The organism is Cupriavidus alkaliphilus (assembly GCF_900094595.1).
Lineage (GTDB): Bacteria > Pseudomonadota > Gammaproteobacteria > Burkholderiales > Burkholderiaceae > Cupriavidus > Cupriavidus alkaliphilus.
Genome location: NZ_FMAD01000009.1, coordinates 56,453 through 112,224, shown reverse-complemented (window position 1 = coordinate 112,224; position 55,772 = coordinate 56,453). Strand labels below are relative to the sequence as shown.

51 protein-coding genes (2 of these 51 running past the window's edge) are annotated in these 55,772 nt (G+C 69.3%); 29 read left to right on the top strand and 22 right to left on the bottom strand.

From position 1 onward, the window contains the following. From GA0116996_RS19265 to GA0116996_RS19250, 4 genes are all read left to right on the top strand, one after another. Positions 1–332 carry the final stretch of an acetate kinase gene (locus GA0116996_RS19265; RefSeq protein ID WP_092314835.1) on the top strand. It extends 1,099 nt beyond the left edge of the window, so 332 of the gene's 1,431 nt are visible here — the last part of the coding sequence; its start codon lies off the left edge, out of view; the stop codon is at positions 330–332. Between the two features lie 225 nt (positions 333–557). Beyond that, positions 558–1,070 (top strand): DUF1269 domain-containing protein, encoded by a 513-nt coding sequence (locus GA0116996_RS19260; RefSeq protein ID WP_092314833.1) that lies wholly within the window; start codon positions 558–560, stop codon positions 1,068–1,070. A gap of 270 nt (positions 1,071–1,340) precedes the next feature. After that, positions 1,341–2,477 (top strand): ABC transporter substrate-binding protein, encoded by a 1,137-nt coding sequence (locus tag GA0116996_RS19255; protein WP_092314831.1) that lies wholly within the window; start codon positions 1,341–1,343, stop codon positions 2,475–2,477. A gap of 47 nt (positions 2,478–2,524) precedes the next feature. Continuing rightward, positions 2,525–3,316, top strand: coding sequence for an SDR family oxidoreductase (locus GA0116996_RS19250; protein WP_092314829.1), 792 nt, complete (start codon positions 2,525–2,527; stop codon positions 3,314–3,316). Positions 3,317–3,394: 78 nt separating this feature from the next. Here GA0116996_RS19250 and GA0116996_RS19245 read toward each other — a convergent pair whose 3' ends face one another. Further along, entirely contained in the window at positions 3,395–4,300 is a 906-nt protein-coding gene (locus tag GA0116996_RS19245; RefSeq protein WP_092314827.1) for a LysR family transcriptional regulator, read from the bottom strand. 124 nt (positions 4,301–4,424) lie between these two features. Between GA0116996_RS19245 and GA0116996_RS19240 the strand changes: the two genes are divergently transcribed. From GA0116996_RS19240 to GA0116996_RS19220, 5 genes are all read left to right on the top strand, one after another. Continuing rightward, positions 4,425–5,786, top strand: coding sequence for an acyclic terpene utilization AtuA family protein (locus GA0116996_RS19240; RefSeq protein WP_092314825.1), 1,362 nt, complete (start codon positions 4,425–4,427; stop codon positions 5,784–5,786). 10 nt (positions 5,787–5,796) lie between these two features. Next, a complete protein-coding gene (locus GA0116996_RS19235; protein ID WP_092314824.1) occupies positions 5,797–6,150 on the top strand; it encodes an AtuA-related protein in 354 nt (117 codons plus the stop codon). 40 nt (positions 6,151–6,190) lie between these two features. Then, a complete protein-coding gene (locus tag GA0116996_RS19230; protein WP_092314822.1) occupies positions 6,191–7,156 on the top strand; it encodes a Bug family tripartite tricarboxylate transporter substrate binding protein in 966 nt (321 codons plus the stop codon). Positions 7,157–7,343: 187 nt separating this feature from the next. Beyond that, positions 7,344–8,393, top strand: a complete 1,050-nt coding sequence (locus GA0116996_RS19225) for an MBL fold metallo-hydrolase (protein WP_092314820.1) — start codon at positions 7,344–7,346, stop codon at positions 8,391–8,393. Positions 8,394–8,479: 86 nt separating this feature from the next. Beyond that, positions 8,480–9,229 (top strand): NADPH-dependent F420 reductase, encoded by a 750-nt coding sequence (locus GA0116996_RS19220; RefSeq protein WP_092314818.1) that lies wholly within the window; start codon positions 8,480–8,482, stop codon positions 9,227–9,229. Positions 9,230–9,252: 23 nt separating this feature from the next. On the opposite strand, the gene GA0116996_RS19215 is transcribed toward GA0116996_RS19220, so the two are convergent. Then, entirely contained in the window at positions 9,253–9,642 is a 390-nt protein-coding gene (locus GA0116996_RS19215) for a GNAT family N-acetyltransferase (protein ID WP_012354928.1), read from the bottom strand. Between the two features lie 196 nt (positions 9,643–9,838). Between GA0116996_RS19215 and GA0116996_RS19210 the strand changes: the two genes are divergently transcribed. Continuing rightward, a complete protein-coding gene (locus GA0116996_RS19210) occupies positions 9,839–11,317 on the top strand; it encodes an AMP nucleosidase (RefSeq protein ID WP_165835186.1) in 1,479 nt (492 codons plus the stop codon). A 77-nt stretch (positions 11,318–11,394) separates the two neighbouring features. On the opposite strand, the gene GA0116996_RS19205 is transcribed toward GA0116996_RS19210, so the two are convergent. Both GA0116996_RS19205 and leuA read right to left on the bottom strand, forming a co-directional pair. After that, on the bottom strand, positions 11,395–12,036 hold the full coding sequence (locus tag GA0116996_RS19205; RefSeq protein ID WP_092314814.1) for an OmpW/AlkL family protein: 642 nt from the start codon (positions 12,034–12,036) through the stop codon (positions 11,395–11,397). A gap of 345 nt (positions 12,037–12,381) precedes the next feature. Further along, positions 12,382–14,076, bottom strand: a complete 1,695-nt coding sequence (gene leuA, locus GA0116996_RS19200) for a 2-isopropylmalate synthase (protein ID WP_092314812.1) — start codon at positions 14,074–14,076, stop codon at positions 12,382–12,384. A gap of 602 nt (positions 14,077–14,678) precedes the next feature. Here leuA and GA0116996_RS19195 point away from each other — a divergent pair. Beyond that, positions 14,679–16,037, top strand: coding sequence for a hypothetical protein (locus GA0116996_RS19195; RefSeq protein WP_092314810.1), 1,359 nt, complete (start codon positions 14,679–14,681; stop codon positions 16,035–16,037). Between the two features lie 373 nt (positions 16,038–16,410). Here the strand turns inward: GA0116996_RS19195 and GA0116996_RS19190 are convergent, their stop codons facing one another. The 4 genes from GA0116996_RS19190 to GA0116996_RS19175 all read right to left on the bottom strand — a co-directional run bounded on the left by GA0116996_RS19190 (position 16,411) and on the right by GA0116996_RS19175 (position 20,244). After that, the gene (locus GA0116996_RS19190) at positions 16,411–16,734 is read right to left on the bottom strand and encodes a DUF6587 family protein (RefSeq protein ID WP_092314808.1); all 324 of its coding nucleotides are present in this window, start codon (positions 16,732–16,734) and stop codon (positions 16,411–16,413) included. Between the two features lie 14 nt (positions 16,735–16,748). Then, a complete protein-coding gene (gene feoB / locus GA0116996_RS19185) occupies positions 16,749–18,602 on the bottom strand; it encodes a ferrous iron transport protein B (protein ID WP_092314806.1) in 1,854 nt (617 codons plus the stop codon). A 14-nt stretch (positions 18,603–18,616) separates the two neighbouring features. Then, entirely contained in the window at positions 18,617–18,928 is a 312-nt protein-coding gene (locus GA0116996_RS19180; RefSeq protein WP_092314804.1) for a FeoA family protein, read from the bottom strand. Between the two features lie 380 nt (positions 18,929–19,308). Next, entirely contained in the window at positions 19,309–20,244 is a 936-nt protein-coding gene (locus tag GA0116996_RS19175) for a LysR family transcriptional regulator (protein ID WP_092314803.1), read from the bottom strand. A gap of 118 nt (positions 20,245–20,362) precedes the next feature. On the opposite strand from GA0116996_RS19175, the gene GA0116996_RS19170 reads away from it, so the two are divergent. The 3 genes from GA0116996_RS19170 to GA0116996_RS19160 all read left to right on the top strand — a co-directional run bounded on the left by GA0116996_RS19170 (position 20,363) and on the right by GA0116996_RS19160 (position 24,396). Beyond that, positions 20,363–22,165 (top strand): acyl-CoA dehydrogenase family protein, encoded by a 1,803-nt coding sequence (locus GA0116996_RS19170; protein ID WP_092314801.1) that lies wholly within the window; start codon positions 20,363–20,365, stop codon positions 22,163–22,165. A gap of 112 nt (positions 22,166–22,277) precedes the next feature. After that, positions 22,278–23,252, top strand: coding sequence for a Bug family tripartite tricarboxylate transporter substrate binding protein (locus GA0116996_RS19165; protein ID WP_092314799.1), 975 nt, complete (start codon positions 22,278–22,280; stop codon positions 23,250–23,252). 22 nt (positions 23,253–23,274) lie between these two features. Beyond that, positions 23,275–24,396, top strand: coding sequence for a CaiB/BaiF CoA transferase family protein (locus GA0116996_RS19160; RefSeq protein ID WP_092315110.1), 1,122 nt, complete (start codon positions 23,275–23,277; stop codon positions 24,394–24,396). 181 nt (positions 24,397–24,577) lie between these two features. Here the strand turns inward: GA0116996_RS19160 and GA0116996_RS19155 are convergent, their stop codons facing one another. The 4 genes from GA0116996_RS19155 to GA0116996_RS19140 form a co-directional block, all read right to left on the bottom strand. Beyond that, on the bottom strand, positions 24,578–26,287 hold the full coding sequence (locus tag GA0116996_RS19155; RefSeq protein ID WP_092314797.1) for a lactate permease LctP family transporter: 1,710 nt from the start codon (positions 26,285–26,287) through the stop codon (positions 24,578–24,580). Between the two features lie 250 nt (positions 26,288–26,537). Beyond that, positions 26,538–27,983, bottom strand: a complete 1,446-nt coding sequence (locus GA0116996_RS19150) for a LutB/LldF family L-lactate oxidation iron-sulfur protein (RefSeq protein WP_092314795.1) — start codon at positions 27,981–27,983, stop codon at positions 26,538–26,540. Further along, complete coding sequence (locus GA0116996_RS19145) at positions 27,980–28,681, bottom strand: LutC/YkgG family protein (protein ID WP_092314793.1); 702 nt, start codon at positions 28,679–28,681, stop codon at positions 27,980–27,982. The genes GA0116996_RS19150 and GA0116996_RS19145 overlap by 4 nt, the downstream gene beginning before the upstream one ends. Next, entirely contained in the window at positions 28,678–29,460 is a 783-nt protein-coding gene (locus tag GA0116996_RS19140) for a (Fe-S)-binding protein (RefSeq protein ID WP_092314791.1), read from the bottom strand. Before GA0116996_RS19140 ends, GA0116996_RS19145 begins: the two co-directional genes overlap by 4 nt. A gap of 135 nt (positions 29,461–29,595) precedes the next feature. Here GA0116996_RS19140 and GA0116996_RS19135 point away from each other — a divergent pair, with 135 nt between their 5' ends. After that, a complete protein-coding gene (locus tag GA0116996_RS19135) occupies positions 29,596–30,315 on the top strand; it encodes a FadR/GntR family transcriptional regulator (protein ID WP_183298852.1) in 720 nt (239 codons plus the stop codon). A 59-nt stretch (positions 30,316–30,374) separates the two neighbouring features. Here GA0116996_RS19135 and GA0116996_RS19130 read toward each other — a convergent pair whose 3' ends face one another. Continuing rightward, on the bottom strand, positions 30,375–31,412 hold the full coding sequence (locus GA0116996_RS19130; RefSeq protein ID WP_092314787.1) for an AI-2E family transporter: 1,038 nt from the start codon (positions 31,410–31,412) through the stop codon (positions 30,375–30,377). Between the two features lie 212 nt (positions 31,413–31,624). Here GA0116996_RS19130 and GA0116996_RS19125 point away from each other — a divergent pair, with 212 nt between their 5' ends. Both GA0116996_RS19125 and eutC read left to right on the top strand, forming a co-directional pair. Continuing rightward, entirely contained in the window at positions 31,625–33,007 is a 1,383-nt protein-coding gene (locus GA0116996_RS19125; RefSeq protein ID WP_092314785.1) for an ethanolamine ammonia-lyase subunit EutB, read from the top strand. A gap of 9 nt (positions 33,008–33,016) precedes the next feature. Next, positions 33,017–33,835 carry an ethanolamine ammonia-lyase subunit EutC gene (gene eutC, locus GA0116996_RS19120; RefSeq protein WP_092314783.1) on the top strand — a complete coding sequence of 273 codons (819 nt, stop codon included), beginning with the start codon at positions 33,017–33,019 and terminating at the stop codon, positions 33,833–33,835. Between the two features lie 61 nt (positions 33,836–33,896). Here the strand turns inward: eutC and GA0116996_RS19115 are convergent, their stop codons facing one another. Next, positions 33,897–34,370: an aminoacyl-tRNA deacylase gene (locus tag GA0116996_RS19115; protein ID WP_012354949.1), complete on the bottom strand. Its 474-nt coding sequence runs from the start codon at positions 34,368–34,370 to the stop codon at positions 33,897–33,899. 83 nt (positions 34,371–34,453) lie between these two features. Next, the gene (locus GA0116996_RS19110) at positions 34,454–35,377 is read right to left on the bottom strand and encodes a LysR family transcriptional regulator (RefSeq protein WP_092314781.1); all 924 of its coding nucleotides are present in this window, start codon (positions 35,375–35,377) and stop codon (positions 34,454–34,456) included. 284 nt (positions 35,378–35,661) lie between these two features. On the opposite strand from GA0116996_RS19110, the gene GA0116996_RS19105 reads away from it, so the two are divergent. Beyond that, entirely contained in the window at positions 35,662–36,003 is a 342-nt protein-coding gene (locus tag GA0116996_RS19105; protein WP_092314779.1) for a hypothetical protein, read from the top strand. A 16-nt stretch (positions 36,004–36,019) separates the two neighbouring features. Here GA0116996_RS19105 and GA0116996_RS19100 read toward each other — a convergent pair whose 3' ends face one another. Next, on the bottom strand, positions 36,020–36,769 hold the full coding sequence (locus GA0116996_RS19100; protein WP_092314777.1) for an SDR family oxidoreductase: 750 nt from the start codon (positions 36,767–36,769) through the stop codon (positions 36,020–36,022). Between the two features lie 258 nt (positions 36,770–37,027). Here GA0116996_RS19100 and GA0116996_RS19095 point away from each other — a divergent pair, with 258 nt between their 5' ends. Continuing rightward, positions 37,028–37,798 (top strand): ferredoxin--NADP reductase, encoded by a 771-nt coding sequence (locus tag GA0116996_RS19095; RefSeq protein WP_092314775.1) that lies wholly within the window; start codon positions 37,028–37,030, stop codon positions 37,796–37,798. Between the two features lie 63 nt (positions 37,799–37,861). On the opposite strand, the gene fumC is transcribed toward GA0116996_RS19095, so the two are convergent. Then, a complete protein-coding gene (gene fumC, locus GA0116996_RS19090) occupies positions 37,862–39,268 on the bottom strand; it encodes a class II fumarate hydratase (RefSeq protein WP_092314773.1) in 1,407 nt (468 codons plus the stop codon). A gap of 139 nt (positions 39,269–39,407) precedes the next feature. Between fumC and GA0116996_RS19085 the strand changes: the two genes are divergently transcribed. Further along, positions 39,408–40,295: a LysR family transcriptional regulator gene (locus GA0116996_RS19085; RefSeq protein WP_092314771.1), complete on the top strand. Its 888-nt coding sequence runs from the start codon at positions 39,408–39,410 to the stop codon at positions 40,293–40,295. 11 nt (positions 40,296–40,306) lie between these two features. On the opposite strand, the gene GA0116996_RS19080 is transcribed toward GA0116996_RS19085, so the two are convergent. Then, a complete protein-coding gene (locus GA0116996_RS19080; protein ID WP_012354956.1) occupies positions 40,307–40,657 on the bottom strand; it encodes a four-helix bundle copper-binding protein in 351 nt (116 codons plus the stop codon). A gap of 322 nt (positions 40,658–40,979) precedes the next feature. On the opposite strand from GA0116996_RS19080, the gene GA0116996_RS19075 reads away from it, so the two are divergent. Continuing rightward, a complete protein-coding gene (locus GA0116996_RS19075; protein WP_092314769.1) occupies positions 40,980–41,354 on the top strand; it encodes a hypothetical protein in 375 nt (124 codons plus the stop codon). Here GA0116996_RS19075 and GA0116996_RS19070 read toward each other — a convergent pair. Beyond that, entirely contained in the window at positions 41,348–43,363 is a 2,016-nt protein-coding gene (locus GA0116996_RS19070; protein ID WP_092314767.1) for a sensor domain-containing diguanylate cyclase, read from the bottom strand. The two genes, GA0116996_RS19075 and GA0116996_RS19070, sit on opposite strands and share 7 nt — an antisense overlap. 259 nt (positions 43,364–43,622) lie before the next feature. Here GA0116996_RS19070 and GA0116996_RS19065 point away from each other — a divergent pair, with 259 nt between their 5' ends. The 4 genes from GA0116996_RS19065 (at position 43,623) to GA0116996_RS19050 (ending at position 50,883) form a co-directional block, all read left to right on the top strand. Further along, entirely contained in the window at positions 43,623–46,826 is a 3,204-nt protein-coding gene (locus GA0116996_RS19065) for a bifunctional diguanylate cyclase/phosphodiesterase (RefSeq protein ID WP_092314765.1), read from the top strand. Positions 46,827–46,958: 132 nt separating this feature from the next. After that, complete coding sequence (locus tag GA0116996_RS19060) at positions 46,959–48,062, top strand: putative 2-aminoethylphosphonate ABC transporter ATP-binding protein (RefSeq protein WP_092315108.1); 1,104 nt, start codon at positions 46,959–46,961, stop codon at positions 48,060–48,062. Then, complete coding sequence (locus tag GA0116996_RS19055; RefSeq protein ID WP_092314763.1) at positions 48,059–49,786, top strand: putative 2-aminoethylphosphonate ABC transporter permease subunit; 1,728 nt, start codon at positions 48,059–48,061, stop codon at positions 49,784–49,786. Before GA0116996_RS19060 ends, GA0116996_RS19055 begins: the two co-directional genes overlap by 4 nt. A 62-nt stretch (positions 49,787–49,848) precedes the next feature. After that, positions 49,849–50,883, top strand: a complete 1,035-nt coding sequence (locus GA0116996_RS19050) for a putative 2-aminoethylphosphonate ABC transporter substrate-binding protein (protein ID WP_092314761.1) — start codon at positions 49,849–49,851, stop codon at positions 50,881–50,883. 87 nt (positions 50,884–50,970) lie between these two features. On the opposite strand, the gene GA0116996_RS19045 is transcribed toward GA0116996_RS19050, so the two are convergent. Then, the gene (locus GA0116996_RS19045) at positions 50,971–51,294 is read right to left on the bottom strand and encodes a PadR family transcriptional regulator (RefSeq protein ID WP_092314759.1); all 324 of its coding nucleotides are present in this window, start codon (positions 51,292–51,294) and stop codon (positions 50,971–50,973) included. Between the two features lie 502 nt (positions 51,295–51,796). Between GA0116996_RS19045 and GA0116996_RS19040 the strand changes: the two genes are divergently transcribed. The 3 genes from GA0116996_RS19040 (at position 51,797) to GA0116996_RS19030 (ending at position 53,371) form a co-directional block, all read left to right on the top strand. Beyond that, entirely contained in the window at positions 51,797–52,726 is a 930-nt protein-coding gene (locus GA0116996_RS19040) for a DMT family transporter (protein ID WP_092314757.1), read from the top strand. Between the two features lie 77 nt (positions 52,727–52,803). After that, positions 52,804–53,058 (top strand): type II toxin-antitoxin system RelE family toxin, encoded by a 255-nt coding sequence (locus GA0116996_RS19035; protein ID WP_092314755.1) that lies wholly within the window; start codon positions 52,804–52,806, stop codon positions 53,056–53,058. Then, positions 53,042–53,371, top strand: a complete 330-nt coding sequence (locus GA0116996_RS19030; RefSeq protein WP_092314753.1) for a helix-turn-helix domain-containing protein — start codon at positions 53,042–53,044, stop codon at positions 53,369–53,371. Before GA0116996_RS19035 ends, GA0116996_RS19030 begins: the two co-directional genes overlap by 17 nt. A gap of 14 nt (positions 53,372–53,385) precedes the next feature. On the opposite strand, the gene GA0116996_RS19025 is transcribed toward GA0116996_RS19030, so the two are convergent. Both GA0116996_RS19025 and fur read right to left on the bottom strand, forming a co-directional pair. Continuing rightward, complete coding sequence (locus tag GA0116996_RS19025; RefSeq protein WP_092314751.1) at positions 53,386–53,643, bottom strand: hypothetical protein; 258 nt, start codon at positions 53,641–53,643, stop codon at positions 53,386–53,388. 36 nt (positions 53,644–53,679) lie between these two features. Continuing rightward, complete coding sequence (gene fur / locus GA0116996_RS19020; RefSeq protein ID WP_092314749.1) at positions 53,680–54,168, bottom strand: ferric iron uptake transcriptional regulator; 489 nt, start codon at positions 54,166–54,168, stop codon at positions 53,680–53,682. 663 nt (positions 54,169–54,831) lie between these two features. Between fur and GA0116996_RS19015 the strand changes: the two genes are divergently transcribed. Beyond that, positions 54,832–55,772, top strand: the 5' portion of a protein-coding gene (locus GA0116996_RS19015; protein ID WP_092314747.1) for a bestrophin family protein. It continues 67 nt past the right edge of the window; the window shows 941 of its 1,008 coding nt (coding positions 1–941); its start codon is at positions 54,832–54,834; the stop codon falls past the right edge of the window.

The window sequence follows — 55,772 nt, the reverse complement described above, 5'->3', positions numbered from 1 at the left end:
GCGACAACGTCAGCCGCACCGTGCTGAACGGCGAGAAGGAAAACCTGGGAAAGATCGCGCCGGGGGACATCTTCGAGTTCAGCTTCGGCATGGGGCTGTCGCTCAACGAGAAGGCGTCGTTCAGTATCGGCTACGACCAGGCCATCATCTGGCCGACCAAGCAGAACGGCCAGACCGTGCCCGGCTCGGTGCGGGTGACGCAGGGCACCTTGCTGGTGGGGTATTCGTACCGCTTCAACAACCGCTATACCCTCAACCTGTCGGTGGGCGCGGGGCTGACGCGCGACACGCCCGACCTGCAGGTCAATGTGCGCCTGCCGATCACTTTCTGACGCGGCACGGCGCCTTCCCTGCGGCGCATTAGGCAGACGTGACGCGTGCCCCGCCCCGGCGGGACACGCGTGCGCGTCACATCCGCGGGCACCGTGCGCCAGCGCCGCAACGCGCCTTGCGCTGGCCCCATGAACGGCGTACAAAGAAATAACCCCGCGCCGCCAGCGGTACTTTCCGACCAGCCTCAACCTCACCGGTGGTGCGGCCTGAACAAGGAGAGAGACATGCGCAAACGCATCTTCTGGTTGTTGCCCGACTTGGAGAGTGCCCGACGCACCATGGACGACCTGCTGCTGGCCCGCGTCGAGAACCGCCACATTCACTTCGTGGCGCGCGACGGTGCCGACATGACCGGCCTGCATGAAGCCAACCTGTTCCAGACTTCCGACATCGTCCACGCGGCCGAAATGGGCCTGATGGTCGGCGGCGGCGTGGGCGTGGTGGCCGGCGTGGTGGTGGCGATGTTCCCCATCGTCAGCGACACCCCGCAGTGGGGGCTGGTCGGCGTGCTGGCGGTGCTGGGCGCGGTGTTCGGGGCCTGGGCCGCAAGCATGATCGGCAGTTCCGCGCCCAACAGCCGGCTGCGCGCGTTCGAGAAAGACATCGAGGCGGGCAAGATCCTGCTGATGGTCGACGTGCCGCGCTCCCGCGTCGAAGAAGTCGAAACCCTGCTGCGCAACGCGCACCCGGAAGCCAGCTTCGCCGGCGTCGATCCGGCGATACCGGCATTCCCCTGATCCGGCGCCTGCCGCCGCCCGGCGCCTCGCGGCGCCGCATGTCTCTCTGCGCGCGCCTGCGCGGCGCGCTCCGGCGCGCCACCTGCCGCGCGCCCCGGCCCGCACCGGAACCGCCCCCGGTTCCGGTGTGATGCCGCTGCAACACCCCCTGTTTTCCCGGTTTGCCCACGTCGGACGCATGCGGTACCTTGCGTGACGGCGCACGGGCGTTGTCCGCGGCGTCGCCACAAAATAACGAAAGCAGCCGTCCAGGCGGAGGGGGTCGAGACAATGAAGGCGAAATGGATCGCGTGCGGCGTGCTGGCCGCCACGCTGGGGTGGGCCGCGCACACCGCCCAGGCGGAACCGGGCGTGACCCGCAACCTCATCCGCATCGGCCAGTCGGCCGGCGTCACCGGGCCGGTGGCGGGCTCGGTCAAGGAGCAGATCGCCGGCGCGCAGGTGTACCTGCGCACGGTCAATGCCGGCGGCGGCGTCGCCGGCCGGCGCATCGAGCTGGTCACCTACGATGACGGCTTCGATGCCAAGCGCACGCCCGACAACGTGCGCAAGCTGCTCGACGAAGACAAGGTGTTCGCGCTGTTCATGGTGCGCGGCACGCCGCAGAACGAAAGCATCCTGCCCCTCATCGCCGCGCAGAAGGTGCCGCTGATCGCGCCGCTGACCGGCGCCATCACGCTGCACCGGCCGGTGAACCGCTACGTGTTCAACGTGCGCGCCAAGTACCAGGATGAAGTGGCGCGCGCGATCAACCACCTGGCGACGTCGGGCATGAGCCGCATCGGCATCTTCTACGCCAACGACGGCTTCGGCAAAGATGTGCTGGAAGGCTACAACGGCGCGCTGCAGGCGCGCGGTGTGCAGCCCGCGGCCATGGTCAATTTCTCCCGGCCCATGGGCGACATCAGCCAGGGCGTCGCGGCCATGCACAAGGCCAACCCGCAGGCGGTGCTGGTGATCGGCTCGGGCTCCGAGGCGGCGCGCGTGATCCGCGAACTGCGCCGCGCCGGCAGCGAGGCGCAGTTCGTCACGCTCTCCAACAATGCCGCCGATGCCTTTATCCGCGAACTCGGCGACGACGCGCGCGGCCTGATCATCACGCAGGTGGTGCCGGGCACCAATTCCAGCCAGATGACGCTGGCCAGCGAATACCGCAGCCTGGCGAAGCAGCAGGGCGTGGAGCCCTCCAACGCCGGCATGGAAGGCTTCATGTCGGCCAAGGTGCTGGTCGAAGGCCTGCGCCGCGCCGGACCCGACCTGACCCGCGAGCGGCTGGTCACGGCGCTGGAGGGCATGCGCGACTATGACCTCGGCGGCATCCTGATCAGCTACAGCGCGGCGCGCCACACCGGCTCGTCGTTCGTGGAAATGTCGATCGTGTCGTCCACCGGCAAGCTGATCCGCTAGCGCGCGGCGACGGGCCCGGAGCCGGCCGCTGCGGTATAGTCGCCCGCATGGTGACTCCTATCCCCTCCCCCGATTCCCGAACCCCGTTCGCGCTGCATGGCCGCGTGGCGCTGGTGACCGGCGGCGCGCAGGGCCTGGGCCTGGCGATCGCCGCCGGGCTGGCCGATGCCGGTGCCCACGTGCTCGTGGTGGCGCGCAATGCGCCGCGCGTGCACGAGGCCGTTGCCACGCTGGCGGCGCGCGGCGGCAGCGCCGAGGCGCTGGTGCTCGACATCACCGACGAGAGCGCCGTGGCGGCGGCCTTCGACCGCATCGATGCCGACCACGGCCGGCTCGACATCCTGGTGAACAATGCCGGCGCGCGCAACCGCAGCAATATGGCGCAGCTCGATGCCGGCGACCTGCGCGCCATGCTCGAGACCAACCTGGTGGCGCCCTACGCGCTGTGCCGGCTGGCCGCGCAGCGCATGCGCCAGGGCGGCTACGGGCGCATCGTCAATGTCAGCTCGATCGCGGGCCAGGTGGCGCGCGCCGGCGACGTGCTCTATCCAGCCACCAAGGGCGCACTGGACGCGCTCACGCGCGCCATGGCCGCCGACCTGGGCCGCCACGGCGTCACCGTCAATGCGATCGCCCCCGGCTACTTCGCCACCGAGCCGAACCAGCCCATGGTCGAGGACGAAAGCGTGGCCGAGTGGCTGCGCCAGCGCACCTCGCTGGGCCGCTGGGGCCAGCCGCAGGAGGTGGCCGGCGCGGTGGTGTTCCTGGCATCGCCGGCGGCGTCGTATGTCACGGGGCAGGTGCTGGCGGTCGACGGCGGCTATCTCGGGCACTTCTGACCCGGGCACTTCTTGCGCATCGCGCGCCGCTTGCGCGCCAGAGCGTACCCAATTCTGCGTGCCGGTCGCGCGTGCGATTCAGCGCCGCGCGGGCGCCTTGCCACCGCGGTAGAACGCCTGCAGGGCCTCGATCATCGCGGCGGCCGCGGCCGAATCGCCGCGGTCCCTGAGCCGCACCAGGCAGATATCGCGCACCAGCGACGGCAGCTGCAGCGGCCGGATCGCCAGTCCTTCGCGCCGGAACTGGAACAGCGCCAGTGACGGCACCGCGCTGATGCCGAGCCCCGCCTGCACCAGCGCCGCCACGGTCGCGAGGTGCTCCACCTCCATCACGCTGGCCAGCCGCAACGGATGCAGCGCGGCGTCCAGGTGCTGGCGCACGCTGGTCGTGCGCGACAGCTGGATGAACGGCAGCCCCGCCAGCATCTCCGGCGTGATGCGCCGCTTGCGCGCCAGCGCATGGTCCGCCGGGCACACCAGGTGGAAGGTGTCGCGCACCAGCGGCTCGACGCGCAGGTCGTCGTCCTGCGCCGGCGCGGGCGTCAGCGCGAAGTCGGCGCGGCCCTGCCGCACCAGCTCGATGCAGCCATCGGCAAGCTGGTCGAACAGTTCCAGCACGATGCCCGGATAACGCGCGCGAAACTGCGCCAGCAGCGGCGGCAGGTCGCCCCCGGCGAGCGAGGGCAGCGCCGCGATCGACACCCGCCCCTTGCGCCGCTCCGCGTGCGCGCGCAGGTCTTCGAACGCGGTCTCGAAGTCCGCCAGCAGCCGGCGCGCGGTCTGCTCGAAGCGCACGCCGTCGCTGCTCAGTTCCACGTGCCGCGTGGTGCGTTCGAACAGCCGGCTGCCGGCCTGCTCTTCCAGCGTCTGCACCAGCGCGCTGAAGGCCGACTGCGACAGGTGGCAGGCACGCGCCGCGCGCGTGAAATTGCGGTAGGTGGCCAGCGCCACGAAGGCGCGCAGGTGCTTGACCGACAGGTTCATGGCGCCAGCGGATCTATCCAGGAAGTCGATAGATTAATCCAAATAATCCGTTTTTTGGCTGGACCCGCTGACCCTAGAATGCAACCGACCTGCCCGACCCTGGTTTCCGACTTCTATCCCGACCATGACTGCTCCCTTGCTGATCGGCTCCGGCGCCGGCTTCTCCGGCGACCGTACCGATGCCGCGCTGCCGGTGGTGCGCACGCTGATCGCCGCGGCGCAGCCGGCCGCGCTGATCTTCGAGACCCTGGCCGAGCGCACGCTGGCGCTGGCGCAACTGGCGCGGCGCAACGATCCCGCGCAGGGCTACGAGCCGCTGCTCGACGCGCTGCTGGCTCCGGTCCTGGGCCTGTGCCTGCAACACCGCATTCCCATCGTCGGCAATTTCGGCGCGGCCAATCCACGCGCGGCGGCGCAGCGCGTGCGGCGGCTGGCGCAGCAACTGGGCCTGGCCGCGCCGCGGGTGGCGGTGGTGGAGGGCGACGACCTTTCCGACGCGGCCGGGCGCGCGCGGCTGCACGGCATCCTGGGCGACGCCTTCGACGCCGAACGCTTTGTCTGCGCCAATGCCTATATCGGCGCGCAAGGCATTGCCGACGCGCTTGCCGCCGGTGCCCAGGTGGTGGTGTGCGGGCGCGTGGCGGACCCGGCGCTGGCAGTGGGGCCGGCGATGGCGCACTTCGGCTGGGCCTGGGACGACTGGGACCGGCTTGCCGCCGCGACCATGGCCGGGCACCTGCTCGAATGCGGGGCGCAGGTCACCGGCGGCTACTTTGCCGATCCGGGCCGCAAGGAGGTGCCGGACGTGCACGCGCTGGGCTTCCCGATCGCGCAGCTCGACGCCGGCGGCGGCATCGAGATCTTCAAGGCCGCCGATACCGGTGGCTGCGTGGACCTGCGCACGGTCAAGGAGCAGCTGCTGTACGAGGTGCACGACCCGTGCGCCTACCTGACGCCGGACGTGGTGGCCGACATCGGCGCCGTCACCGTGGCCCAGCTGGGCCCGGACCGCGTTGCCGTGCGCAATGTGCGCGGCCACCCGCGCCCGGCGCAGCTCAAGGCCAATGTGTTCAGCCACGGCGGCTGGCTGGCCGAGGGCGAGATTTCCTACGCCGGCCCCAACGCCGCGGCGCGCGCGCGGCTGGCCGCCGACATCCTGCGCCGGCGCATGCGGCTGCTGGGCCACGACGCGCCGCTGCGCTTCGACCTGATCGGCGTGCTCAGCGTGCTCGCCGACGATGCCGGCGCCATGCTCGCGCAGCCCCAGCCGCACGAGGCGCAGGCGCAGGACGTGCGCCTGCGTGCCGCGCTGGCGCATGACGACCTGGCCGTGGCGCAGGCGCTGCAGCGCGAGGTCAACGCGCTCTATACCTGCGGCCCTGCCGGCGGCGGCGGCGTGCGCACGGCGCAGCGCGCACGGCTGAACGCGGTGTCGTGCCTGGTGCCGCGCGCCGCGGTCACGCCTGCCTACACCTTTATCGACTGAGGAGCCCGCCATGCCCGCTACCGCCGCGCTCTACCAGTTCGCCCACGGCCGCACCGGCGACAAGGGCGACCGTTCCAACATCAGCGTGATCGCCTATGACCCGCGCGACTTCGACCACCTGGTCGCGCACGTGACCGAGGACGCGGTGCGCGCGCTGTTTCGCGAGCGCCGGCCCGCGGCGGTCACGCGCTACCTGGTGCCGTCTCTGCACGCGATGAACTTCGTCCTCGACGGCGTGCTCGATGGCGGTGTCAACGATGCGCTCAATCTCGACACCCACGGCAAGGCGCTGTCGTTCCGCCTGCTGCAGCTCGAGATCCCGCTGCCGCCCCGGCTCGCGTCGGGGGCGTCGGAGCAGCCCTGAACCCTTGCTTCAACGATAACGATTTCGACAGGAGACCTCCATGCATCCGTTCTTCAAGCCACTGGCCGTTGCCGCGCTCGCGCTGATCCTGCCCGCGGGCCAGGCCTGGGCCGAGTTTCCCGACAAGCCGATCCGCTTCGTGGTGCCGTTTGCCGCGGGCAGCGCCACCGACCAGCTCGCGCGCGCCATCGGCCAGGCCATCACGGTGGACAGCAAGGTCACCGTGGTGGTCGACAACAAGCCCGGCGCCAACGGCTTTATCGCCGCGTCGGACGTGGCCAAGGCGGCGCCGGACGGCTATACCGTGCTGATCAGCACCAACACCACGCATGCGGCCAACGAACACCTGTTCAAGAAGCTGCCCTACGACCCGGTCAAGGACTACACACCCATCACGGCGCTGGGTCGCGGCGGCCAGATCATGGTGGTGAACCCGCAGGTGCCGGCCAAGACCGTGGGCGAGTTCATCGCGCTGGCACGGCAGCAGCCGGGCAAGCTCAGCTTCGGCAGCGGCAGCTCGTCGTCGCGCGTTGCCGGCGAGCTGTTCCAGCAGATGGCGCAGGTGCAGCTGCTGCACGTGCCGTACAAGAGCAACCCGCTCGCCATCACCGACCTGCTCGGCAACCAGATCCAGATGATGATCACCGACACCGCCACCGGCCTGCCGCAGGTCAAGAGCGGCAAGCTGCGCGCACTGGGCGTATCGGGCAAGGCCCGCTCGCCGCTGGCGCCGGAAGTGCCGACCATCGATGAGGCCGGCGTCAAGGGCTACGAGATGAGCTACTGGTTCGCCGCCTACGCGCCCGCGGGGACGCCGCAGCCGGTGGTGGCCAAACTCAACGCCATGATGGTGAAGGCCGCGCGCAGCGAGAGCGCCGCCGGCTTCTACAAGTCGACCGGTACGGAAGTCTTTACCAGCACGCCCGCGGAACTGGCGAAGTTCCAGTCGCAGGAGTCCGGCAAGTGGGGCCGCATCATCAAGGCGGCGAATATCCAGCCAGAGTAAAAACCGGGCAGCGCAAGCTCCCATGCATGGAAAACGGGGCCACATGGCCCCGTTTTTTACGCAGAAGTAGGTACGCTTTGACCCTGGCGGCCTTGTCGGGCAAGGCGCGGCTAAGATATGCGCTGGCCGCGCGCCCTTGCGGCGCCGGCCTGCTCCTCGACAACACCAACCAGAACAGGATCAGGATATGAAGCTGCAGTCCATGGTGCGCCATGCCACCTTCCGCCGACACCCGCGCCCGACCTTGCGCCGGGCCCTGTCGCATGCCGCCATCGCCATTGCCATGGGCGGCGCCGTGCTGGCCGCGGGCGCGGCCAGCGCGCAGACCGCCACGCCGCCGGCGCAGCAGAAGACCCAGGTGCCGGGCTACTACCGCATGATGATCGGCCAGCTGGAAGTCACCGCGCTCTATGACGGCTACATCGACCTGGACCCGAAGCTCTTCAAGTACACCAGCGCGCGTGAAGTGCAGAGCCTGCTGGCGCGGATGTTCGTGGCCTCGACGCCGGGCATGCAGACCGCGGTCAACGCCTACCTGATCCATACCGGCAGCCGGCTGGTGTTGGTCGACACCGGCGCGGCGGGCTGCTTCGGGCCGACGCTGGGACGCATCGGCGAGAATCTGCGCGCCGCGGGCTACGCGCCCGAGCAGGTCGATACCGTGCTGCTGACGCACCTGCATGGCGACCATGCCTGCGGCCTGGCCAGCGACGGCAAGGCCGCGTTCCCGAACGCCACGGTCTATGTCGACAAGGCCGACCTCGACTACTGGCTGAGCGATGCCAACGCCGCCGCGGCGCCGAAGGAGGCCCAGGGCCTGTTCGCCATGGCGCGTGCCGCGATCGCGCCGTACCAGGCGGCGCAGCGCCTGCGCACCTTCAACGGCGGCGCGGGCGGCGAGCCCGTTCCCGGCGTGCGCGTGGTGCAGGCCAACGGGCATACCCCGGGGCACAGCGGCTACCTGTTCACCTCGGGCAACGACAGCCTGCTGCTGTGGGGCGACATCGTGCACAACCACGCGCTGCAACTGCGCCGCCCGCAAGTGGCGATCGAATTCGACGTCGACAGCCACCAGGCCGTGATCACGCGCAAGCGCATCCTGGAGCAGGCCGCCAGGGGCCGGCTGTGGGTGGGCGGCGCGCATATGCCGTTCCCGGGGCTGGGCCATGTGCGCCGCGATAGCGCCGGCTACGCGTGGGTGCCGGCCGAGTATGGCCCGGTACGCGCCGACCGCTAGCCACGGGCGGCGGCTTTTCGCCTAGAGTCATCCTAGGGCCGCCGCGCGTACCGGATGCGTCGGCCCGGTCTGCCGGAGGACTTGCCATGCCTGCCAATGTGACCCGCCGCCGCTGGCTGCGCGCCGGCGCCGCGGCCCTGTTGCTGGCCGCACCCCTGGCGCGCGCCGTGCGCGCCCAGCCCGGGCCGGCGCCGGCCCGCGAGGCCGCGGCGCAGCGCATCGGCGTGATCGGCTCGGGCCGCATCGGGGGCACCGTCGGCGGCTTGTGGGTCAAGGCGGGGCATCCGGTCCTGTTCTCGTCGCGCCACCCGGAGGCGCTCAAGCCGCTGGTCGAAGAACTGGGTACGCTCGCGCGCGCCGGCACCGTGGCCGAGGCTATTGCGTTCTCGGACGTGCTGTTCCTGGCCACGCCCTATGGCGCGCTGCCGCAACTCAGCCGCGACCATGCCGGCGCCTGGCAAGGCAAGATCGTGCTCGATGCCACCAACGCCTATGCACACCGCGACGGCCCCATCGCCGACGAGGCGCGCCGCGATGGCATCGGCCTCACCACTGCGCGCTACCTGCGCGGCGCGCGCGTGGTGCGTGCCTTCAACTTCATGGGGGCGGCGCAGTTTGCCAGCGAGCATCACCGGCCCGGCGGGCTGGTGGCGGTGCCGATCGCGGGCGATGACCCGGCCGCGCTGCAGGTGGCCGCGCAACTGGTGCGCGATGCGGGATTCGAACCGGTGGTGGTCGGGCCGCTGGCCAGCGCCGATCGCTTTGCGCCGGGCGGGCCGCTGTTCCGGCAGGTGGGTACGGCCGAGGAATTCCGGCGGAAGATGGGGGAACGCTGACGCTTGGGATTGAAGCGGGCGGCTCAGGGCCGGCGCCGCTCCATCGCGACCATCGAGGGCGTAAAGCCGAGCTGGCCGAAGAAGGCCGCTTCGGACGAGCGCGCCGCGCGCAGCATCCAGCTGATATCGGGGTCGCTGCCGACGATATGCCGCACCAGGGCGCGGCCGATGCCATGGCGGCGGTGCCCGGGCGCGACCACCACCATCGACAGGAAGCCATCGCAGACGTCGTCGCACAGCGCGCGGGCAAAGCCGACCACCTCGCCTTTCTCGACCGCCACGGCCACGCGCTGCGAATTGGCCACCAGCCGCGCGAATTTTTCGGGCCCGCCGACCCGGTGAGCCCAGCCATTGGCGATCAGTAGTTGTCTGGCTGCCTCGAGGTCGTCGGGCAACAGGTTACGGATTTCCATTGGCGGCTCTCCCAGCAAAGCATGTACGGCCCCTCGCCGCCCCTTGCCACCAGGGGCGCCGCGAGTCGAGAACGGCACGGCAAGCCGTGCTGCGCAATTGGCGGAGTGTAGCGAGCGTGCGCGGGCGCGTCAATTTGGCGCCTGGCGCGCCGGGTAGTCGCTCACGGCAACGCGCCGGCGCGGTATCATCGCCTCCATGAACGCCCCCGTTTTCTCCTCCGCGCATCCGGCCGACCAGCTCGCCGAGTTCAGCGACGCGGATGCGGCGGTTGCCCGCATCCGCGAGATCTACGATGCATCGGTCGGCGCCGTGCGCGCGCGCTTCGATGCCTTCGCCGGCGGCAAGCCGCTGCCCTCGGCCGCGCACGCGTGCTATCCGTACCTGGGCATCTCGGTCAACATCGAGACCATGGTCACCGACAGCCGGCCGTCCTGGGGCACGGTGGCATACCCCGGCGTCTATGGCACCACCGTGACGCGCCCCGACCTGCTGGCCGATTACTACCGCGACCAGATCGAGCGGCTGATGCGCTATCACCGCGTGCCGGTAGTGGTGGGCCTGAGCCGGCGCCCGATCCCGCTGCCGTTCGTGATCGAGGCCTCGACCACCGACATCAGCTACACCCAGGCGCGCGAGCTGGAAGCCTCGTTCGTGCTGCCGGAGCTGAACCGCATCGACGACGGCATTGCCAACGGCACCTATGAGCCGGTGCCGGGCGAAGCCTGGCCGCTGTCGCTGTTCCCCGCCGAGCGCGTGGACCTGGCGCTGCAGCGGCTCTACCACTACACCGGCACGGCGCCGCAGCACTTCCAGCGCTTTGTGCTGTTCACCAACTACCAGCGCTATGTCGACGAATTCGTCGCGCTGGGGCGCGCGCTGATGGGCGACGGCGACGGCGGCGGCTACACCCGCTTCGTCGAGCCCGGCGACGTGGTGCAGGACCTGGGCGCGCCCGAACCCGACGACGCCACGCGCCCGCGCGTGCTGCCGCAGATGCCGGCCTACCACCTGGTGCGCGGCGACAAGCTGGGCGTGACGCTGGTCAATATCGGCGTGGGGCCGTCCAATGCCAAGACCATGACCGACCACCTCGCCGTGCTGCGGCCGCACTGCTGGCTGATGGTAGGCCACTGCGGCGGCCTGCGCCGCTCGCAGCAGCTCGGCGACTACGTGCTGGCGCACGCCTATGTGCGCGACGACCACGTGCTCGACCACGACCTGCCGCCGTGGGTGCCGGTGCCCCCCATTGCCGAGATCCAGGTGGCGCTGCAGGAAGCCGTGGCGCGCGTGACCGGGCTGTCCGGCAACGAGATGAAGACGCGCATGCGCACCGGCACGGTGGTATCGACCGACGACCGCAACTGGGAACTGAAGTCCAAGTCGCTGTACGCGCGCTTCAACCAGTCGCGCGCGATCGCCATCGACATGGAGAGCGCGGCGGTGGCCGCCAACGGCTTCCGCCTGCGCGTGCCGTATGGCACCCTGCTGTGCGTCTCGGACAAGCCGCTGCATGGCGAGCTCAAGCTGCGCGGCATGGCCAACGCGTTCTATCGCCAGCGCGTCAGCCAGCATATGACCATCGGTCTGGAAGCGATCCGCATCCTGCGCGAGAACGGCGTCGAACAGCTGCATTCGCGCAAGCTGCGCAGCTTTGACGAGCCGGCGTTCCGGTAGCGGTCGCCGCGCCTCCCGCTGGAATGCAAAAGGCCGGCGCCCGATGGGCGCCGGCCTTTTTGCCTTGCGTGGCGGGATCAGAACCGATACCCCACCCCGACGCTGAACAGCCACGGATTCAGGCTCACCTTGGAGACCTTGGTATCCCCCGCCTTCACGTCGCTCGACAGCCAGATCTTCTTGATGTCGGCGTTCAGGAACCAGTTCCTGGTCAGCTTGTAGTCCATGCCGATCTGCAGCGCCGGGCCCACGCTCCAGCCATCCAGCTGCAGTGAGTTGTTGGCGATGTTTTCGCCCCAGATGCGCGTGAAGTTCAGGCCTGCGCCGATATACGGGCGGAAGGTGCCGTTGGGAATGAGGTGGTACTGCATCAGCAGCGTCGGCGGCAGGTGCTTGAAGGTGCCGATCTTGTTGCCGTCGAGGTAGACGTTCTGCTTCTGCGGCACCGTCAGCACCAGTTCGGCGGCAAAGTTCGGCGTGAAGAAGTAGGTGACGTCGAGTTCGGGGATCCACTTGTTGTTGACCGTGATGCGGTCCGACCGGCCGACGCCGCCGACAGGATCCGAGCTGTGGGCCATGTCGAGGTAGGTGCCGCGCAGCCGCACCATCCAGTTGCCCTGGGCGTCGTCCGCGGCGGCCGCGGGCGTGGCGAAGGCGCCAAGCATGGCGCAGGCGGCGATGGCCGAACAGGTGGCGGTGCGAAGAGACAGTGTTTTCATGAGGTCTGCTTGGTTTGTTATCGAAGCCGCGCCCAGTGTGGCCGAGCGGGCCGGCGGGAGCCTTGACACAAAACAAGCGGAACCAAATGGTGCTCGCGGCGTCGCGATCGCGCTACAACGCTGCCACGACCGACGCGTCCTCGGACATCGCTTCTAACCACATGCGAAATGATTCGTAGCGCGGCCCGATGCTGCCGCTTACGCTGTGCGAAAGATCCGAGCACGCGCCACGCGTGTGCGGATCCGCACCAGGCATGTCGTGGGCGTCCGCAAGGGCGTCTTTCCGGGTGTGCCCCGTGGGGGCGGGGCACACCGGTTTTCTTGCGAAACGCTGCACGTCAGGCATCAGGCCACGGCGGCGCTGGCCGTGGCGTGAGCGCCGGCAGCAAAGCCCGCCTGCAGGTGCCGGTTCACGCCCGACAGCACCGCACGCAACGAAGCCGTGACGAGGTTGGCGTCGATGCCCGCGCCGAACCCGGTCGGCGAATCGCCCAAGCGGACTTCGACGTAGCAGGCTGCGCGCGCATCGGCGCCGGCGTTCATCGCATGCTCGTGGTAGTCCATCACGCGTACCGGCAGCTCCAGCGCATCGATGAAGGCGTCGATGGGGCCGTTGCCGCTGCCGCGCACGCTGCAGGGCTGGCCGTCGCGCTCCATCTGCACCGTAATCACGGTGGCGCCGGTACTGTCCGTTGCCAGCTGGTGCGAGACATAGCGCAGCGGCGCCTCGCGCGCCAGGTACTCGCGCTGGAACAGGCCGTAAAGGTCGCCGGCGCTCGCTTCCAGCCCGGTGTCGTCGGTCATGGCCTGCACCGCGCGGCCGAACTCGATCTGCAGGCGGCGCGGCAGATAGAGGCCATGCACCTGTTCCAGCAGGTACGCCATGCCGCCCTTGCCCGACTGGCTGTTGACGCGGATCACCGCGTCGTAGCTGCGGCCCAGGTCGGCCGGGTCGATCGGCAGGTAGGGCACTTCCCAGATCGCGCCCGGCTGCTGCTGCGCGAAGCCCTTGCGGATCGCATCCTGGTGCGAGCCCGAGAACGCGGTGAACACCAGGTCGCCCACATACGGATGGCGCGGGTGCACCGGCAGCTGGTTGCAGTGCTCCACGCACTGGCGCACCGCATCGATGTCGGAGAAGTCCAGTTGCGGCGCCACGCCCTGCGTATAGAGGTTCAGCGCCAGCGTCACCAGGTCGACGTTGCCGGTGCGCTCGCCGTTGCCGAACAGGCAGCCCTCGACGCGGTCGGCGCCCGCCATCAAAGCCAGCTCCGCCGCCGCCACCGCGGTGCCGCGGTCGTTGTGCGGGTGCACCGACAGCGCGATGTGCTCGCGCCGCGCAAGGCGGCGGTGCATCCATTCGATCTGATCGGCGAACACGTTGGGCGTGCTGCATTCCACCGTGGTCGGCAGGTTCAGGATCATCGGGCGCCCCGGTCCGGCCTGCCACGCGGCCGACACCGCGTCGCTGACTTCCAGCGAGAAATCGAGCTCGGCCAGGCTGAAGGTCTCGGGCGAATACTCGTAGGTCCACGCGGTCTCGGGCATGGCATCGGTCAGCGCCTTGATCAGGCGCGTGCCCGCTACCGCGACTTCCTTGATTTCGTCGCGCGAGGCATTGAAGACGATGCGCCGCCAGGCCGGTGCGATCGGGTTGTACAGGTGCACGATGGCGCGTGCCGCGCCGCGCACGGATTCGACGGTGCGGCGGATCAGGTCTTCGCGCGACTGCGTCAGCACGACGATGGTGACGTCGTCGGGGATGCGCCGTTCTTCGATCAGCATGCGCACGAAGTCGAAGTCGGTCTGCGACGCGGCGGGGAACGCCACTTCGATTTCCTTCAGGCCGATCTTCACCAGCTGTTCGAAGAATCGCAGCTTGCGCGCCGGGTTCATCGGCTCGATCAGCGCCTGGTTGCCGTCGCGCAGGTCGGTGCTCATCCAGCGCGGCGCGCGCGTGATGGTGCGGCCGGGCCAGGTGCGGTCAGGAAGGTCGACGGTGGCGGCGGGGCGGTACTTGGTGGCGGGATTGAACAGCATGCGGGTTCTCCTTCCTCGCAAGGGAAGATGAAAAATGGAAAAACGGGAAAAGGGTGGCGCAAGGCTGCCGAACTGCCACGGGGCCCTAGGCCCGGCAACCGATCGGTAGGCTTAGCAGTAGCGAGGAAGCGCCAAGGGCGCGGCCCGATGCCAGGGCAGCCAGCACGCGTGCGCGGGCAGCGATGCGGGACGCATCGGCAGCCTGGCGGGGAGTGCTGGTGTAACGGTTCATCGTGGCTGGAGTGGGAGGGCCGCGGCCGCTCCGCGTGGATGCGCATGCAGCGCAGGTCCCTGGGAACGGGCAAGGTTAGTCGACAAGTCCCGGCCTGGTCAAGCATGGCGCGCGTGCCGTCGTGCGCAGCAGTCGGTCGTGGCCCGATCAGGGGATCGCGGAAACGGGCTGCGCCAAACGGTTGGGGGCCGGCTGCGGCAAGTGTTGGGAGACCCCTGTTTTCCCTCGGCCGAATGGCGATGTACTGCGCTGAATGGATGACTCGCGGCGATGTTCTGTGCGCTGCACCTCAGTCCTCTGGCTGGTATTGCGCGGGCTACTTTGTGCCTAGGCTGTTAGCGCGGGAAAAACACGACACGGGGGGAACATCATGAGACTGAGAACGTGGGCATCCTGGCTGGCGGGTTCGGCCGCGGCCTTGTTGCTGGCGGCATGCGGCGGCGGCGGTGGCAGCAGCGCGCCCGCCGCGCCGGCATCGGGCGGCACCACCACGCAGCTGACCTATACCGCGAAGATGAGCGTGACCTCGGGCGAGGTCGGCGTCGGCCGCACGCTGACCATCAGCGCCTTGGCCGTGGACAGCAACGGCGTCGACGTATCGGGCAACACCACCTTCGACTGGACCAGCACCGACAGCGCCGTCGCCACCGTGACGCCGGGCGCCGGCACGCCGGGCAGTGCCGTGGTCCGGGGCGTGGCGCCGGGCACCACCACCGTACAGGTGGTGGCCACGGTCCGGGGCACCGACAACACCACCGTGCAGCTGCCCGCGCAAGCGGCCACCATCACCGTGGTGCCGGCGTCGGCGCTGAGCTATACGCTGTCGATGCCCGCCACCAGCCTGTCGATGAGCGACGGCCAGGAGCTGCCGGTCAAGGTGACGCTGCTCGACAGCAACGGCAGCGATGTGTCGGCCAGCGTCTCCAACTGGGCCTGGTCCAGCAGCGGCACCGCGGTCCAGGTCACGGCCAGCCAGAACAGCGCCACGCTGAAGGCCAGCAACGGCTCGCCGACGACCGCGGCCACGGCCAGTGTCTCGGTGTCGGTGACCGCGCCTGACGGACATGCCCTCGCCGGCGTGATCGCGGTGACGGTGCAGAAGAACGGCGCCGCGGCCTATCGCGTGGTGACCACCAAGGGCGGACGCGAGGTCAATGCGCTGCAGGTGTTCAGCAATCGTCCCGACACCTTCACCGCGCGCGTGCTGCGCCACGACGGCCAGGACGTGACCGCGGATTTCGACGGCACCTGGAGCTACACGGCGACCTCGGCGACGCTGTCGGCAACCGAAGCCGCGGGTACGCATGACGCCACGGTGCGTACCAGCCTGGCCGGCGACACCGGTCCGGTGCAGGGCAGCCTGACGGTGACCGCGGCCAGCAGCAAGCTCGGCGAGCGCCGCAGCGCCACCCTGACGGTGACGGAGAACCCGCTGTGGGCACTGGTGGGCGACAACCAGGACCCGATCACGCTGCTGCTGCTGGCGCCGATGCCGATCGAGGTCACCGCGCGCATGAAGCACCTGGGCGAGGATGCGCAGTTCACCGCATGCAAGGACTGGGCATGGTCCAGCACCGGGCCGGTGTCGCTGAGCCCGAGCATGGTGATGCTGCCCAACCAGGTGCGCGCCAGCGGCACCGGGCCCGGCGACTTCACCATCACCGCGACCTGCACCGCGGTCGCCGACAATACGCCGCTGAAGCTGGTCTTCTACGGTACGGTCAAGTAAGCGCCGGCATCCCGCAACTGGCCAGACGCCCTCCGCACGGAGGGCGTTCTGCTTTCCAAGACACAGACGGTTTGCTCCCCTCTCCCGCAAGCGCGAGAAGTACACAAGCGGCAGGAATACGACGAAGCGTACCCGTTTCTGCGTGGCCGCCTTCGACACTTCCCGGCATGCACGGCAGGTGAGCGCACAAAGCGTACCCAATTCTGCGTGCATGGGCGCCAGCCTTGAAATGAGCCGGATTGACCAGCAAAAGGCCCACGCCGCCGTCTGCAAGGACGCACGGGCGCACGCAAACCGCCGCTTGCCGCGACCATGCGGCAGCCGCGGGCGTACCCGTTTCTGCGTGGATCTCGAGGGAGGGAAAAAGCGCGCTTCAGCGCTTGCGCACGAAGCGCACCACCTGCTCGGCAGGCTTGTCCTGGCCGGTGGGCGTGCTGGTATTGGTGCTGGTATTGGCGCCGCAGGTATTGCAGCCGCCGTCGTCGCAGCCGCTGGCGCAGCCTGCCGCGGACTGCGGCGCCAGCCAGCGTGCCAGGCGCCCGCGCCAGCCGGTGGCGGCAGGGCCGCCCAGGCGCGCCGCCAGCGCCGCCTTGACGCGCTCGCGCGTGCGCGGCGCGTAGCGCGCCACCACCGACACCGCGCACGCCAGCACGATCAGCGGGACCAGCAGGGTTTCGATGGCGTGGTAAAGGCTCATGGCGGCGGCTGGCTTCAGCTGAACAGCAGCGCGACGCGGTAGGTCACGAACGCGGCCAGGTAGGCCAGCCCGGTCAGGTAGGCGGCCGACAGCGCCATCACCTTCCAGGAATCGGTCTCGCGCCGGATCACCGCCAGCGTGGAGATGCACTGCGGCGCGAACACGTACCAGGCCAGCAGCGACAGCGCGGTGGCCAGCGACCATTGCGCGGCGATCATCGGTGCCAGCTGCGTGGCCACGGTCTCTTCGCTGCCCGACAGCGCGTAGACGGTGGCCAGCGCACCCACGGCGACTTCGCGCGCGGCCAGCCCCGGCACCAGCGCAATGCAGATCTGCCAGTTGAAGCCCACCGGCGCGAACACTTTCTGCAGCGCATGGCCGATCATGCCGGCAAAGCTGTAGTCGATCGCCGGCGCGGTCGCGCCCTCGGGCGCGGACGGGAAGGTCGACAGGAACCACAGCAGCACGGTCAGCGCCAGGATCACCTTGCCCACGCGCGACAGGAAGATGCGGGCACGCTCCCACAGGCCGATGGCGATGTCGCGCGGATTGGGGATGCGGTACGACGGCAGCTCCATCAGCAGCGGATGGTCGGTGCGGTCGCGGCGCAGGAACTTGAGCGCATAGGCCACCACCAGCGCGCTGACGATGCCGGCCACGTACAGCGCGAACAGCACCAGCCCCTGCAGGTTGAACAGGCCCATCACGGTACGCTCGGGGATGAATGCGCCGATCAGCAGCGCATAGACCGGCAGCCGCGCCGAGCAGGTCATCAGCGGCGCCACCAGGATGGTGGTGAGCCGGTCGCGCGGGTCCTGGATGGTGCGCGTGGCCATGATGCCGGGGATGGCGCAGGCAAAGCTGGACAGCAGCGGGATGAACGAGCGCCCCGACAACCCCGCGCCCATCATCAGGCGGTCGAGCAGGAACGCCGCGCGCGGCAGGTAGCCGGATTCCTCCAGCGTCAGGATGAACAGAAACAGGATCAGGATCTGCGGCAGGAACACCACCACGCTGCCCAGCCCGGCGACCAGGCCGTCGACCAGCAGGCTCTTGAGCATGCCGTCGGGCAACCAGGCGCCCAGCATCTCGCCGGCCCAGTGCACGCCGCCCTCGATGCCGTCCATCAGCGGCTCGGCCCACGAGAACACCGCCTGGAACATCAGGAACAGCAGCACCGCCAGCAGCAGCAGGCCGAACACCGGGTGCAGCACGATGCGGTCGAGGCGGTCGTCCAGCGCGGCGGTGCGCGCCGGCATGCTCACCGCGGCCGACAGCAGGCGGTTGACTTCGGCATGCACGTCGAAGTCCGGGCCGGACGCAGCGCCGGCCGGCGGGGCCGGCGGCAGCGTGGCATCGAGCAGGCTGACCAGCGCCGCGGCGCCGTCGCGCCGGACCGCCACGGTGCTGACCACCGGCACGCCCAGCGCGGCCGACAGCTTGTCGCGGTCGATCTGGATGCCGCGGCGCGCGGCCGCGTCGCTCATATTGAGCACCACCACCATCGGCAGTCCCAGCTGGCGCAGCTCCAGCACGAAGCGCAGGTGCAGGCGCAGGTTGGTGGCGTCGACCACCGACACCAGCAGGTCCGGACGCGCTTCGCCGGCGCGCTGGCCCAGGCAGACATCGCGCGTGATGGCTTCATCGAGGCTGGCCGCATGCAGGCTGTAGGCGCCGGGCAGGTCCAGGATGCGTACCTGGCGCCCCGCCGGCGACACGAAAAAGCCTTCCTTGCGCTCGACGGTGACGCCGGCGTAGTTGGCCACCTTCTGGCGGCTGCCGGTCAGGCGGTTGAACAGTGCGGTCTTGCCGCAATTGGGATTGCCGACCAGCGCAATGCGCAGGGCAGAAGGGGAAGCAGCAGACATAATCCGGGGAAGGCTCAGGCGGTCCGCTTGGCGGACGGTTGGGCAGTCTCGTCGCCCTGCGTGACGGGGGCGAGGCGGGTGACCGAGGCGCTGGCGATTTCCACGCCGATGCGCGCCGCCTCCGAGCGGCGCAGCGCAAAGCGCGTGAAGCCTACCTGCGCCACCAGCGGGTCCATGCCGAACGGCCCGTAGGCGATGACCTGCACGGCTTCGCCGGCAACGAAGCCCAGTTCGCGCAGGCGGCGCGCAACCGGATCCCCTGGGGTGGCGTCGTCCACCGATTGCACTACGGCGGGCGTGCGCCGTGGAAGTTCAGACAACCGCATCATGCTTCCAGTCCGTGGCGCGGCCTGCCGCCAAGCGGTCGGTGCGACCGCGCCGGGGTATGTAAATGAAAATCGTTTTCATTGTATCGCAAATGAGGCTTTACGTTGCCCCCTCAAAGGGCGGGCACGCCAGCCTTGCCGCACCTGGCACGGCAGGAGGCGAATGATAACCGCTAAGGGGACGAATGGCTGAGCGCAGGCCGTGGCGATAAGGCCCCGATGAGCCGTTATTCAAGCGATGCAAAACCGCGGTTCGGCAATGAGACACCGAATCCGCGCGATTCCTGTCATCGCTTGCAATTACTGCATTTGCGTTATGGCTGCCGCAAGCCAGCGGCGTTAAGCTCACAGCACGCTGAACACCCCGTTCCACGCGTACTTCACAAGCCATCGGTCCCTGGACCGGTGGCTTTTTCTTTATGGCCGCGCTTTGGCGGCGCCGCCTTGCCCGCCACCATGGCGACGAAGTGGTCGCGCGCCGGATGGTCCGGCGCCGTCTTCCATGCGCAATAGACCTCCGAGCGCACCGCCGCCTCCGCCAGCGGCCGGAATGCCGCGCCGGCCATGCCCGAGCGCGCCAGCGCCGCCGGCACCACCGCCACCCCCATGCCCTGCGACACCAGCGACACCACCGACAGCCAGTGCCGCACCTCGTGCCGGATCTGCGGGAAGAAGCCTTGCGCGGCGCACATGTCGAAGATCCGGCTGTAATAGTCCGGCGAGGCCTTGCGCGAGAACAGCACGAACGGCTCGCCGCGCAACGACGTCAGCGGCAGCTCCGCCAGCGCGGCCAGCGCATGGTCGGCGGGCAGGCAGCAGACAAAGGGTTCGGAATGCACCAGCGTGGCCTGCAGCGTGTCGGGGACCCGGCCGGTGTGGATGAAGGCGGCGTCGAGCTCGTCATGCAGCAGCGCGTCGATCTGTTCCTGCGAATTGAGCTCGGTCAGCGCCACGTGGATGCCGGGATAGGCCGCCTCGAACTCGCGCAGCGTCTGCGGCAGACCCCGGTACAGCATCGAGCCGACAAAGCCCACGCGCAGCCGGCCGATGGCGCCCGCTTCGATCTCGCGCGCCAGTACCCGCGCCGCCTCGGCCTGCGCCAGCAGCGCCGTGGCGGATTCTCGAAAGGCCCGGCCGGCCGCGGTCAGCCGCACGCCGCGGCTGTCGCGGTCGAACAGCCGCGCCCCGACCGAGGCCTCGAGCTGCTGGATATTGAGCGACAGCGGCGGCTGCGAAATGGCAAGCCGGCGCGCGGCGCGGCCGAAGTGCAGTTCCTCGGCCAGCACGAGGAAGTAACGCAGGTGGCGGAATTCCATGGCGATACAGAAATTATATGGATCAAGCCAATTTTAGAATTAGACGCAAATCCATGGGGTTTGAATAATGGAGCCCAAAGGGGCCGCCAGCCGGCACCGCCATACCAGGAGACCTGCCATGCCATCCAGCGCCGTGCGCGACATCCCCCAGCAACACCACGCCGCGCAAGCGCCTGCCGCCGTGCATCCGGTGCCTGACCGCCAGGGCGGCAGCCTGCTCGCCGCCGACCCGGACCTGCGCGCACTGCTGCCGCTGTACCTGCCGCCCGACCTGTTCAACCACCTGTTGCCGCACCTCGAACGCATGGGCGCGCTGGCCGGCGGCGTGCTCGACGAGCTGGCCGGCGTGGCCGACCGCAACCCGCCGGAACTGACTTACCGCACCCGCGCCGGCGTGGATGCGCAGCGCATTGACAAGCACCCGGCCTATGTCGAGATGGAGCGCGTGGCCTTTGCCGAATTCGGCCTGGCCGCGGCGTCGCACCGCGGCGGCGTGCTGGGCTGGGACAAGCCCATGCCGCCGGCGGCAAAGTACGCGCTTACGTATTTATTCGTGCAGGCGGAGTTCGGCCTGTGCTGCCCGCTGTCGATGACCGATTCGCTGACGCGCACGCTGCGCAAGTTCGGCGACCCGGCGCTGGTCGGGCGCTTCCTGCCCAACCTGACCACGCAGGCGTTTGACGACCTGTACCAGGGCGCGATGTTCATGACCGAGCAGGGCGCCGGCTCCGACGTCGCCGCCACCGCCACCCGCGCGGTGCGCGATGCCTCGGCCGAGGGCGGCTGGCGCCTGCATGGCGACAAGTGGTTCTGCTCCAACCCCGATGCCGCGCTGGCGATGGTGCTGGCGCGCGTGGAAGACGAGGCCGGCAACGCCGTGCCCGGCCACAAGGGCGTGTCGCTGTTCCTGCTGCCGCGCAAGCTGGAAGACGGCAGCGCCAACCACTACCGCATCATCCGGCTCAAGGACAAGCTGGGCACGCGCTCGATGGCCAGCGGCGAGATCCGCCTGGAAGGCGCGCACGCTTACCTGGTGGGCGAACCGGGCCGCGGCTTCGTGCAGATGGCCGACATGATCAACAACTCGCGCCTGTCCAACGGCGTGCGCGCCGCCGGGCTGATGCGCCGCGCGCTGACCGAGGGCCTGTTCATCGCGCGCGAGCGCCAGGCCTTCGGCAAGCGCCTGCAGGACATGCCGCTGATGCGCCGCCAGCTGCTCAAGCTGACGCTGCCGACCGAGCAGGCGCGCACCATGGTATTCCAGACCGCCGAGGCGCTGCGCCGCGCCGACGCGGGCGAGCCCGACGCCTACGCGCTGATGCGCATCCTGACCCCGCTGATCAAGTTCCGCGCCTGCCGCGACGCGCGCAAGGTCACCGGCGACGCCATGGAGATTCGCGGCGGCTGCGGCTATATCGAGGAATGGAGCGACCCGCGCCTGGTGCGCGACGCCCACCTCGGCTCGATCTGGGAAGGCACCAGCAATATCGTCGCGCTCGACGTGCTGCGCGCGGTCCGGCGCGAGGGCGCATTGCCGGTGTTGCAGGCGCACCTGGCCGGGCTGCTGGCCGATACGCCGCTGCAGGCCGACGCCCGCGCCGTGTTCGAAGGCGCCATCGCCAGCGCCGGGCGACTGGCCGGCCACGCCGCCGCGGCCGGCGCCGACGGCGAACTGCTGGCGCGCCAGGCGGCCTCGGCGCTGTACCACGTGACCAGCGCGGTGGCGATGGCCTGGGAAGCCGGGCGCATCGGCTCGGTGCGCCGCATGCGTCTGGCGCAGCTGGTGCTGCGCCACCGCGTGCTGCCGCAGGACCCGCTGGCGGCAAGCGCCGAGCCGGAGTGGCTGGCCGAGACCGTGGCGCCCCCTGCTGACGGCGTGGTGCGCGCAGCAGGCGCGGTCGCAGACGTCAACGTGTTCTGACACCGCCAACCCGAAGCCCATTGTTTGCTCCCCTCTCCCGCAAGCGGGAGAGGGCGCAGCCCCCACCATCCCGCTTACCCGCGGGAGACGTCCTACACCAGGAGACAACACCATGAAACTCTGGCACCGCGTCGCGGCCATCGCCGCGTGCTCGCTGTTTATCGCCCCCGCCTTCGCGCAGAAGGACTTCCCGTCCAAGCCGATCATGATGGTGGTCACCTATCCGCCGGGCGGGCCCACCGATGCCATGGCGCGCACGCTCGCCGCCGCGCTCAAGACCAGCCTGGGCCAGCCGGTGGTGGTCGAGAACCGTGCCGGCGCCGGCGGCAATATCGGCGCCGAGGCAGTGGCGCGCGCCGAGCCCGACGGCTACACGCTGATGTTCGGCACCTCGGCGCCGCTGGCGATCAACGTCAGCCTGTACCGAAAGATCAACTACGACCCGGTCAAGAGCTTCACCCCGGTGATCCAGATCGGCCAGCTGCCCAACGTGCTGGTGGTCAATCCGTCGGTGCCGGCCAAGAACGTCAACGAGCTGATCGCCTATGGCAAGGCCAACCCCGGCAAGCTGACCTATGCCTCGTCGGGCAATGGCGCTTCGTCGCACCTGGCCGGCGTGCTGTTCAACAACGTCACCGGCACCGATTTCCAGCACATTCCGTACAAGGGCACCGGCCCCGCGCTGAACGACCTCCTGGGCGGCCAGGTCAGCATGACTTTCACCGACGTGCTGACCGCGATGCCCTTCATCAAGAGCGGCAAGGTGCGCGCGCTGGGCGTGACCACCAGGGCGCGCTCGCAGGCGCTGCCCGACGTGCCGACCGTGGCCGAGCAGGGCGTGCACGGGTTTGACGTGTCGGTGTTCTTCGGCGTGGTCGCGCCGGCCGGCACGCCGGCGGAGGTGGTCGGCAAGCTAAACCGCGCCTTTGCCGACGCGCTGAAGCAGCCCGAGGTGCGCAAGACGCTGCAGGCGCAAGGCCTGGAGTTCGCGCCGTCGACCACGCCGGAGCAGCTCGGCAGCTTCGTCAAGGCGGAGGTGGGCAAGTGGCGTGCGGTGGTGCAGAAGTCCGGTGCCCAGCTCGATTGACGACGCCGAGGGAATCGCAGCCATGACCCAAGCCAATCCCGGCGCGCTCGCCGGCATCCGCGTGGTCGACCTGTCGCGCATCCTGGGCGGCCCGTACTGCGGCCAGATCCTGGGCGACCACGGCGCCGACGTGCTCAAGATCGAACCGCCGCAGGGCGACGACACCCGTACCTGGGGCCCGCCGTTCAAGGACGGCGTGGCCTCCTACTACTTCGGCCTCAACCGCAACAAGCGCGTGATGCGGCTGGACCTGACCGCGGAACCCGACCGCGAGGTGCTGCTGGCCCTGCTGGCCGACGCGGACGTGCTGGTCGAGAACTTCAAGACCGGCACGCTGGAGAAGTGGGGGCTGGGCTACGACGTGCTGTCGGCGCGCTTCCCGCGGCTGGTGCATTGCCGCGTGTCCGGCTTCGGCGCCGACGGCCCGCTGGGCGGCCTGCCCGGCTACGATGCCGCGATCCAGGCCATGTCCGGCATCATGAGCATCAACGGCGAGGCCGATGGCGATCCGCTGCGGGTGGGCTTGCCGGTGGTCGACATGGTGACCGGCCTCAACGCCGTGATCGGCGTGCTGCTGGCGCTGCAGGAGCGCGCCCGCAGCGGGCGCGGGCAGTTCGTCGAGGCCGCGCTCTATGACTCGGGGCTGTCGCTGCTGCATCCGCACGCGGCCAACTGGTTCATGAGCGGCAAGACGCCGCAGCGCACCGGCAATGCGCATCCCAACATCTATCCGTACGACACCGTCGCCACCGCCACCGACCCGGTCTTCCTGGCGGTGGGCAACGACCGGCAGTTCCGCATCCTGTGCGAGCACCTGCAGGTGCCGGCGCTGGCCGACGACGAGCGCTACGCCACCGCCGGCGCGCGTTCGGTCAATCGCGTGGCGCTCAAGGCCGAACTGGAAGCGCGCATGCGCACCCGCGACGGCAAGGCGCTGGCGGATACGCTGGTAGCCGCCGGCGTGCCGTGCGCGCCGGTGCTGTCGGTGGCCGATGCCTTGCGGCATCCGCATACGCGGCACCGCGAGATGGTGGTGGAGATGGAAGGGGGGTACCAGGGATTGGGGGCGCCGGTGAAGCTGAGCCGGACGCCGGCGACGTACCGGTATGCGCCATTGACTGAAGGGAACGAATTCCTCGAATAGGAGCGACGTGGCGGCTTCGCACCGCTGGTTTGCTCCCCTCGCCCGCTTGCGGGAGAGGGGCAGGGGGTGAGGGCGGGCGGTGGCAATAGCGACGCGCTTCACTTCGTCGATACGCTGGCCCTCACCCCAGCCCTCTCCCGCAAGCGGGAGAGGGAGCAAGCAAGCGGCTGGATTCGGGGTATCACCCCGGAATCATCCCCGGCAGCCAATACGCCTGCACCATCGTCATCACCCCGATGATCACCGCGAACAGCAGGCTGTGCTTCACGGTGAAGCGGAACAGCTCCGACTCCTTGCCCACCAGCCCGGTCGCCGCGCAGGCCACCGCGATCGACTGCGGCGAGATCATCTTGGCGGTGACGCCGCCGGTGGTGTTGGCCGCGACCATCAGCGTGTCGGACACGCCGATCTGGTGCGCGGTGGTGTTCTGCAGCGCGCAGAACAGCGCATTCGACGAGGTGTCGGACCCCGTCAGGAACACGCCCAGCCAGCCCAGGAACGGCGAAAAGAACGGGAACGCCGCGCCGGTGCCGGCCAGCAGCAGCGCCAGCGTCGACGACATGCCCGAGTAGTTGGCGACAAAGGCGAACGCCAGTACCAGCCCGATCGACAGCACCGGGCGCGCCAGTTCCACCAGCGTTTCCCCGAACGTGGCCAGCAGGTCGCGCGGCTTCATGCGCAGCAGCACGGCGGAGATCAGCGCGGTCAGCAGGATCGCGGTGCCGACGGCGGAGAGCAGGTCGATCTTCAGCACCGCGTCATAGGCCTTGGGCGTGGTCACGATCGGCGCGGCCTTGATCACCAGCTGGTCCAGGCCCGGCACCTTGAACTTCAGCACCGTGCCCGCCAGCGGGCCGCTGGCGGCGAACAGCGCCTTGAACGGCTGCAGGCTCCACACCGTGACGATGGCGGTCAGGATGCCGAACGGCGCCCACGCGCGCAGCGTTTGCGCGAGCGTATAAGGCGATGCCTTGCGGCTCTGCATCGCGCCGCCGAAGCCGCCGCCGAAGCCCGCCAGCGCGACCGTGCCGCCGCTGACGTTGCCGGCGCTGCCGCCGGCGCGCTGCGAGGCGCTGCGCGGCTGCCATACCTTCAGGAACGCCGCCAGCGACACCAGGCTCACCAGCGCCGAGGTGATGTCCGGCAGTTCCGGCCCGATATGGTTCGAGGTGAAGTACTGCGTCACGGCAAAGCTGCCGCCGCACACCAGCGCCGCCGGCCAGGTCTCGCGCACGCCCTTGGCGCCGTCCATCATGAAGACGAGCCAGAACGGCACCAGCAGCGACAGCAGCGGCAACTGGCGACCGGCCATGGCGCCGATATGGAACGGGTCCAGTCCCGTCACCTGCCCGGCCACGATGATGGGAATGCCCATCGCGCCGAATGCCACCGGCGCGGTATTGGCGATCAGGCACAGCCCCGCCGCGTACAGCGGGTTGAAGCCCAACCCCACCAGCAGCGCCGCGGTGATCGCCACCGGGGCGCCGAAGCCGGCCGCACCCTCCAGGAAGGCGCCGAAGGCAAAGCCGATCAGCAGCATCTGCAGGCGCTGGTCGTCGGTGATCGACAGCACCGAAGCGCGGATCACGTCGAACTGGCCGGTCTTGACCACGATCTTGTAGAGGAACACCGCGGTCACGATGATCCACGCAATCGGCCACAGCCCGTAGGCAAAGCCGAAACCGGCCGAGGCCAGCGCCTGCTGCGCGGGCATGCCGTAGGCAAACACCGCCACGGCCAGCGCCAGCAGCAGCGTCACCGCCGCGGCGACATGGCCCTTCATGCGCCAGACCGCGAGCGCGATGAAGAAGAACACGATGGGGATCGCTGCCGCCAGTGAGGACAGCCACAGGCTGCCTAGTGGTGTATAGAGTTGGGTCCAGGGTTGCAAGGGTGGTCTCCTGATTTGGTGGTGGTTCGGGAAAGCATTGTTGTTGTGGAACGTGTGGGGGCGTCGATTCGCGCGCTTGTGTACTCCCTCTCCCGCTTGCGGGAGAGGGTTGGGGTGAGGGCCAGAGCTTCAACAAAGTGCAAACGCCTCGTGCTTGCCGCGCGCCCGCCCTCACCCCCGCCCCTCTCCCGCAAGCGGGAGAGGGGAGCAAACCAGCGGGTATGGGGATGCGTCAGCCCGGCGCCGCCGCCTACTCGGGCTGCCCCTTTTCCTTCAGCAGGTCCGCCAGGCTCTTCGCCGCCGGCTTCAGCGGCGTGCGGTGCTGCGTCCATCCCATCTGCCGCGCCGGTGTCAGCGCGCGCAGGCGCGTGGCGGCCCAGCGGAACAGCCGGTACGCCGCCGGGTGCGAATAGGCCCCGCTCCAGAAGCGCCATACCAGGTGCTCGCCGCGGCTGTACTTGGCGCCCTGGCCGCGCAGCGGATTGGCCACCGGTTGGTCGGGCGCGCGGTTGGACTCGGTGCGCAGGCGCACCAGCAGTTGCGGGATCGGGATGCGCACCGGGCAGACCTCGCCGCAGGCACCGCACAGGCTCGAGGCGGTGGCCAGGTCGGCGGTGGCGTCCAGCCCCAGCAGGTGGGGCGACAGGATCTTGCCGATCGGGCCCGGGTAGGTGGTGCCGTAGGCGTGGCCGCCGATGCGGGCGTAGACCGGGCAGTGGTTCATGCACGCGCCGCAGCGGATGCATTGCAGCGTGGCGCGCAACTGCGCGTCGGCGTACGCCTGGGTGCGGCCATTGTCGAGCAGCACCAGGTGCACTTCGCGCGGGCCGTCGCGCTCGCCGGCGCGGCGCGGGCCCGAGATCAGGTTGAAGTACGTGGTGATGGCCTGGCCGGTGGCCGAGCGCGTCAGCAGCGTCGACAGCGGCACGATGTGCTCGAGCCTGGCCACCACCTTCTCCATGCCCATGATGGCGATATGCACGTCCGGCACGGTGGTCGACAGCCGGCCGTTGCCCTCGTTCTCCACCAGCCATAGCGTGCCGGTGTCGGCGGCGGCGAAGTTCACGCCGGACAGGCCGATGTCGGCCTCGACAAAGGCCTGGCGCAGCGCGCGCCGTCCTGTCTGGATCAGCGCGTCGACGTCCTCGGTATAAGGCGTGTCGGGGATATGCTCGGTAAACAGCTGCGCGATATCGCCCTTGGTCTTGTGAATCGCCGGCATCACGATATGCGAGGGCTTCTCGCCGGCCAGCTGGACGATGTACTCGCCCATGTCCGATTCGATGCAATCCACGCCGCGCTCGGCCAGGTAATGGTTCAGCTCGATTTCCTCGCTGGCCATCGACTTGCCCTTGATCACGCGCGTGGCCTGCCTGGCGCTGGCGATGCCGTGGATGATGGCGTTGGCCTCGTCGGCGGTCTCGGCCCAGTGCACCTGCACGCCGGCGGCGGTCAGCTTCTGTTCCAGTTGCACCAGCAGGTCAGGCAGGTTGGCCAGCGCGTGCTGGCGCACCGCCTCGCCGAGGTCGCGCAGGCGTTCGAGTTCGTCGGCGTCGGGGAACTGCGCCAGGCGCTTGCCTTGCAGGAAGTCCATCGCGCCGCGGAAGCTCTGGCGCAGCTTGGGGTCGTCCAGCGCCTCGCGGGCGCGCGCCTTGAACTCTCGCGGCGCAACGAATTGCAGGGTCTGCTGGCTCATTGCGCGGCCTCCGCGGCGTCGGTTTCGATCACGACCCACAGCCGGCGCGGACCATGCGCGCCGTAGGCCAGGGTCTGCTGGATGTCCGAGGTCTTGGACGGGCCGGAGACCAGCACCAGGTTGGTCGGCATGCCATCAGCCCAGCGCTCGGCGCGCGCGGCCATGTGCAGGTCGTCATGCAGCGTCGACGCGTGCACCAGCGCGACATGCAGCGGCGGCACCAGCGATACCGTGCGGGGCGAGCCCGCATCGGGTGCCAGCACCAGCGTGCCGGTGGCGGCGATGCCGGAGCGCGCCACGGTGAAACCGGCGTCAACGGTGTCGAACAGCTCGCCCTTCCACGCCTCGATCGGGCGGTCGTAGCCGATGGCTTCGATACCGGTCGGCAACGCCGTTGCCAGCGCCGCGCCGGCCGTGGTGGCCGGATCGAGCAGCAGGCGCTTCACGCCAGCACTGGCCAGTTCGCCGGCGAGCAGCGCCGGCCAGGCGCCGGCGTCGGCGCACCAGACTTCGGCATGCAGGCCTTGCAGCGCGGCCCGCATCGCGGCAACGCGTGCGCCAGTCGTTGGCGCGCCATGGCGGCGCGCTTCGAAATGGCTGTCGATGCGGCGGTCCAGCTCGGTGGTTTGCGGGGAGGGCACGGGTGCGGCGGCGCGCAGCCGGCCGAGCATGCGTTCGCGGGCGCCGGGCGTGCTCATGCGGCACCTCCGCTACGGCGCCACAGGAAGCTGGCGAGGTGCTCCACCCGCAACGGCGCGCGGTCGTGCGCGGCGGTATGGCCGATATTGAGCAGGCAGCCGCAGTCGGCCGAGACCAGGCGCTCGCAGCCGGTGGCGCAGGCCGACGCCACCTTGTCGCGCACCATGGCGCCGGAGATATCGGGATGCTTGAGCGAGAAGGTGCCGCCGAATCCGCAGCATTCGGACTCGCGTTCATGCTCGACGCGGGTCACGCCCGGCAGCGCATCGACCAGCGCCACGCCGTGCTGGCGCGTGCCCATTTCGCGGCGCGCGCCGCACGAGGTATGCAGCACGATGCGCTCCGGCGGCTGGGCCGATGGCGCGGCAGTGCCGAAGTCCACCTTCAGCACATGCAGCAGGAACTCGCCCAGCTCGTAGACGCGCCCGGCCAGTTCGCGGGCCTTGGGGCCGGCCACCGGATCGTCGGTAAAGAGCTGGGGCCAGTGGTGGCGCATCATGCCGGCACACGAGCCGGACGGCACGATCACCGGCCACGGCTGGCCGAACAGGTCGAGCTGGGCGCGCGCGACCGCACGCGCCGCGTCGGGGTTGCCGCTGCTGTAGGCGGGCTGGCCGCAGCAGCTCTGGCCGCGCGGGAAATGCACGGTCAGGCCTTCGCGCTCGAGCAGCCGCACGGCGTCGAGGCCGGCCTGCGGCACGAACATGTCGACCAGGCAGGTGGCAAACAGGTAGGCCTGCGTGGGGGCAGGGCCGCTGGGGTACTGACGATCCTTCATGTCTCGCTCCACACGTGCTGGGTCGCACGTTTGGGCGCATAATTCCCGCTTCCGCGCGGCGCTTCAAATTGGTTGGACCAATCCCGAAGGCGCGCCGCGCACCCTCAGGCACGTTCAGGAGCGAGGACACACGGCATGACGGCAGCCAGGCACGGGCATACCCGCGGACGCGTGGAGTCGGTGATGCGGCGCATCGAGACCGCGCTGCTCGACGGCACCTGGCCGCCCGGCACGCGCCTGCCGGCCGAGCGCGTGCTGGCCGGGCAGTATGCGGTGGCGCGCAACACCGTGCGCGAGGCGATCCAGCGCCTGGCCGCGCGCGGCCTGCTGCAGAGCCGGCGCGGCGCGGGCGTCTATGCCACCGACCAGCTGCGTGCCGGCATTGCCTCGCCGTGGGGCCAGCTGGTGGCGGACCATCCCGCGCTGCGCGAAGACATCCTCGAGTTCCGCCGCGTGCTGGAAGGCGCCACCGCTTATTTCGCGGCGTTGCGCGCGGATGCCGCCGACGTCAGGCGCATGCGCGCGCTGATGGCCGAACTGGAACGCGCCCGCGCCGCCGACGACAAGCAGGCCGAGGCCGATGCCGACGCGCAGCTGCATGACGCCATCGCCCGGGCCTCGCACAACACCATGTTCCTGCACCTGCATACCAGCGTGATCGGCATGCTGCGCGAGCACATCACCATCAACGGCACCGGCCTGCGCGAACAGGACGAGGGCGCCTCGGAGCTGCTATTACTGCAGCACCGCACCCTGTGCGATGCCATCTGCGCGCGCCGCCCCGAAGAGGCGCGCACGGCGATGCAGACCCACATCGATTTCGTCCGCAGCCGGGTGGAGCAGGACGGCGGCTGAGACAAGTCCGTTGGCCCATTTTTGGTCCGACCACCGGCCCGGCGTGCCGGCCGCGGCATTCAGATCAGGCCGGCGCCGGCGAGTTCGCGCTTCAGGTATGCGTAAAAGATCGGCCCGGCGATCACGCCCGGGATGCCGAACAGCGTTTCCATCAGCAGCATCACCATCAGCAGTTCCCACGCCGCCGCCTGGATGCGCGCGCCGATAATGCGCGCATTCAGGAAGTACTCGAGCTTGTGGATCACCACCAGGAACACCAGCGAGCCCACCGCGATCGGCAGCGACACCGACAGCGAGGCCACCACGATGGCCGTGTTCGAGATCAGGTTGCCCAGCACCGGCAGCAGGCCCGCGACGAAGGTGATCACCACCAGGGTCTTGCTCAGCGGCAGGTGCACGCCGAACAGCGGCAGCACCAGCAGCAGGTAGATCGCGGTCAGCACGGTGTTGATCGTGGAGATCTGGATCTGCGCAAAGATGAACTGCGAGAACGCCTGCTGCAGCGTGCGCGCGCGCGCCACCAGGGCTGCCGCCAGCGGGCGCCGGTTGGGGCGCGCCACGGCGCGGTACAGCGCCACCATTGCGCCGATCACCAGGCCGATCAGGATATGCACCAGCGTGCGCAGCACCTCGGCGCCCAGCTTCTGCGCCATCGCGGCGTGTTCGCGCAGGGTGTCGATCAGTGTGTTGGCTAGTTCGTCGACGCCGTTGGGCAGCGCGTCGCTGACCCACGGCGGCAGCTGCCCGCGCGAGCGGTCGATGATGTCGGCGACGTGGTTGAGCAGGCCGTCCAGGGTATTGCCCTCGCCGCTGACAAAGCGCACCAGCAACCAGCCCGCCAGCGTCAGCCCCAGCAGGATCAGCGCCGACAGGATCGCCACCGCGAGCGCGTCGTGGCGCTGGTGCAGGCGCTTCAGGCGCGGCGCCAGTACGTCCACCAGCGAATACAGCAGCAGCCCCGAAAGCAGCGCCGCCACCAGGTTGGCATGCAGCACGGTCCAGAGCGCCAGCGCGGTCAGCAGGTAGGCGACGGTGCCGACGCTGTACCAGGCGGCCGGCGGCAGGCGCGGGGTGACGGTCGGTTCGGGGTCTTTCATCGGTGTCTCCGGCATGCAATTTGCTGAAAAGGAAGTCCTGGATTCTCGCCGATCCAGATGTAATGGCTGCGTCAGGCGCCCGTGCCGCCGCGAGCTGGCGCGGATGTTGGCATATCGGCACACGCAAAGGGTGTCTATATTAGGGGGAATCGTGCACGGCCAGCCGTTCGCCGCGCTGTTTTCGATTGTCGCCAGGTACAGGAACGCAACGCATGGCCTACACCCATACCATCGACACCCACCGCCACGTCTTTGCCGACCTGCGCACGCTGCTGGCCAGGGCCAGCCCGGCGCGCTCCGGCGACGCGCTCGCGGGCCTTGCCGCGCAAAGCGAACAGGAGCGGATGGCGGCACGGCTGGCGCTGGCCGAGGTGCCGCTGACGCGCTTCCTCAACGAGGCGCTGGTGCCTTATGAAGACGACGAGGTCACGCGCCTGATCCACGACCGCCACGACGCCGCCGCCTTTGCCGCGATCGATGCCACCACCGTGGGCGACCTGCGCAACTGGCTGCTGCGCCACGAGACCGACAGCGCCATGCTGGCGCGGGTGGCGCCCGGCATCACGCCGGAGATGGCGGCGGCGGTCAGCAAGCTGATGCGCAACCAGGACCTGGTCGCGGTGGCGCGCAAGTGCCAGGTGGTCACGCGTTTTCGCAGCACGGTGGGGCTGCCGGGCCGGCTGGCGGTGCGGCTGCAGCCCAACCACCCCACCGACGATCCCAAGGGCATCGCCGCCTCGATCATCGACGGGCTGCTCTATGGCTGCGGCGATGCCACCATCGGGGTCAATCCGGCCTCGGACAACCTCGGCGCGATCGTCTCGCTGCTGCGCATGATCGATGAGCTGCGCAGCCGCTTCGACATCCCCACGCAGTCCTGCGTGCTGACCCACGTCACCAACACGCTGCGCGCGATCGGCCAGGGCGCGCCGGTGGACCTGGTGTTCCAGTCCGTGGCCGGCAGCGAGCGCGCCAATGCCGCCTTCGGCATCAGCCTGTCGCTGCTGGCCGAGGCGCACGACGCGGCGCAGGCACTGGCGCGCGGCACCGTGGGCGACAACCTGATGTATTTCGAAACCGGACAGGGCAGCGCGCTGTCGGCCGACGCGCACCATGGCGTCGACCAGCAGACCATGGAGGCGCGCGCCTATGCGGTGGCGCGCGCGTTCTCGCCGCTGCTGGTCAATACCGTGGTCGGCTTTATCGGGCCGGAGTACCTGTACGACGGCAAGCAGATCATCCGCGCCGGGCTGGAAGACCACTTCTGCGGCAAGCTGATGGGCGTGCCGATGGGCTGCGACGTCTGCTACACCAACCATGCCGAGGCCGACCAGGACGACATGGATACGCTGCTGACGCTGTTCGGCGTGGCCGGCATCAACTTCATCATGGGCGTGCCGGGCGCCGACGACATCATGCTGAACTACCAGAGCACCTCGTTCCACGACGCGCTGTACCTGCGCGAAGTGCTGGGGCTGCGCCCGGCGCCGGAATTCGAGGCCTGGCTGCAGCACATGGGCATTGCCGACGGCGCCGGCCGGCTGCTGGAGCCCGCCGCGCGCCAGCCGCTGCTGCAGATGGCCCACAGCTTGTAAGGAGCCGCGATGACCGCCAAACGCCAGGCTCCCGCCATGCCGGATCCCGCCGCGGCCGAAGCCGACCCGTGGCAACGGCTGCGCCGCTTTACGCGCGCGCGCATCGCGCTGGGCCGCACCGGCCACAGCCAGCCCACCGACGCGGTGCTGGCCTTCGGCTTGGCCCACGCGCAGGCGCGCGATGCGGTGCACCTGGCGCTGGAGGTGGGCGCGGTCACCGCGGCGCTGGATGCGGCCGGGCTTGCGCACGCGGCGGTGCACAGCGCGGCGCCGGACCGCGAGCACTACCTGCGGCGCCCCGACCTGGGCCGTCGTCTCGACGAAGCCAGCCGCGCGCGGCTGGATGCGACGCGGCCGCGGCAGGCGCCGGATGTGGTGTTCGTGATTGCCGATGGCCTGTCGGCGCTGGCCACGCAGCGCCATGCGCTGCCGCTGCTCCAGGCGGCGCGCCAGCGCCTGCCGCAGGGCTGGCAGATCGGTCCCGTGGTGGTGGCCGAGCAGTCGCGCGTGGCGCTGGGCGACGAGATCGGCGAGCGCCTGGGCGCGCGCCAGGTGGTGATGCTGATCGGCGAGCGGCCCGGGCTGAGTTCGCCCGACAGCCTCGGCATCTACCTGACCCATGCGCCGCGCGTCGGCCGCACCGATGCCGAGCGCAACTGCATCTCCAACGTGCGCCCGGAAGGGCTGTCCTATGCGCAGGCCGCCGAGCGGCTGGTGTTCCTGCTGCGCGGCGCGGCGGCGCTCGGGCGCTCCGGCGTGGACCTGAAGGACGACAGCGCGCCCGCGTTGCCCGCGGGCGGCGCCGGGCCACCGCCACAGCTGCGCTGAAAACAGCAAACGGCCACCACGCGGGCCGCAACCCGCGTGGTGGCCGTTGCCGTCGCACCGCTTACATCATGCGGCGCGAGAACTGCCCGTGCCCGGCGTCCGACATCAGTTGCTTGAACTGGTCGCCACTCATGTGCACCAGGTCCTGGTGGTCGCCGCCCTCGAAATACACTTCGGGCTGCTGCATCAGGCTGTCGTCCACATAGGTCTGCATGCCGTATGCCATTGCCACCGGCGGAATCGCGCCGAGGTCGCAATCCTTGAATATCTCGCGGATCTCGTCCTCGTGCGCCAGTACCAGGTTGCGCCCGGTCTGTTCACAGATGGCGGCCATCTGCAGGTGATGGCTCGAAGGGATCACAGCGGCAACGTAGCCGCGTTCATCCTCCAGCAACAGCGTCTTGGCCAGCCGGTCCCCGGGCACGTGCGCGGCCTCTGCCGTGGCCATGCTGCTCAGGGTGTAGGGGTGGCGGATGATGTCGTAGCGGGTGTTCTTGCTGCTCAGGCAGTTTGCGAGCGTGCTAGCCAGGGCCATGGTTGCTCCTAGGTTCCGGATGCGCCGACGGTTATCCTTGTGCTCCTAATATAGTGCGCCGGCGCCATGACAATGGGCTGCGGTTAGCGGTGCAGCCGCGGCCACACCGCCTGCAGCTCGGTTTTCAGGAAATTCAGCAGGTAGCGTGTGGCCAGGGTCTGGTAGCGGTTGGGCATGGTCAGCATGTAGAGCTTGCTGCCGAACACGCTGATGCGGTAGTCGGACAGCAGCGGCACCAGCGCGCCGCTGTCCAGTTCCCCGCCGATCGCGTAGATCGGAAAGATGCCGACGCCCAGGCCGGCCAGCACCGCCTCTTTCAGGAAGGCGAAATTCTCCGAGCTGAGCGTGGGCTCGAGCACCACTTGTTCGCGCACCTCGTCATCGTTGCCGCCTGCGCGCGAGCCCGATGCCTTGAGCTTCTGCCCCACCGGCGACGCGCACACGATCGCATGCGCCTGCAGCCCGGCCAGTGCCTGCGGCGCCGGGTGGCCGGCAAGGTACGCGGGCGCGGCGCAGACAATCCAGTCGACCGCGCCGATCTCGGTGGCGACGACCGAATCCGGCGGCGTCGAGATGATGCGCAGCGCCACCTCCACGTCCTCGGACACCAGGTTGTGCACGCGGTTGTCGAACACGACATCCAGCGTGATGTCCGGATAGCGCTGCTTAAACCGCACCAGCAGCGGCGACAGCAGCGAATGGCCCAGCCCGGTGGGCACCGACAGCCGCACATGGCCCTGCAGGCTCTTGCCCATGTTGCTGATCAGCGCATTGGCCGCCGCGACCTCGCCCAGGATATTGCGGCCGTGCTCGTACAGCCCGGCACCGACGGGCGTCGGCTCGACGTGGCGCGTGGTCCGGCGCAGCAGTTGCACGCCCAGCTCTTCTTCCAGCGCCTTGAGCCGGTAGCTGACATTGGCGCGCGTCATCTTAAGCTTGCGCGCGGCCGCGCTCAGGTTGCCGGCGTCGACGATGTCGACGAACAGGCGCAGGGCGTTCAGGTCCATGGGGTGGTCAGAGGAAGACGGGAGCGGTCACAGCCCCCGTATATTGCCATGCCGGCGCAGCCAGCCCGGGTATGCCGCAGTTGCGATACAAGCGGCGGGCAGGGGCGACAAAGTCGGCAGGCGGTACTGCCAACTGTTCCGCTCGCGGGACATCAAAGCCGCACTGGCACCGTCCGGCGCCGGCCCGCAATGCGTTATTGCGTGCCGTGCGGCTTGCACTGTGCGCGGGTCTGGGCAATGATTCGAGCCGGACCCTCAACTGGCCTTCTGCGCCCCCGTTTGCCATGCACCGCTCGTTGCGCCGATGGCTGTGCCTGCCTTTGTTCTTTGCCGGCGCCAGCGCCTCCGCCCAGGATCTGGTCGAATGCAAGCGGATCGAGCATGACCAGCTCATCATCGCCTCCCAGGAAACCCTGCTGTTCCTGCGCTGCCGCGCGCGCCAGGTCGCGTATGAGGCGCCGCGCCTGAAGGGCGTGTCACAACGCGTCAAGGACGACCTGGTGTTCGCGTGCCTGGACCAGGCCGACGCCGTCGAGCACCAGCTGCGCGTGCGTCACGGCTATTCGCGCGAAGCGCTGGCGCGCCAGCGCTGCGAACTGTCCGGCGCGCTCACCCCCGGCGGCTGAAGCCGGGACGTCGGCTTCAGGCATAGCCGCCATTGGCGCGCAGTACCTGCGCATTGACCCACGCACCGTCCGGCCCCGCCAGGAAGGCCACCGCCGCGGCGATGTCGTCCGGCGTGCCGAGGCGTTCCAGCGGCGCCAGTTTCGCCAGCTGCGCCACCTGCTCCTCTGACTTGCCCTCGAAGAACAGGTCGGTCGCGACCGGCCCCGGTGCCACCGCGTTGACGGTGATGCCGCGGCCGCGCAGCTCGTTGGCCAGCACCCGCACCAGCCCTTCGACGCCGGCCTTGGCCGCGATGTACGGCCCGTAGCCGGGGAAGGCGCGCGCAATCACGCTGGTCGACAGCGCGATGATGCGTCCGCCCTGGCCCAGCCGCGCCGCGGCCTCGCCCAGCACCAGGAAGGCGCCGCGCAGGTTGGTGGCGATGGTCTGGTCGAAGGCGTCGACGCTGGCAGGCGCAACCGGCTTCAGCGTCATGATGCCGGCGCTGTTGACCACCACGTCGAGCCGGCCGAAGGCCTGTTGCGCGGCATCGAACAGGCGCGCCACGTCGGGCGCCTGCGCCACGTCGCCCTGGACGGCGATCGCGTTGGCGCCGGCCGCGCGTGCCGCCGCCACGGTTTCTTCGGCGCGGGCGGCGTTGCCGGCATAGCCGATGGCCACGTCGAAGCCGTCGGCGGCCAGCCGCAAGGCGATGGCGCGGCCAATGCCGCGGGAGGCGCCGGTGACGAGCGCGGCACGGCGGGAGGTAGCGGGAAGGGCGGTCATGGCAGTTTCCTGGTCGGGTTGGGAATGACTGCATGATGGATGTTGGCGATCGCTGGATAAATGGCCGCTGAAATAAAGGATTAGACAAAACCAATCAACAATCTCCGACGTGATGACTTCGCCTCACCCGCGCCGGATTGGCGCTAATCCCTTGCTGGCGTTGCAGGCTCCGCCTGCGCCGAGCCGGGGCTTGCGTTAAGATCGCTTCCTTCCCAGCCGTTTTTTGGCGCGCCGTTGCGCTGCATTCCGCGTCTTGCCATGAGCAATCTGAACCAGCAATCCATCCTTTCCGTCCATCACTGGACCGACACCCTTTTCAGCTTCACCTGCACGCGCGACCCTGGTTTCCGCTTTGAAAACGGCCAGTTCGCCATGGTCGGCCTGGAAGTGAATGGCCGCCCGCTGCTGCGCGCCTACAGCATTGCCAGCGCCAACTATGAAGAGACGCTGGAATTCTTCAGCATCAAGGTGCCCGACGGCCCGCTGACTTCGCGCCTCCAGCACCTGCGCGAAGGCGACCAGATCTATGTCGGCAAGAAGCCCACCGGCACGCTGCTGGTGGACAACCTGCTGCCCGGCAAGACCCTGTGGCTGCTGGCGACCGGCACCGGCCTGGCGCCGTTCCTGTCGATCATCCGCGACCCGGAGGTCTACGAGCGCTACGACAGGGTCGTGCTGACCCACACCTGCCGCTTCGTCGAAGAGCTGGCCTACCGCGAGCTGATCCAGGAACACCTGCCGCAGCACGAGCACCTGGGCGACCTGGTGCGCGAGAAGCTGGTGTACTTCCCGACCGTGACGCGCGAAGAGTTCGACAACCGCGGCCGCATCACCGACCTGATTGCCTCGGGCGAGCTGTTCGAGCGCCTGGACATGGCGCCGTTCTCGACCGAGAACGACCGCATCATGCTGTGCGGCAGCCCGGATATGCTGAAGGACGTGCGCGCCATCCTGGAAGCGCGCGGCTTTGCCGAAGGCAATATGAGCCACCCCGGCCATTTCGTGCTGGAAAAGGCCTTCGTCGGCTGAGTCCGGCCCGCCCCGGCGCGGATCGGTTCCGCGCCGGGCGCCTTGGTTGTATCCCCGCGCGCGCTACACCTCGCGCGTCATTCCCTTCAGGTCGATCCACTCGGCAAACTGCGCCTCGGTGACATGCCCCGATGCGATCGCCGCCTCGCGCAGCGACAGGTTGCGCTTGACCGCGAGCTTGGCGATTTCCGCCGCGCGGTCGTAGCCGATATGCGGATTGAGCGCGGTCACCGGCATCAGCGAGCGCTCCAGCAGTTCGGCGATGCGCTCGCGGTCGGCCTCGACCCCCTCGACCATATGCTCGGCAAAGCTCGAAGCCGCGCCCGCCAGCAGGCTCACCGACTGCAGCAGGCTGTAGATGATCACCGGCTTGTAGGCGTTCAGCTCCAGCGTGCCGAGTCCGTTCGCCAGCGTCACCGTGGTGTGGTTGCCGATCACGCGGCAGCACACCATCGCCAGCGCCTCGGCCTGGGTCGGGTTGACCTTGCCCGGCATGATCGACGAGCCCGGCTCGTTGGCCGGCAGCACCAGTTCGGCAAAGCCGGCGCGCGGCCCGGACCCCAGCAGCATGAAGTCGCGTGCGATCTTCAGGAATGACGATGCGGTGGTGTTGAGCGCGCCCGACAGGTCGGCCAGCGCGTCGTGCGCGGCCTGCAGCGCATAGCGGTTGGGCGCGGGCTCGAACGGCAGGCCGGTGTAGTCGGCCAGCGCGCGCGCAAAGGCGGCGGCAAAGCCGTGCGGCGCGTTCAGGCCGGTGCCCACCGCGGTGCCGCCCTGCGCCACCGGCATCGCGCGCAGCATGGCCTGCTGCAGGCGCGACTGCGCATCGGCCACCTGCGCCATGTAGCCGGAGAACTCCTGCCCCAGCGTCAGCGGCACCGCGTCCTGCAGGTGGGTGCGGCCGACCTTGACGATATCGGCAAAGGCTTCGACCTTGCGCGCGAAGGTCTGCTGCAACTGCTCCAGCGCGGGCAGCAGCTGCTGCTGGATCGCCCGCGTGGCGGCGATGTGCATCGCGGTCGGGAAGCTGTCGTTGGACGACTGGCTGGCGTTGACGTGGTCGTTGGGATGGACCGGGGTCTTGCTGCCGACCTCGCCGCCCAGCAACTGGATGGCGCGGTTGGCGATGACCTCGTTCAGGTTCATGTTGGTCTGCGTGCCGGAGCCGGTCTGCCAGACCGACAGCGGGAACTCGTCGGGCCAGCGGCCCTCGATGACCTCGTCGGCGGCCTGCTCGATGGCATGCGCCAGTTCGGGCCGGAGCACGCCCAGTTCGCCGTTGGCGCGGGCCGCGCACAGCTTCAGGATGGCAAAGGCCTCGATCAGCGCGGGCGGCATCTTCTCGGTGCCGATGCGGAAGTTCTGGCGCGAGCGTTCGGTCTGCGCTCCCCACAGATGGTCGGCGGGCACGGGCACGTCGCCCAGGCTGTCTTTTTCGATGCGGGTGGCGGCGGTGGACGGGTCTGGCATGGGCTGGCTCCTTGGCAAGGCGGCGGACGGCTGGGCCGGGGGGCGTGGTGCGGTCCATTAGAATACCGCTTCGCCATGGCGGGTGCCTGCGCTCCGCCGTCTTGCCGGGTTGCCGGCGTTCGCGACCTCTTCCCGCCGCATGCTCATCGCCCAGCTCAAATCCTTCTTCATGGTGGCCCGCATCGGCAGCGTCACGCAGGCGGCCAAGCGCCTGGGCCTGTCGCAGCCCACTATCACAGCGCAGATCCGCGCGCTGGAAGAGGCCTACGGGGTCGAGCTGTTCCATCGCGGCGGGCGCCGGCTGGCGCTGTCCGACGCCGGGCTGGCGCTGCTGCCGCGGGTCGAGGCGCTGGTGCAGCAGGAAACCGAGATCGACTTCTTCCTGCGCCATTCGGGCGACCTGCGCACCGGCAGCCTGCGCGTTGGGGCCACCGCCCCTTATTACGTGCTGGAACTGATCCGCCGCTTCAGCGAGCGTTTTCCGGCGATCGACGTGAGCGTGGTCACCGGCAACTCGCAGGAGGTGCTGGAGGCGCTGCAGGAATACCGCGTCGACCTCGCCACCTCGTCGCAGCGCGTCGACGATGCGCGCCTGTCACGCATGCTGCTGGGGGTGGATCCGCTGATGCTGGTGGTGCACCGCACCCATGCGCTGGCCGGGCATACGGAAGTGCCGGTGAGCGCGCTGGCAGGCTGCCGGCTGCTGATGCGCGAACTGGGGTCGACCACGCGCATCGCCACCGAAGACATGCTGGCGCAGGCGCGCGTCAGCCCCGCCGCGCAGATGGAAATCGGCAGCCGCGAATCGATCCGCGAAGCGGTGATCCGCAACCTGGGCGTTTCGGTGATCGCCCGGCACGAGGTGCCCAGCCATCCTGACCTGCGCGTGCTGGGCTTCACCGATGCCGCGCCGTGCCTGCACGAATACCTGTACTGCCTGCGCGAGCGGCGCGGCGCGCGGCTGATCGATGCCTTCGTCGCGCTGGCGGACGCGCCGCCGGAGCAGGCGAGCGGCGCGGCCGACTGAGTCCGCTGGCGCTACGCCGTCATCTTCAGGCACTGCTCCATGCAGACGGCGCAGGCGCGCGCGCATTCCTGGCAGTGCTCGGCATCATGGCGCTCGCATTCCTCCTTGCACCACTTGCAGACCTCGGCGCAGTCCTCGCACACCAGCGGCGCGAACTCGCTGTTGCGCAGCATGTAGGACGCGGCGAGCTGGGCGATGCCGGCGCAATCCATGTCCAGCGCAATGCAGCGCGCCATCTTGCGCACGTCCTGTTCTTCCAGGCACGCGGCCGCGCACTTGAGGGCGGCAGCCGCCGCGGCATTGCAGGCGGCAATGCAGTCGGCGTAGCGGGCGGCGTTTTCCTGCACGGTGGGTCGGATCATGGAACGTCCTCCTTCGGGGGTAGGTGGATGGAACCGGCATGCCCGCGGTGCGGCAGGCGGCGCATCCGCGCCCGCACGGGGCATCGTTATCCACAATAGCAGGCGCTGCAGCTTCCTGTCGGCCCGGTATTTGCAGCGCCGCGCTGGTTACAATGCCGGGTAGGCGCGGCAGGCAGGCGCCGGCACGCAGGCATCGCGGCCGTCACCTGCGCCACGGTCCGGGGCACCACCGGCCCGCATTGCGCATCTAACAGGCACGGCACCGGCCAGAACGGCCGGCCGCTGCAAACACACACCGGCAGCACGGGGAAGGAAAGACATCATGGGCGAGGCAAAACGGCGGGGAACCCCCGAGGAGCGTGCGGCACAGGCACGCGCAAAGATCGAGGCCTTGCGCCCCGCCCAACTGGTGTGCGGGCACTGCAAGACCGCCTTCGCGCAGTTCGACGCGCTCGACGTGCCGGGCCTGCCCGGCATCGACGCGGTGTTCGGCGGCGAATGCCCGAACTGCGGCAACGACGTGGTGGTATTCAAGGGCGCGCCCGAGGCCGTCGCCCAGGCCATGATCGCCTGGGAGAAGATGCTCGGCGCCGACGCCCAGCTTGGCTACCAGTCCAGCGACGGCCGCCACGTGCCGTTCGAGCCCGAGGGCGCGGAAGGCGCGATGCCGGACAAGCCCGCGGGCACGCTTCACTGAGCCGAGGAAGGCCCCGCGTGCTGCGGGATGGGTTCGTCCGCCAGTTCGGGCGGGCCGATCTCGTAGCGGCCGCGGCCGGCGCCCTTGGCGCGGTATAGCAGCACGTCCGCGAGCCGCATCAGCTCGTGGTCCTGCGCGGGGCCGCCGCGGTACAGCGCCACGCCGATGCTGACATCGACGTCGGCCTGCACGCCTTCGAAGCTGAAAGGGAGATCCATTGCCTGCAGGATCGCCTGGGCCACGCGGCGCGCGGCGGCGGGCTGCGGCAGGTCTTCCAGCACCACGGCGAACTCGTCGCCGCCCAGCCTGGCCACGGTATCGCTGTCGCGCACGCAGTGGCGCACGCGCTGCGCGAAGTCCTGCAGCAGCAGGTCGCCGGCGGCGTGGCCGTGGATATCGTTGACGGCCTTGAAGCGGTCCATGTCGAGATACAGCAGCGCCATCAGCGTGCCGTGCTCGCGGCTGCGCGCCATGGCCGCGTGCAGCTGGCCTTCGAAGGCGCTGCGGTTGAGCAGCTGGGTCAGGTGGTCGGTGCGCGATATGCGCGCCAGGCGCTGCGTTTCGAGCTTGCGCTGCGTGATGTCCTGCACGTGGACATGCACGCCCACGACTTCGCTGCCGTCGACGCTCCATTCCGGGCGCAGGCTGGTTTCCATGCAGTGGTAGTCGGGGCTCTCGTCCTCGGTTTCGAAGGTCACCGCGCTGCCGGCCAGCGCGCGTTCCAGAAACGGCCGCACGCGCGCGAAACGGGCTTCGCCGAGCACCTCGCGCATCGGCTTGCCGCGCAGCTCTTCCGGCTTCAGGCCGAACACCCGCTCGTAGGCGAGGTTGTTGAACACATAGCGCGCTTCGGTATCGACGAAGGCCAGCAGCGATGGCAGCGTGTCGGTCACGGCGCGCAGCCGCCGTTCGCTGCGGTCCAGCGCCTGGCGGCGCTCGCGCACGTCGCGCATCAGCTTGATGAAAGCGCGGGTCAGGTCGCCGATCTCGTCGCGCTGCTGGCGCGTGGGCAGCCGCTCGAACGCCGACAAGTCGTTGGCGCTGGCCAGCACCACCCGGTGCAGGCGCGACAGCGGCGTCAGCTGGCGCCGCACCGCCAGCCAGATCAGCAGCGCCACGCCTGCCATCGCCACCCCCGCCATGCCGAGGAAGCGCTGCTGCATCTGGCGCAGCGGGGCGTAGGCCTCGCGCGCCGGCAGCAATGCCACCAGTTCCCAGCCGGTGCTGGACATCAGGTGGCGCGCAATCACCGGCCGTGCCGGGGTGAGGAATTCCATCGGCGCGGGGCTGTCGTCCTCGCCGCAGGTGTCGGCCACGGGCCGTGCCGGCTGGCGCGCCTGGGCGGGATCGGGATGGCGCACGTAGACCGGCTCGCGGCCGGCCGAGACCAGGCAGTAGTAGCCGGTGGTGCCGAGCCGGTTGTGCAGGATGTCGACCAGGAAGTTGGCGCTGGACAAGTCCAGCCACCCGCCCACCAGGCCCAGGAAACCGCGCTGCGGCGACAGCACCGGCACCGCCACCAGCACGCCCATCTGGCCGCTGGTGCGCGAGCGGATCGGCGGCGATACCACCGGGGCCAGCGTGCGCGCCGCCTCGCGGAAGTAGGCGCGGTCGCTTACTTCGGCGCCGGCGCCCTGGTCGCTGAGAACATTGCCGTGCCGGTCGGCGACCAGCAGCGCGTTGAACGCCGCCGGCACCGGGATCGCGGCGGACAGCGCCTGCAGCGCGCGCTGCCGCGCCGCAGCAGCGTGCGCGCCGTGCGCCTGCGCCATCAGGCCGTCGAGCTGGCCGGCCTGGTGCGCCAGCAGCTGGATACGATCGTTCATGGCCGTGTCCAGCTGGTTGGCGGTCAGCTTGACCACGGAGTCCTGCTGGCCCTCGAGCGCATCGTGCAGATCGCTGTGCGCGTCATACAGGGCGATCAGCACGATGCCGGTACCGAACACCGCGGCCAGCACGGTGGTGATGATCGCAATGCGCGCTTTCAGCGTGGGCGTGTAGACGTGCATGTCGGGTGCAGTGGGGGCGCAAGGCGGGCGAGGTGATCGCAGGCTTGTCGCAAACTGCAGGTCGAGTCTCGGGTATAACCCTAGCATACCCCGCCGCAGTGGGGCATCCGGCATTTCCCCGCTGCCGGCGCCATGCCGCGGCGGGGCTGTGCGCGCTGCCTGCGCCACGGTATAGTCCCCCGCTAAGGCGAGGGCTGGCCGCGTGGCGGCATGCCTGCGCAGGGGCGGTGCCCCTGCCGCATGCCCGAACCCACCGACCATGAGACTGACTTCGCTTTCTCCCGCCCTGTTGTCATTGCTGGTCGCCGCCGGCGGCGCGATGCTGACGGCGGGGGCCTGGCGGCAGGCCGACCGGCTCGAGCGCCGCGCCGCCCAGCAGCACTTCGATGCGCTGCTGACGCAGGCCGGCAGCGCGCTGCGCGAGCGCATGCTGGAAAACGAGCGGCTGCTGCGCGGCGTGGCCGCGGTGATGACGGCCAATCCCGGCACCTCGCGCGCGCAATGGCGCAACTACCTCTATACCGCGCAGCGCGACGACCTGCCGGCCGGCACCCAGGCCATTGGCTACGCGCCGCTCGCCACGCCGCAACAGGCACCGCGGCTGGTGCAGACTGCCCGCGCCGACGGCCTCGCCGATTACACCATCTATCCCGCCGGCGCGCGCGAGCTGTACGCGCCCATCCTCTACATCGATCCGCTGGACGGGCGCAGCATGCGCGTCGCGGGTTTCGACATGCTCTCCGAGCCCACCCGCCGGGCCGCGCTCGAGGCCGCGCGCGACAGCGGCGAGCCGCGCCTGAGCGCCGGCCTGGATCCGCTCGGCGAGCCCGAGACCGTGGCGCGCCAGCGCGGCGCGCTGGTATTCCTGCCGGTCTATGGCGGCGGTGCTCCGCTCAGCACGGTGGCGCAGCGGCGCGAGGCCGTGCTGGGCTACGTTTACCTGTCATTGCGGCTGGGCGACCTGATGCGCGCGGTCGGGGCCTCGGCGTCGAACGAGCTCGAACTGTCGTTGCACGAGGGCGGCCCCAACGGCGCCCGGCTGTCGGGCGGCCCCACCGAAGGCGAACTGCGCGAAGACGGCAGCGCCCCGCTGCTGCGCGGCGAGCGCCAGTTCCACTATGGCGGCCGCAGCTGGACGCTGCGCGCCGCGACCCGTCCCGCCTTCGAAGCCGCGCATGGGCCCCGGCCCGCTTTCCTGGTCCCGGCCGCGGGGGCGCTGGCGACATTGCTGCTGGCGTGGCTGACCCATGCGCTGGCGCGCCAGGGCCGCGCCGCGCGCCTGCGCGAGGCGCGGGCCATGGACGCCAGGGAAGACGACAGCGCCATGCTGCAGGCCTGTCTGGCGCAATCCGCCGATGGCTTCGTCGTGACCGACGCCCAGGGCGTGGTGGTGCGCGCCAGCGAGCGCGCCGGGCAATTGCTGGGCACCGATGCCAGGCGCCTGGCCGGACGCAGGTTGGACGCGCTGATTCCCGGTGCCACCGGCGTGGTGCCTGCCGACACCGCGGCGGGTTCCGCGATCCACCGCGAACTGGCGGGCGTGCGTGCCGACGGCGACAGCTTTGCGCTGCGCGTCAGCGTCGCGCCCCTGCCCGCGGGCGACGGCGCCGCGCCGCACTGGCTGTGGGCGGTCACCGACCTCGCGCCCGAGCGGCGCGCGCAGGACGCCGCCGCGGTGCAGGCCGCGCGCTATGCCGGCCTGCTAGACCACGCCGCCTTCTGCGTCATCACCTTCGACGAGCATGGCCTGATCACCGGCATCAACGCGGCCGGCCAGCGCATGCTGTGGTACAGCAGCGCCGAGCTGGTCGGCCACATGCCCATCACCGGCCTGCATGTCGCCACTGAACTGGCCGACCACGCACGCGCGCTCAGCGCCGAGCTGGGTGCGCCGGTGCCGCCGGGACTGCCCGCGCTGCTGGCCAAGCCGCGGCTGGGGCTGACCGATGAACGCGAATGGACCTGGGTGCGCAAGGGCGGTTCGCGCATGCCGGTGCGGCTGGCGGTGTCCGCGTTGCCGGCGCCCGCGTCGCCAGTGAATTCAGGCGCCATGCCGTCGCCCGGCTACCAGGCGATCGGCTATGACCTGACCGAGCGCCTGCGCGTGGACGAGTACATCCGCCACCTGGCACTGCACGATCCGCTCACCGGCCTGCCCAACCGCGCCGAGCTGAGCGAGCGCGCCCAGGCCTTGCTGCTGCACGCGCGCACCCGCGGCGAGCGCGTGGCGCTGCTGCTGCTCGACCTGGACCACTTCAAGCGCATCAACGATTCGCTCGGCCACCCGGTGGGCGACGACGTGCTGCGCACCATGGCCGACCGCATCAAGGGCACGGTGCGCCAGGGCGACCTGGTCGCGCGCATGGGCGGCGACGAGTTCGGCGTGGTGCTGGGCGGCCTGCGCCACGACAGCGAAGCCGAACTGATCGCCGCCAAGATCCAGGCACGCGTCAATGAAGAGCTGCTGGCCGGCGGCCAGCGGCTGCGCGTGACGCCATCGATCGGCATGGCGGTGTTCCCCGACGACGGCGACACGCTGACCGAACTGCTCAAATCCGCCGACTCCGCCGTCTACGCCGCCAAGCAGGGTGGGCGCGCACGCCTGTGCCGCTTTGCCAGCGCCATGGCCGAGGCCTCGCTGACGCGCTTCACCATCGAAGGCCTGCTGCGGCGCGCGCTGGCCGGCGACGAATTCCGGCTGCGCTATCAACCGATCGTCGATACCGCCACGCTGACCATTCCCGGGGTCGAGGCGCTGATCACGTGGGAGACCGCGGAGCGCGGCGTGATGCAGCCGGCCGAGTTCATTCCCATTGCCGAGCAGAGCGGCCTGGTGGTGCCACTGGGCGAATGGGCCCTGGCCACCGCCTGCCGCGAGATCCAGGCCTTGCGCGAGGAACTGGGCCGCGAGCTCGAGGTGGCGGTCAATATCTCGCCGCTGCAACTGCGCCAGGCCAGCTTCCCCGATACCGTGGCGCGCTGCCTGCAGCAGGCGGGCCTGCCGCCGCAGGGGCTGGTGATCGAAGTCACCGAAGGCGTCCTGGTCGATGGCGGCGAGACCACCATCGAAACCTTCCGCCGCCTGCGCGAGCTGGGCGTGGGGCTGTCGATCGACGATTTCGGCACCGGCTATTCCGGGCTCAACTACCTGACCCGCTTGCCGATCAGCCGGCTCAAGATCGACAAGTCCTTCGTCGACGGCGTGGCCACGCCGGGCCACGACCAGGCCGTGGCCGCCGCCATCATCACGCTCGGCCACCAGCTGCATCTCAAGGTGATCGCCGAAGGGGTGGAGACGGCCGCGCAGTTTGCCTTCCTGCGCGCGCAGGGATGCGACGGGCTGCAGGGCTTCCTGTTCAGCCAGGGCGTGCCGCAGCAGGCGCTGCGCGATGTGCTGCGCAAGCCGCTGCCGGTGCCGGACACAGACTGCATGTCCCCCGCCTCCACCCCGCAACAGGCCTGACTCGCGCGGCGCGCGCCGCATCCCAAATCCCCCGATACCTCCATCGAAATACTTTGCCGATCTGCCATATGGCTGGCATCTGCGCTGCCTATGCTGGCGGCCAATTCGAGCGAGATGCAGGGAGATTCGGTGATGCAGGCAGGCAAGCCAACGCAGGGCAGGGCGTTCCTGGCCGTGGAGCAGGTCAGCAAGCGCTTTGGCGGCCCCGGCGGCTTCCTCGCGCTGGACGGCGTGTCGCTGTCGGTCGGGCAGGGCGAGCTGCTGTGCCTGCTGGGCCCGTCCGGCTGCGGCAAGACCACGCTGCTGCGCATCATCGCCGGCCTGGAGCGCGAGGACGCCGGCCGCATCCACGCCGGCGCGCGCGAGCTGACCGGCCTGCCGCCGCAGGCGCGCGACTACGGCATCCTGTTCCAGTCCTACGCGCTGTTCCCCAACCTGACCGTGGCGCAGAACGTCGCCTACGGCCTGCACGGGCGCGGCATGGGCCGCACGCACCGCGACGCGCGCGTGGCCGAGATGCTCGACCTGGTCGGCCTGGCCGGCAGCGAGCGCAAGTTCCCGGGACAACTCTCGGGCGGCCAGCAGCAGCGCGTGGCGATGGCCCGCGCGCTGGCGCCGGCGCCGTCGCTGCTGTTGCTGGATGAGCCGATGTCGGCGCTCGACGCACGCGTGCGCGAGCATCTGCGGGTGGAGCTGCGCCAGCTGCAGCGCCGCCTGAACATCACTACCGTGATGGTCACCCACGACCAGGAAGAGGCCATGACCATGGCCGACCGCATCGCCGTGATGGATGGCGGGCGCATCGTGCAGGCGGGCACGCCCGCAGAGATCTACGAGCAGCCGGCGTCGGCCTTTGTCGCCGGCTTTGTCGGGCAGGCCAACTGGCTGCCCGGGCACAGCGCGCCGGCCGGGCGCTTCACGATTGGCGAAGGCAGCCAGGCGGTGGAGTTGCAGGTCGACGCGCCGCAGCCGCTGGCTGGCGCCGGCCGGCTATGCTGCCGCCCGGAGGCGGTGCGGCTGGACCCGGACCCCGCCGAGCCCAACCGGCTGCTGGCACGCGTGGTCGACCAGACCTATCTGGGCAACCGCTACCGTCTGGCCCTGCAAGCCGACCGCCTGCCCGGCCTGACGCTGTTTGCCGACGTGGCGCGCGAGGCGCGCCACCGGCTGCCGGAGGCGGGCGGCCACAAGTTCTGGATTGCCTTGCCGGCGCCGGCGCTGCGGGTGTTCGCATGATGCGCGCCGCCACCGCCTTGCTGCCGGCGCAGGCACCGGCGTCCCGGCAGCGCGGCACCGGCCTGGCCGCGCGGCTGGCGCACGGCGCGCCCGCGGCGATGAAGTGGCTGTGGCTGGCCGGTCTTGCCGTGGGCCTGCTGCTGCCGTTGCTGGCGCTGTTCCGCCAGGCCTGGTTCGATGGCGCGGGCCAGTGGGTGCTGGGCGCGCGCATGGCCGCGCTGGTATCCGGCCCCAACTTCCTGCCGATGCTGGGGCGCAGCGTGGCGGTGTCGCTGACGGTGGTGGCGCTGGTGGTGCCGCTGGCGTTCGGCTTTGCCTACGCGCTGCAGCGCTCCTGCATCGCGCTGCGGCCGCTGTGGCGCGGCATTGCGCTGCTGCCGCTGTTCGCGCCGTCGCTGCTGCCGGCGATCGCGCTGGTCTACCTGTTCGGCAACCAGGGCATCTTCCGCGACGCCTTCGGCCCGGGTGGCATCTACGGCTTCTGGGGCATCGTGCTGGGCGAGGCCTTCTACACCTTCCCGCATGCGCTGATGGTGTTGGTGGCGACGCTGTCGCTGGCCGATGCGCGCCTCTATGAAGCGGCGCGCGCCATGGGCGCCGGCCCGTGGCGCACGTTCCGCACCGTGACGCTGCCGGGCGCGCGCCAAGGCCTGTTCGCCGCGGCCTGCCTGGTGCTGACGCTGGTGATCACGGACTTTGGCGTGCCCAAGGTGGTGGGCGGCGGCTACCCGGTGCTGGCGCTCGAGGCGTACAAGGCCGTGGTGGGGCAGCAGCAGTTCGACCGCGGCGCGCTGATCGGCATGCTGCTGCTGGCCCCCGCGCTGCTGACCTTTGCCGTCGACATGGCGCTGCAGCGGCGCCAGCGCACGCAGCTGGGCAGCCGCGCGCAGGTGTATGTGCCGGCGCCCGAGCGCGGCCGCGACAGCGCCTGCCTGCTGCTGGTGCTGGCCGTCAGCGCCGCGCTGCTGGCGGTGGTCGTCACCGCGGTGGGGGCGTCGCTGGTCAGGCTGTGGCCGTACAACCTGAGCCTGACGCTGGCGCACTATGATTTCGACAACATGGATGGCGGCGGCTGGCTGGCCTATCGCAACAGCCTGAAGCTGTCCGTACTGACCGCGCTGGCCGGCACCGTGGCGATCTTCCTCGGCGCCTGGCTGACGCTGCGCACGCGCGGACCCGCCTGGCTGCATGGCGTGCTGCGCGCGGGCTTCCTGCTGCCGATGGCGGTGCCGGGCCTGGTGCTGGGGCTGGGCTATGTGTTTTTCTTCAACGCGCCCGGCAATCCGCTGCACGCGCTGTACGGGACCATGGCGCTGCTGGTGCTGTGCAATGTCGCGCACTGCTACACCACCGGCCACCTGACCGCGGCCGCTGCCTTGCGCCAGCTCGACCACGAGTTCGAGGCCGCCGCACTGTCGCTGGGCGTGGCGCCGCTGCTGACGTGCTGGCGCGTGACCGTGCCGGTGTGCCTGCCGGCGCTGCTCGACATCTTCCGCTACCTGTTCGTGTCGTCGATGACGACGGTCTCGGCGGTGATCTTCCTGTACAGCCCCGACACCGTGCTGGCCGCGATCTCGGTGCTGAACATGGACGATGCCGGCGATACCGCGCCCGCCGCGGCGATGTCGACGCTGATCCTGCTGACCGCCGTGCTGGCCGCGCTGTTGCTGCACGCGCTCTCGGCCGGCTGGCTGCGCCGCGCGCAGCGCTGGCGCGCCGGCTGAGCCTTCCGTTTTGTCATCCCGCTGCACTGGGCAACACACTGACCGATTCCAAAGGAGAAACCATGTCCCGCATCACCCGCCTTTCCGCGGCCATTGCAACCGTGGCCGCCGCCACGCTGCCGCTGCTGGCCGGCCACGCCGCCGCTGCCACCGTGCTGACGGTCTACACCGCGCTCGAAGCCGACCAGATCGCCGCCTACAAGGCCGCGTTCGAGAAGGTGCATCCCGATATCGAGATCAAGTGGGTGCGCGATTCCACCGGCATCGTCACCGCCAAGCTGCTGGCGGAAAAGGCCGCGCCGCGCGCCGACGCGGTGTGGGGCCTGGCCGGCTCCAGCCTGGCGATCCTGGACAAGGAAGGCATGCTCGACCCGTACGCGCCGAAGAACCTGGCCGCGATCGACGCCAAGTACCGCAGCCCGGCCAACCCGCCGGCATGGGTCGGCATGAACGTGTGGGGCGCGGCGATCTGCTTCAACACGGTCGAGGCGCAGAAGCAGGGCCTGCCCAAGCCCACTTCGTGGGCCGACCTGACCAAGCCCGTCTATGCCGGCAAGGTGGTGATGCCGCATCCGGCCTCGTCCGGCACGGGCTTCCTCGACGTCAGCGCATGGCTGCAGATGATGGGCGAGCAGAAGGGCTGGCAGTACATGGATGCCCTGCACAAGAACATCGGCCTGTACACGCACTCGGGTTCCAAGCCTTGCAAGATGGCCGCGCAGGGCGAATTCCCGATCGGCATCGCGTTCGAGTACCGCGCCATGAAGTCGAAGAAGGAAGGCGCGCCGATCGATATCGTGCTGCCCAGCGAAGGCCTGGGCTGGGACATCGAGGCGACCGCCATCGTCAAGGGCACGAAACATCTCGATGCGGCGCGCAAGCTGGCCGACTTCTCGGCGTCGCGCGAGGCGATGGCGCTGTATGAAAAGAACTTCGCGGTGCTGGCCGTGCCCGGCATCGCCAAGCCCGACGCGCTGCTGCCGGCGGATTACGAGAAGCGCCTGATCAAGAACGACTTCCGCTGGGCCAGCGATAACCGCGACCGCATCCTGGCCGAATGGAGCAAGCGCTACGAAGGGAAGGCGGAGAAGAAATAAGGCCGTCGGGCCGGGCGCCGCGGCGACAACAGCGGCCCGCAGAAACGGGTACGCCGGCGGCGCCGCGGCCGCCGATTGCGGCCCGATTCAGGCCGGGCGTTGCGCGTCGTCGGACGCGGGCAGGCCGGCGTGCAGGCGGCGGTAGAGTTCGTCGATGCGCTGGCGGCTGGCCTGCAGTTCTTCGCGGCCGCGTTCGGTCAGCAGATAGACCCGGCCGATGCCATCGCGCAGCACGCTTTCCAGGTAGCCTTCCATTTGCAGTGCGCGCAGCAGTGGGCGCACCGAACCGATATCGACCTGGAAACCGTATTCCAGCAGCATGTCGGCCAGCATGGCCACCGTGGCGGGGACTTCCAGCGCGAACTGCAGGACGTAGACGCGGGCCAGCAGGCCCAGGAACTGTCGTTTCATGTGGATTGGCAACGCGGTCGACGCCGAGCCGGTTGACGCAGGGTGCGGGCAATGTGATGCCGGCAGCGCCGCGGAGGGGCGGCCAACGCGGAGGTCGCGTGCCGGTGCGCCGGGCAGCGCGCATTTCACCGGATCCAAAAAAGAAGCCGCCAGGAGGCCTGGCGGCTTGTCGGGAATGCGTCGGAGGGGTCAATTAACTCTGGCGCAGACCAGATTTTAATTTAATCTAATGCGGCTTGTCACGCGTCGGTAACGCGTCCCCTCCTGCGAGGGGAGCGGATGAAAGCTCACGGTAAGAATGTGACGTATTTACGTGACATTGTGGCGGAAACGGCGCCCAATTTGCCGGTAGATCCGCCAACGCGTCGCCAATCCCCGTGGTCTCTCTGACGCCTTTCGGGGGTGACCGCAGCGCCACAGGTCCGAATCCGGCTTGCGATCGGCGCAGCGCCAGCGTCCAATGCGGCATCGTCCACCTGCTGGCAAGCGTCCCTGCCGACCGATGAAACCCCTCGACCTGTTTCGCCTGCTGGCCCTCGCCGCCCTCTGGGGCGCCAGCTTCCTGTTCATCCGCATCGGCGCGCCGGTGCTGCGGCCGGTGCCGACGGCGTTTGTGCGCGTCCTGATCGGCGCACTGACGCTGGCCGCGTGCCTGCCGCTGCTGGGCCTGCGCTGGGACATGCAAGGCAAATGGCCGGCGGTGCTGGCGCTGGGCGTAGTCAACTCCGGCATCCCGTTCGCCATGTATGCCGTGGCGGCGCTGTGGCTGCCAGCCGGTTACTCGGCGGTGTTCAATGCCATGACGCCGCTGATGGGCGTGATGATCGGGGCGCTGGCCTTTGCGGAACCGCTGACGCGCGCAAAAGCCATGGGGGTGATGCTGGGCGTGGCGGGGGTCGCGGTGCTGACCCGCACCGGCCCGGTGGCTTTTTCCGCGGAGGTCTTGCTGGGGGCGCTGGCCTGCCTGGTCGCCACGGCCTGTTACGGCTTGTCGGGTTTCCTGGCGCGGCGCTGGATCACGCAGCGGGGCGGGCTGGACAGCCGCCTGGTCGCGGCCGGCAGCCTGGTCGGGGCGGTCGCTTTCCTGCTTCCGTTTTGCATCGCCGCGCTGTGGCGCCACAACACCCTGCCCGATGCCGGCGCCGGGGTCTGGGCGGCCATGCTGGGCCTGGGCACGCTGTGCACGGCGCTGGCCTACATCCTGTATTACCGATTGATTGCCGACCTGGGTCCGGTGCGCTCGCTGACGGTCACCTTCCTGATCCCGCCGTTCGGCATCGTCTGGGGCGCGCTGTTCCTGGGCGAGGCGCTGTCGTGGGCGCATGCCGCCGGCGGCGCGCTGATCGGCATGGCGGTGTGGCTGGTGTTGCGGCCGGGGGCGGCAGCACGGGCCGGAACCAGACAGGCGGCCGGCGCTGCCGCCGAACGTTGAGTTGGGCCACGTTAAGAATAAACTTATAATTTAGCCGCAACAGGCCAAAAGGCTTATAATTTCCTTATATTCGAGTGATGAACTCGATATTTTGGACGGCAAGAGCCTCGAAGCAAGTCCGACGGCTCGACAAGCCAATGCGCGTCACCATCGTGGATGCGGTGGAAGCCTTGGCATACATGCCGAACTGCCAGCACGTCAAAGCACTGGTCGGTCATGTCTACGGCTATCGGCTAAGCGTTGGCAATTACCGCGTGCTGTTCGATTGGGACGGCACGATACGAATTGTGGAAATTCAGGAAGTGAAAAAACGGGATGAGCGTACCTACTAACATCCAGACGATCGTTGGGGTGGACGGCAAGCCAGCCTTTGTCGTGATCCCGTACGGCGATTACCTTACGCAATTTGCGCAAGCCGCGGACCTGATCCCGCATGCCGTGGTCCGGCGAGTGCTTGCCGATGACGTACCCCCGCTGCGTGCATGGCGCGAACATCTTGGCCTTACACAGGCGGAAGTCGCCGCGCGGCTTAACATCTCGCAGCCTGCCTACGCGCAGCAGGAAAACAGTGCCCGCCTGCGCAAGACCTCGCGCGAGCGGATTGCCGCGGCGCTGGGCATCACCGCAGCGCAACTCGATATCTGATCGCAGCGCCCGGTTCAGGCCTGCGCCGCGGTGCCCACGTTGTACTGCTCGCGCACCATCATCACCACGCGGCGGGCCTGGCGCCAGTGACGCACGGCGTCGGCCTCGCTGCGCTCGGGGAAGTCGACTTCGGCGCTCCAGTTGCAGCCGGTATGGTCGGGGCGGTGCACGCACACCGCGCGCAGCTGGCAGTCCTGGCAGCCGGGCTCCTGGCGCAGGCACAGGTTGATCAGGTGCTTCAGTTCGGACAGGGATTTGGTCAGGCGCTCCATGGATGGCTCCGTCAGGCGCGCGGCATGCGGCGGGCGTCAGGCGCTGGCCGGCAGTTCCGGCACGCGCTCTGCGTCGGCGGCTTCGGTACGGCATTGCGGGCATACGCCGTACAGCACCAGCATATGCTCGCGCAGCACAAAGGCGTTGTCGGCGGCGACCTGGCGCTGGCGCTGCTCGATGCTCTCGTCGCGGAATTCCTCCACGCGGCCGCATGCCACGCAGATCAGGTGGTCGTGGTGACCGCCTTCGTTCAGTTCAAATACGGCGTGGTCAGACTCGAAGCTGTGCCGCAGCAGGATATCGGCCTGCACCAGCTGGTTGAGCACGCGGTACACGGTGGACAGCCCGGCATCCTCGTCCTGCGTCAGCAGGATGCGGTAGACATCTTCCGCGCTCAGGTGGCGCCGGGCGCTGGTGCGGAACACTTCGAGGATGCGCATCCGCGGCGACGTCGCCTTCAGGCCGGCGCGCTTGAGATGGATCGGGTTGGTGCTCTCGGATGACATGGCGGATGGCATAGGCATGCTGCGGCTGGCGCCCCGCAGTCAGGGCGGCGCCCGGCCTGGCGCCGCACGGGGCACGGCGTCAGTGGCTTGGCGGAATTTCAGGCGGGAAGCGCCAGGGCCGGCGGGGCGCTGGCGCTGCCGTTCCTGGCGGCGCGACGTGCCTGCACGGCGCGCGGAATAAAAAGGTGGCCTGGCTTGCCGCCGGAAGACGCGATCGGGAAAGCGGGGTCTGGTTGCTTTCCCGATCTTCCGGAGACTGGCTACTACCAAACGCTCCGCGTGACGGAGCGGTCCCCACAAAAGACGGTGTCGAAGGCCGCGGGGGCGGCATCCGGAATTCTTTCCTGCCGGCCAGGGCTGGTTGCCGTCGCGTGCCGCGAGGGTGCCAGCCTGGCTGGGCTGCCCGTGCCGTCCGGTGCGTCGTTTGATGCGCCGTGCGTCAGGCAGTGATCGAATAGTAAATGGGAATCGATCTCATTACAAGGAAAATTTTGGGGGTGTCGAAATTGCCGTGCCTTCCGCCACCGGATTGCCCGCGTACCGAAGCGGGGTCTCGCTCACGAGGCCCAGGCCGGTCAGGCAGCGTGTACCCGCGCGCCTGGGATTGGTGCCGTCCGGGCAACGCCATGGGTATCGCCGCGCATCTAGCGCCTGGGTGCCACCGCTCATACGATTCCGTTCATGCACCTCGGAAAATCCTACTCGTTATCCGAATTCATCGTCTGGTCGAGACGGCAGATCTACGCCTTGCTCGCTTGTGGAGCGCTCCCCATTGTTCTCCATCAGCTCCTTGGGCTGAAATGGCTGTCGGTGCCGCTATCGGTCGTGGTGTTGCTGGGCACCGCCACCTCGTTCATCGTGGGTTTCAAGAATGTGCAGACCTACAACCGGGCGTCGGAGGCCCAGCAGGTCTGGACGCAGATCCTTAACGGAAGCCGGTTCCTGGGCGTCATCAGCCTGGACTTCACCGCCACACCGGCGGCCGCAAGAGAACTGATTCTGCGGCACTGCGCGTGGCTGACGGCGCTTCGCTATCAACTCCGAAGCCCGCGGATCTGGGAGAACGCAGGCAAGGCTGCCAACGTGGAATACCGCAAGCACTACCGCGTGCCCGAGTGGGAAACACCCTTGGAACATGCGCTTGCCCGATATCTGCCGCCGCAGGAGCGCGATGCGCTGCGGCGGACCGATAGCAAGGCAACGCGGATACTTGCCTTGCAGTCAGCAGCAATCAAACGCCTGGTGCGAGCCGGCGAGATCGACTGCGCCTTCCATATGGAGCTCGAAAGAGCAATCCGGGATGCCTTCGAGCAGCAAGGGCGGGCAGAGCGTATCAAGGACTATCCGTACCCCAGGCAATACGCGGTCATCAACCGGCTTTTCGTCCGCTCGTTCTGCCTGTTGCTTCCCTTTGGCATCCTCACGGAATTCGAGAAGCTCAACAGCAGCGTGCCTGGCTTCATGCATGGCCACCTGATCTGGCTGGTGGTTCCGTTCAGCGCGATGATCTCGTGGATGTATCTCGCGCTGGAACAGGTCGGTGAAAGCACCGAAAACCCTTTCGAAGGCGGCGCCAACGATGTGCCGATCGCGCACATCTGCCGCAAGATCGAGCGCGAACT

Coding starts and splice junctions, on each gene's coding strand:
- GA0116996_RS19180 (WP_092314804.1), bottom strand. CDS start 18,928: ATGCGGTTGTCTGAACTTCCACGGCGCACGCCCGCCGTAGTGCAATCG.
- GA0116996_RS19085 (WP_092314771.1), top strand. CDS start 39,408: ATGCTCATCGCCCAGCTCAAATCCTTCTTCATGGTGGCCCGCATCGGC.
- GA0116996_RS19080 (WP_012354956.1), bottom strand. CDS start 40,657: ATGATCCGACCCACCGTGCAGGAAAACGCCGCCCGCTACGCCGACTGC.
- GA0116996_RS19125 (WP_092314785.1), top strand. CDS start 31,625: ATGGCCTACACCCATACCATCGACACCCACCGCCACGTCTTTGCCGAC.
- GA0116996_RS19130 (WP_092314787.1), bottom strand. CDS start 31,412: ATGAAAGACCCCGAACCGACCGTCACCCCGCGCCTGCCGCCGGCCGCC.
- GA0116996_RS19115 (WP_012354949.1), bottom strand. CDS start 34,370: ATGGCCCTGGCTAGCACGCTCGCAAACTGCCTGAGCAGCAAGAACACC.
- GA0116996_RS19250 (WP_092314829.1), top strand. CDS start 2,525: ATGGTGACTCCTATCCCCTCCCCCGATTCCCGAACCCCGTTCGCGCTG.
- GA0116996_RS19135 (WP_183298852.1), top strand. CDS start 29,596: ATGACGGCAGCCAGGCACGGGCATACCCGCGGACGCGTGGAGTCGGTG.
- GA0116996_RS19260 (WP_092314833.1), top strand. CDS start 558: ATGCGCAAACGCATCTTCTGGTTGTTGCCCGACTTGGAGAGTGCCCGA.
- GA0116996_RS19175 (WP_092314803.1), bottom strand. CDS start 20,244: ATGGAATTCCGCCACCTGCGTTACTTCCTCGTGCTGGCCGAGGAACTG.
- GA0116996_RS19195 (WP_092314810.1), top strand. CDS start 14,679: ATGAGACTGAGAACGTGGGCATCCTGGCTGGCGGGTTCGGCCGCGGCC.
- eutC (WP_092314783.1), top strand. CDS start 33,017: ATGACCGCCAAACGCCAGGCTCCCGCCATGCCGGATCCCGCCGCGGCC.
- GA0116996_RS19215 (WP_012354928.1), bottom strand. CDS start 9,642: ATGGAAATCCGTAACCTGTTGCCCGACGACCTCGAGGCAGCCAGACAA.
- GA0116996_RS19060 (WP_092315108.1), top strand. CDS start 46,959: ATGCAGGCAGGCAAGCCAACGCAGGGCAGGGCGTTCCTGGCCGTGGAG.
- GA0116996_RS19150 (WP_092314795.1), bottom strand. CDS start 27,983: ATGAGCCAGCAGACCCTGCAATTCGTTGCGCCGCGAGAGTTCAAGGCG.
- GA0116996_RS19205 (WP_092314814.1), bottom strand. CDS start 12,036: ATGAAAACACTGTCTCTTCGCACCGCCACCTGTTCGGCCATCGCCGCC.
- GA0116996_RS19110 (WP_092314781.1), bottom strand. CDS start 35,377: ATGGACCTGAACGCCCTGCGCCTGTTCGTCGACATCGTCGACGCCGGC.
- fur (WP_092314749.1), bottom strand. CDS start 54,168: ATGCCTATGCCATCCGCCATGTCATCCGAGAGCACCAACCCGATCCAT.
- GA0116996_RS19035 (WP_092314755.1), top strand. CDS start 52,804: ATGAACTCGATATTTTGGACGGCAAGAGCCTCGAAGCAAGTCCGACGG.
- GA0116996_RS19040 (WP_092314757.1), top strand. CDS start 51,797: ATGAAACCCCTCGACCTGTTTCGCCTGCTGGCCCTCGCCGCCCTCTGG.
- GA0116996_RS19165 (WP_092314799.1), top strand. CDS start 22,278: ATGAAACTCTGGCACCGCGTCGCGGCCATCGCCGCGTGCTCGCTGTTT.
- GA0116996_RS19100 (WP_092314777.1), bottom strand. CDS start 36,769: ATGACCGCCCTTCCCGCTACCTCCCGCCGTGCCGCGCTCGTCACCGGC.
- GA0116996_RS19140 (WP_092314791.1), bottom strand. CDS start 29,460: ATGAAGGATCGTCAGTACCCCAGCGGCCCTGCCCCCACGCAGGCCTAC.
- feoB (WP_092314806.1), bottom strand. CDS start 18,602: ATGTCTGCTGCTTCCCCTTCTGCCCTGCGCATTGCGCTGGTCGGCAAT.
- GA0116996_RS19245 (WP_092314827.1), bottom strand. CDS start 4,300: ATGAACCTGTCGGTCAAGCACCTGCGCGCCTTCGTGGCGCTGGCCACC.
- GA0116996_RS19045 (WP_092314759.1), bottom strand. CDS start 51,294: ATGAAACGACAGTTCCTGGGCCTGCTGGCCCGCGTCTACGTCCTGCAG.
- GA0116996_RS19170 (WP_092314801.1), top strand. CDS start 20,363: ATGCCATCCAGCGCCGTGCGCGACATCCCCCAGCAACACCACGCCGCG.
- GA0116996_RS19145 (WP_092314793.1), bottom strand. CDS start 28,681: ATGAGCACGCCCGGCGCCCGCGAACGCATGCTCGGCCGGCTGCGCGCC.
- GA0116996_RS19025 (WP_092314751.1), bottom strand. CDS start 53,643: ATGGAGCGCCTGACCAAATCCCTGTCCGAACTGAAGCACCTGATCAAC.
- GA0116996_RS19235 (WP_092314824.1), top strand. CDS start 5,797: ATGCCCGCTACCGCCGCGCTCTACCAGTTCGCCCACGGCCGCACCGGC.
- GA0116996_RS19075 (WP_092314769.1), top strand. CDS start 40,980: ATGGGCGAGGCAAAACGGCGGGGAACCCCCGAGGAGCGTGCGGCACAG.
- GA0116996_RS19220 (WP_092314818.1), top strand. CDS start 8,480: ATGCCTGCCAATGTGACCCGCCGCCGCTGGCTGCGCGCCGGCGCCGCG.
- GA0116996_RS19240 (WP_092314825.1), top strand. CDS start 4,425: ATGACTGCTCCCTTGCTGATCGGCTCCGGCGCCGGCTTCTCCGGCGAC.
- GA0116996_RS19160 (WP_092315110.1), top strand. CDS start 23,275: ATGACCCAAGCCAATCCCGGCGCGCTCGCCGGCATCCGCGTGGTCGAC.
- GA0116996_RS19190 (WP_092314808.1), bottom strand. CDS start 16,734: ATGAGCCTTTACCACGCCATCGAAACCCTGCTGGTCCCGCTGATCGTG.
- GA0116996_RS19030 (WP_092314753.1), top strand. CDS start 53,042: ATGAGCGTACCTACTAACATCCAGACGATCGTTGGGGTGGACGGCAAG.
- leuA (WP_092314812.1), bottom strand. CDS start 14,076: ATGCTGTTCAATCCCGCCACCAAGTACCGCCCCGCCGCCACCGTCGAC.
- GA0116996_RS19050 (WP_092314761.1), top strand. CDS start 49,849: ATGTCCCGCATCACCCGCCTTTCCGCGGCCATTGCAACCGTGGCCGCC.
- GA0116996_RS19225 (WP_092314820.1), top strand. CDS start 7,344: ATGAAGCTGCAGTCCATGGTGCGCCATGCCACCTTCCGCCGACACCCG.
- GA0116996_RS19230 (WP_092314822.1), top strand. CDS start 6,191: ATGCATCCGTTCTTCAAGCCACTGGCCGTTGCCGCGCTCGCGCTGATC.
- GA0116996_RS19105 (WP_092314779.1), top strand. CDS start 35,662: ATGCACCGCTCGTTGCGCCGATGGCTGTGCCTGCCTTTGTTCTTTGCC.
- GA0116996_RS19095 (WP_092314775.1), top strand. CDS start 37,028: ATGAGCAATCTGAACCAGCAATCCATCCTTTCCGTCCATCACTGGACC.
- GA0116996_RS19255 (WP_092314831.1), top strand. CDS start 1,341: ATGAAGGCGAAATGGATCGCGTGCGGCGTGCTGGCCGCCACGCTGGGG.
- GA0116996_RS19070 (WP_092314767.1), bottom strand. CDS start 43,363: ATGCACGTCTACACGCCCACGCTGAAAGCGCGCATTGCGATCATCACC.
- GA0116996_RS19065 (WP_092314765.1), top strand. CDS start 43,623: ATGAGACTGACTTCGCTTTCTCCCGCCCTGTTGTCATTGCTGGTCGCC.
- GA0116996_RS19055 (WP_092314763.1), top strand. CDS start 48,059: ATGATGCGCGCCGCCACCGCCTTGCTGCCGGCGCAGGCACCGGCGTCC.
- GA0116996_RS19210 (WP_165835186.1), top strand. CDS start 9,839: ATGAACGCCCCCGTTTTCTCCTCCGCGCATCCGGCCGACCAGCTCGCC.
- fumC (WP_092314773.1), bottom strand. CDS start 39,268: ATGCCAGACCCGTCCACCGCCGCCACCCGCATCGAAAAAGACAGCCTG.